The 55,616-nt window shown below is 65.4% G+C and carries 61 protein-coding genes (1 of these 61 running past the window's edge); 23 read left to right on the top strand and 38 right to left on the bottom strand.

Annotated features, from left to right (window positions below; genetic code table 11):
• From ACFUCU_RS08060 to ACFUCU_RS07985, 16 genes are all read left to right on the top strand, one after another.
• Positions 1-557, top strand: partial view of a pilus assembly protein TadG-related protein gene (locus ACFUCU_RS08060; RefSeq protein ID WP_377971882.1) — the 3' portion only. 547 nt of this gene lie to the left of the window's left edge; the window shows 557 of its 1,104 coding nt (coding positions 548-1,104); the start codon falls outside the window, past its left edge; it ends in the stop codon at positions 555-557.
• Between the two features lie 19 nt (positions 558-576).
• Positions 577-1,359, top strand: coding sequence for an RcpC/CpaB family pilus assembly protein (locus tag ACFUCU_RS08055; protein ID WP_364133297.1), 783 nt, complete (start codon positions 577-579; stop codon positions 1,357-1,359).
• Positions 1,356-2,558: an AAA family ATPase gene (locus tag ACFUCU_RS08050; RefSeq protein ID WP_364133299.1), complete on the top strand. Its 1,203-nt coding sequence runs from the start codon at positions 1,356-1,358 to the stop codon at positions 2,556-2,558. The genes ACFUCU_RS08055 and ACFUCU_RS08050 overlap by 4 nt, the downstream gene beginning before the upstream one ends.
• Positions 2,555-4,021 carry a CpaF family protein gene (locus ACFUCU_RS08045; RefSeq protein ID WP_377971879.1) on the top strand — a complete coding sequence of 489 codons (1,467 nt, stop codon included), beginning with the start codon at positions 2,555-2,557 and terminating at the stop codon, positions 4,019-4,021. Before ACFUCU_RS08050 ends, ACFUCU_RS08045 begins: the two co-directional genes overlap by 4 nt.
• A 2-nt stretch (positions 4,022-4,023) precedes the next feature.
• Positions 4,024-4,968 (top strand): type II secretion system F family protein, encoded by a 945-nt coding sequence (locus tag ACFUCU_RS08040; RefSeq protein ID WP_377971877.1) that lies wholly within the window; start codon positions 4,024-4,026, stop codon positions 4,966-4,968.
• A 13-nt stretch (positions 4,969-4,981) separates the two neighbouring features.
• Positions 4,982-5,863, top strand: coding sequence for a type II secretion system F family protein (locus ACFUCU_RS08035; RefSeq protein ID WP_377971876.1), 882 nt, complete (start codon positions 4,982-4,984; stop codon positions 5,861-5,863).
• A 248-nt stretch (positions 5,864-6,111) separates the two neighbouring features.
• Positions 6,112-6,351 carry a Flp family type IVb pilin gene (locus tag ACFUCU_RS08030; RefSeq protein ID WP_377971875.1) on the top strand — a complete coding sequence of 80 codons (240 nt, stop codon included), beginning with the start codon at positions 6,112-6,114 and terminating at the stop codon, positions 6,349-6,351.
• Between the two features lie 37 nt (positions 6,352-6,388).
• Complete coding sequence (locus ACFUCU_RS08025; protein WP_377971874.1) at positions 6,389-6,619, top strand: Flp family type IVb pilin; 231 nt, start codon at positions 6,389-6,391, stop codon at positions 6,617-6,619.
• Between the two features lie 126 nt (positions 6,620-6,745).
• Complete coding sequence (locus ACFUCU_RS08020) at positions 6,746-7,087, top strand: TadE/TadG family type IV pilus assembly protein (RefSeq protein ID WP_377971872.1); 342 nt, start codon at positions 6,746-6,748, stop codon at positions 7,085-7,087.
• Positions 7,075-8,109 carry a pilus assembly protein TadG-related protein gene (locus ACFUCU_RS08015; protein WP_377971871.1) on the top strand — a complete coding sequence of 345 codons (1,035 nt, stop codon included), beginning with the start codon at positions 7,075-7,077 and terminating at the stop codon, positions 8,107-8,109. The genes ACFUCU_RS08020 and ACFUCU_RS08015 overlap by 13 nt, the downstream gene beginning before the upstream one ends.
• Before the next feature lie 52 nt (positions 8,110-8,161).
• A complete protein-coding gene (locus ACFUCU_RS08010) occupies positions 8,162-8,914 on the top strand; it encodes a Flp pilus assembly protein CpaB (RefSeq protein WP_377971869.1) in 753 nt (250 codons plus the stop codon).
• Entirely contained in the window at positions 8,911-10,101 is a 1,191-nt protein-coding gene (locus ACFUCU_RS08005; RefSeq protein ID WP_377971867.1) for a CpaE family protein, read from the top strand. The genes ACFUCU_RS08010 and ACFUCU_RS08005 overlap by 4 nt, the downstream gene beginning before the upstream one ends.
• On the top strand, positions 10,102-11,628 hold the full coding sequence (locus ACFUCU_RS08000) for a CpaF family protein (RefSeq protein ID WP_377971866.1): 1,527 nt from the start codon (positions 10,102-10,104) through the stop codon (positions 11,626-11,628).
• Between the two features lie 8 nt (positions 11,629-11,636).
• On the top strand, positions 11,637-12,569 hold the full coding sequence (locus tag ACFUCU_RS07995; protein WP_377971864.1) for a type II secretion system F family protein: 933 nt from the start codon (positions 11,637-11,639) through the stop codon (positions 12,567-12,569).
• Positions 12,570-12,576: 7 nt separating this feature from the next.
• A complete protein-coding gene (locus ACFUCU_RS07990) occupies positions 12,577-13,458 on the top strand; it encodes a type II secretion system F family protein (RefSeq protein WP_377971862.1) in 882 nt (293 codons plus the stop codon).
• Positions 13,459-13,565: 107 nt separating this feature from the next.
• The gene (locus ACFUCU_RS07985; RefSeq protein ID WP_377971861.1) at positions 13,566-14,015 is read left to right on the top strand and encodes an Hpt domain-containing protein; all 450 of its coding nucleotides are present in this window, start codon (positions 13,566-13,568) and stop codon (positions 14,013-14,015) included.
• Here the strand turns inward: ACFUCU_RS07985 and ACFUCU_RS07980 are convergent.
• Entirely contained in the window at positions 14,012-14,755 is a 744-nt protein-coding gene (locus ACFUCU_RS07980) for a response regulator transcription factor (RefSeq protein ID WP_377971859.1), read from the bottom strand. The genes ACFUCU_RS07985 and ACFUCU_RS07980 overlap by 4 nt on opposite strands.
• A gap of 265 nt (positions 14,756-15,020) precedes the next feature.
• Here ACFUCU_RS07980 and ACFUCU_RS07975 point away from each other — a divergent pair, with 265 nt between their 5' ends.
• Positions 15,021-16,670 carry a sensor histidine kinase gene (locus tag ACFUCU_RS07975; protein ID WP_377971857.1) on the top strand — a complete coding sequence of 550 codons (1,650 nt, stop codon included), beginning with the start codon at positions 15,021-15,023 and terminating at the stop codon, positions 16,668-16,670.
• Positions 16,671-16,715: 45 nt separating this feature from the next.
• Here the strand turns inward: ACFUCU_RS07975 and ACFUCU_RS07970 are convergent, their stop codons facing one another.
• From ACFUCU_RS07970 to ACFUCU_RS07935, 8 genes are all read right to left on the bottom strand, one after another.
• Positions 16,716-17,606, bottom strand: a complete 891-nt coding sequence (locus tag ACFUCU_RS07970) for a tRNA pseudouridine synthase A (protein WP_377971856.1) — start codon at positions 17,604-17,606, stop codon at positions 16,716-16,718.
• A 32-nt stretch (positions 17,607-17,638) separates the two neighbouring features.
• Positions 17,639-18,193, bottom strand: a complete 555-nt coding sequence (gene rplQ / locus ACFUCU_RS07965) for a 50S ribosomal protein L17 (RefSeq protein ID WP_290255911.1) — start codon at positions 18,191-18,193, stop codon at positions 17,639-17,641.
• A gap of 75 nt (positions 18,194-18,268) precedes the next feature.
• Complete coding sequence (locus ACFUCU_RS07960; protein ID WP_290255912.1) at positions 18,269-19,279, bottom strand: DNA-directed RNA polymerase subunit alpha; 1,011 nt, start codon at positions 19,277-19,279, stop codon at positions 18,269-18,271.
• A gap of 125 nt (positions 19,280-19,404) precedes the next feature.
• The gene (rpsK, locus tag ACFUCU_RS07955; RefSeq protein WP_066436904.1) at positions 19,405-19,806 is read right to left on the bottom strand and encodes a 30S ribosomal protein S11; all 402 of its coding nucleotides are present in this window, start codon (positions 19,804-19,806) and stop codon (positions 19,405-19,407) included.
• Positions 19,807-19,907: 101 nt separating this feature from the next.
• Entirely contained in the window at positions 19,908-20,285 is a 378-nt protein-coding gene (gene rpsM, locus ACFUCU_RS07950) for a 30S ribosomal protein S13 (RefSeq protein WP_011775569.1), read from the bottom strand.
• Between the two features lie 184 nt (positions 20,286-20,469).
• The gene (gene rpmJ / locus ACFUCU_RS07945) at positions 20,470-20,583 is read right to left on the bottom strand and encodes a 50S ribosomal protein L36 (protein ID WP_009358722.1); all 114 of its coding nucleotides are present in this window, start codon (positions 20,581-20,583) and stop codon (positions 20,470-20,472) included.
• Positions 20,584-20,651: 68 nt separating this feature from the next.
• Positions 20,652-20,873 carry a translation initiation factor IF-1 gene (gene infA, locus ACFUCU_RS07940; RefSeq protein ID WP_009358723.1) on the bottom strand — a complete coding sequence of 74 codons (222 nt, stop codon included), beginning with the start codon at positions 20,871-20,873 and terminating at the stop codon, positions 20,652-20,654.
• A 181-nt stretch (positions 20,874-21,054) separates the two neighbouring features.
• Positions 21,055-22,077 (bottom strand): P1 family peptidase, encoded by a 1,023-nt coding sequence (locus ACFUCU_RS07935; protein ID WP_377971852.1) that lies wholly within the window; start codon positions 22,075-22,077, stop codon positions 21,055-21,057.
• Between the two features lie 247 nt (positions 22,078-22,324).
• On the opposite strand from ACFUCU_RS07935, the gene ACFUCU_RS07930 reads away from it, so the two are divergent.
• The 3 genes from ACFUCU_RS07930 (at position 22,325) to ACFUCU_RS07920 (ending at position 25,636) form a co-directional block, all read left to right on the top strand.
• On the top strand, positions 22,325-23,275 hold the full coding sequence (locus tag ACFUCU_RS07930) for a sugar ABC transporter permease (protein WP_364133336.1): 951 nt from the start codon (positions 22,325-22,327) through the stop codon (positions 23,273-23,275).
• Positions 23,272-24,204, top strand: coding sequence for a carbohydrate ABC transporter permease (locus ACFUCU_RS07925; protein WP_290255916.1), 933 nt, complete (start codon positions 23,272-23,274; stop codon positions 24,202-24,204). Before ACFUCU_RS07930 ends, ACFUCU_RS07925 begins: the two co-directional genes overlap by 4 nt.
• An 85-nt stretch (positions 24,205-24,289) precedes the next feature.
• Positions 24,290-25,636: an ABC transporter substrate-binding protein gene (locus ACFUCU_RS07920; protein WP_377971850.1), complete on the top strand. Its 1,347-nt coding sequence runs from the start codon at positions 24,290-24,292 to the stop codon at positions 25,634-25,636.
• A gap of 111 nt (positions 25,637-25,747) precedes the next feature.
• On the opposite strand, the gene map is transcribed toward ACFUCU_RS07920, so the two are convergent.
• The 23 genes from map to rpsJ all read right to left on the bottom strand — a co-directional run bounded on the left by map (position 25,748) and on the right by rpsJ (position 38,945).
• On the bottom strand, positions 25,748-26,575 hold the full coding sequence (gene map, locus ACFUCU_RS07915) for a type I methionyl aminopeptidase (protein ID WP_377971849.1): 828 nt from the start codon (positions 26,573-26,575) through the stop codon (positions 25,748-25,750).
• Between the two features lie 106 nt (positions 26,576-26,681).
• Entirely contained in the window at positions 26,682-27,251 is a 570-nt protein-coding gene (locus ACFUCU_RS07910) for an adenylate kinase (protein WP_377971848.1), read from the bottom strand.
• A 5-nt stretch (positions 27,252-27,256) separates the two neighbouring features.
• Positions 27,257-28,567 (bottom strand): preprotein translocase subunit SecY, encoded by a 1,311-nt coding sequence (secY, locus tag ACFUCU_RS07905; protein WP_290255920.1) that lies wholly within the window; start codon positions 28,565-28,567, stop codon positions 27,257-27,259.
• Between the two features lie 190 nt (positions 28,568-28,757).
• Entirely contained in the window at positions 28,758-29,249 is a 492-nt protein-coding gene (gene rplO / locus ACFUCU_RS07900; protein WP_364133347.1) for a 50S ribosomal protein L15, read from the bottom strand.
• On the bottom strand, positions 29,250-29,456 hold the full coding sequence (gene rpmD / locus ACFUCU_RS07895; protein WP_056626615.1) for a 50S ribosomal protein L30: 207 nt from the start codon (positions 29,454-29,456) through the stop codon (positions 29,250-29,252).
• Between the two features lie 3 nt (positions 29,457-29,459).
• On the bottom strand, positions 29,460-30,140 hold the full coding sequence (gene rpsE / locus ACFUCU_RS07890) for a 30S ribosomal protein S5 (protein ID WP_290255922.1): 681 nt from the start codon (positions 30,138-30,140) through the stop codon (positions 29,460-29,462).
• A 26-nt stretch (positions 30,141-30,166) separates the two neighbouring features.
• Positions 30,167-30,550 (bottom strand): 50S ribosomal protein L18, encoded by a 384-nt coding sequence (gene rplR, locus ACFUCU_RS07885; RefSeq protein WP_290255923.1) that lies wholly within the window; start codon positions 30,548-30,550, stop codon positions 30,167-30,169.
• Between the two features lie 2 nt (positions 30,551-30,552).
• The gene (gene rplF / locus ACFUCU_RS07880) at positions 30,553-31,089 is read right to left on the bottom strand and encodes a 50S ribosomal protein L6 (RefSeq protein WP_290255924.1); all 537 of its coding nucleotides are present in this window, start codon (positions 31,087-31,089) and stop codon (positions 30,553-30,555) included.
• An 18-nt stretch (positions 31,090-31,107) separates the two neighbouring features.
• Positions 31,108-31,506: a 30S ribosomal protein S8 gene (gene rpsH / locus ACFUCU_RS07875; protein ID WP_018769139.1), complete on the bottom strand. Its 399-nt coding sequence runs from the start codon at positions 31,504-31,506 to the stop codon at positions 31,108-31,110.
• 78 nt (positions 31,507-31,584) lie between these two features.
• The gene (gene rplE / locus ACFUCU_RS07870; protein WP_290255925.1) at positions 31,585-32,166 is read right to left on the bottom strand and encodes a 50S ribosomal protein L5; all 582 of its coding nucleotides are present in this window, start codon (positions 32,164-32,166) and stop codon (positions 31,585-31,587) included.
• Entirely contained in the window at positions 32,166-32,525 is a 360-nt protein-coding gene (gene rplX / locus ACFUCU_RS07865; protein WP_290255926.1) for a 50S ribosomal protein L24, read from the bottom strand. The genes rplE and rplX overlap by 1 nt, the downstream gene beginning before the upstream one ends.
• Positions 32,526-32,528: 3 nt before the next feature.
• The gene (gene rplN / locus ACFUCU_RS07860; RefSeq protein ID WP_003803789.1) at positions 32,529-32,897 is read right to left on the bottom strand and encodes a 50S ribosomal protein L14; all 369 of its coding nucleotides are present in this window, start codon (positions 32,895-32,897) and stop codon (positions 32,529-32,531) included.
• Between the two features lie 695 nt (positions 32,898-33,592).
• Entirely contained in the window at positions 33,593-33,901 is a 309-nt protein-coding gene (gene rpsQ / locus ACFUCU_RS07855; RefSeq protein WP_056737811.1) for a 30S ribosomal protein S17, read from the bottom strand.
• Positions 33,898-34,227: a 50S ribosomal protein L29 gene (rpmC, locus tag ACFUCU_RS07850; protein ID WP_290255927.1), complete on the bottom strand. Its 330-nt coding sequence runs from the start codon at positions 34,225-34,227 to the stop codon at positions 33,898-33,900. The genes rpsQ and rpmC overlap by 4 nt, the downstream gene beginning before the upstream one ends.
• 2 nt (positions 34,228-34,229) lie before the next feature.
• The gene (gene rplP / locus ACFUCU_RS07845) at positions 34,230-34,646 is read right to left on the bottom strand and encodes a 50S ribosomal protein L16 (RefSeq protein ID WP_056737809.1); all 417 of its coding nucleotides are present in this window, start codon (positions 34,644-34,646) and stop codon (positions 34,230-34,232) included.
• Entirely contained in the window at positions 34,647-35,474 is an 828-nt protein-coding gene (rpsC, locus tag ACFUCU_RS07840) for a 30S ribosomal protein S3 (RefSeq protein ID WP_290255928.1), read from the bottom strand.
• Positions 35,475-35,840 carry a 50S ribosomal protein L22 gene (gene rplV / locus ACFUCU_RS07835; protein ID WP_003803798.1) on the bottom strand — a complete coding sequence of 122 codons (366 nt, stop codon included), beginning with the start codon at positions 35,838-35,840 and terminating at the stop codon, positions 35,475-35,477.
• 38 nt (positions 35,841-35,878) lie between these two features.
• Positions 35,879-36,160: a 30S ribosomal protein S19 gene (gene rpsS / locus ACFUCU_RS07830; protein WP_018773666.1), complete on the bottom strand. Its 282-nt coding sequence runs from the start codon at positions 36,158-36,160 to the stop codon at positions 35,879-35,881.
• Between the two features lie 12 nt (positions 36,161-36,172).
• Complete coding sequence (rplB, locus tag ACFUCU_RS07825; protein ID WP_290255929.1) at positions 36,173-37,012, bottom strand: 50S ribosomal protein L2; 840 nt, start codon at positions 37,010-37,012, stop codon at positions 36,173-36,175.
• 29 nt (positions 37,013-37,041) lie between these two features.
• Positions 37,042-37,347: a 50S ribosomal protein L23 gene (rplW, locus tag ACFUCU_RS07820; RefSeq protein WP_290255930.1), complete on the bottom strand. Its 306-nt coding sequence runs from the start codon at positions 37,345-37,347 to the stop codon at positions 37,042-37,044.
• Positions 37,344-37,964, bottom strand: a complete 621-nt coding sequence (gene rplD, locus ACFUCU_RS07815) for a 50S ribosomal protein L4 (protein ID WP_290255931.1) — start codon at positions 37,962-37,964, stop codon at positions 37,344-37,346. The genes rplW and rplD overlap by 4 nt, the downstream gene beginning before the upstream one ends.
• Before the next feature lie 4 nt (positions 37,965-37,968).
• Positions 37,969-38,619 carry a 50S ribosomal protein L3 gene (gene rplC, locus ACFUCU_RS07810; RefSeq protein ID WP_290255932.1) on the bottom strand — a complete coding sequence of 217 codons (651 nt, stop codon included), beginning with the start codon at positions 38,617-38,619 and terminating at the stop codon, positions 37,969-37,971.
• A 17-nt stretch (positions 38,620-38,636) separates the two neighbouring features.
• Positions 38,637-38,945, bottom strand: a complete 309-nt coding sequence (rpsJ, locus tag ACFUCU_RS07805) for a 30S ribosomal protein S10 (RefSeq protein WP_003803825.1) — start codon at positions 38,943-38,945, stop codon at positions 38,637-38,639.
• A 395-nt stretch (positions 38,946-39,340) separates the two neighbouring features.
• On the opposite strand from rpsJ, the gene ACFUCU_RS07800 reads away from it, so the two are divergent.
• Positions 39,341-40,774, top strand: a complete 1,434-nt coding sequence (locus ACFUCU_RS07800) for a GH1 family beta-glucosidase (protein ID WP_377971843.1) — start codon at positions 39,341-39,343, stop codon at positions 40,772-40,774.
• Positions 40,775-40,882: 108 nt separating this feature from the next.
• Here the strand turns inward: ACFUCU_RS07800 and tuf are convergent, their stop codons facing one another.
• The 6 genes from tuf to rpoB form a co-directional block, all read right to left on the bottom strand.
• Positions 40,883-42,073 carry an elongation factor Tu gene (gene tuf / locus ACFUCU_RS07795; RefSeq protein WP_377971841.1) on the bottom strand — a complete coding sequence of 397 codons (1,191 nt, stop codon included), beginning with the start codon at positions 42,071-42,073 and terminating at the stop codon, positions 40,883-40,885.
• A gap of 240 nt (positions 42,074-42,313) precedes the next feature.
• Positions 42,314-44,428, bottom strand: a complete 2,115-nt coding sequence (gene fusA, locus ACFUCU_RS07790) for an elongation factor G (protein WP_290255935.1) — start codon at positions 44,426-44,428, stop codon at positions 42,314-42,316.
• 69 nt (positions 44,429-44,497) lie between these two features.
• Entirely contained in the window at positions 44,498-44,968 is a 471-nt protein-coding gene (rpsG, locus tag ACFUCU_RS07785; RefSeq protein ID WP_026531948.1) for a 30S ribosomal protein S7, read from the bottom strand.
• Position 44,969: 1 nt separating this feature from the next.
• A complete protein-coding gene (rpsL, locus tag ACFUCU_RS07780) occupies positions 44,970-45,344 on the bottom strand; it encodes a 30S ribosomal protein S12 (RefSeq protein ID WP_009358312.1) in 375 nt (124 codons plus the stop codon).
• 467 nt (positions 45,345-45,811) lie between these two features.
• Positions 45,812-49,711 (bottom strand): DNA-directed RNA polymerase subunit beta', encoded by a 3,900-nt coding sequence (locus ACFUCU_RS07775; protein ID WP_290255937.1) that lies wholly within the window; start codon positions 49,709-49,711, stop codon positions 45,812-45,814.
• 106 nt (positions 49,712-49,817) lie between these two features.
• Positions 49,818-53,330: a DNA-directed RNA polymerase subunit beta gene (rpoB, locus tag ACFUCU_RS07770; protein ID WP_290255938.1), complete on the bottom strand. Its 3,513-nt coding sequence runs from the start codon at positions 53,328-53,330 to the stop codon at positions 49,818-49,820.
• A gap of 420 nt (positions 53,331-53,750) precedes the next feature.
• Here rpoB and ACFUCU_RS07765 point away from each other — a divergent pair, with 420 nt between their 5' ends.
• Together ACFUCU_RS07765 and ACFUCU_RS07760 are read left to right on the top strand one after the other, a co-directional pair.
• Positions 53,751-54,950: an acetyl-CoA C-acetyltransferase gene (locus tag ACFUCU_RS07765; RefSeq protein WP_377971839.1), complete on the top strand. Its 1,200-nt coding sequence runs from the start codon at positions 53,751-53,753 to the stop codon at positions 54,948-54,950.
• Complete coding sequence (locus tag ACFUCU_RS07760) at positions 54,950-55,480, top strand: aminoacyl-tRNA deacylase (RefSeq protein WP_377971838.1); 531 nt, start codon at positions 54,950-54,952, stop codon at positions 55,478-55,480. The genes ACFUCU_RS07765 and ACFUCU_RS07760 overlap by 1 nt, the downstream gene beginning before the upstream one ends.
• Positions 55,481-55,616: the final 136 nt, after the last annotated feature.

The raw sequence follows: 55,616 nt of genomic DNA, 5'->3' as shown, positions 1-55,616 counted from the left end.
CCTGCACCGGCCCGTCCGGCACGGAAATCCCGGGCGGGTGGGGCTGGCTGGACCAAAGCTCGCCCTGCGTCGCCACCACCCAGACGGGCAGTAACCGGATCGGTTCGGATCCCGGCAACAACCCGCCGACGGAGTGCGCCGCCGTTCTGACCGGATGGATCAACACCATCTCCGGCGGTGGTGAGGTCAAGGTCACCTTCCCTGTCTTCGATGACGCCTCGAACCAAGGCCAAAACGGTTACTTCCACATCATCGGCTACGCCACCTTCAAGATCTGGGGCTGGAAGTTCGGGAACGGCTCGCCTTACGAGTTCCGCAACGCGGCCTCCGACCCCGGGATGAACAGTTCCCTGGCCTGCACCACGGTGAACTCCGGCGGGGGCAACGGCGGGGGCAACGGTCACAGCGGAAACGGTGGCGGCGGCAACGGCGGCACCACCGGCAACGCGCGCTGCGTCATCGGTCAATTTGTGAAATTCGAAACCATTAATTCGACCCAAACTGGTCCCGGCACTGGCACGGACCTGGGAACGGTCGAAATAACGCTCACACGATAAGTATTTCTAAGGAGTTGAAATGAGAACACGCCTGCTGGGGGGCATTGCGGCTCTACTTGTTGCCATCATTGGCACAGTCCTATTGGTTTCCTATGTACAGAATGCCGATAAACGTGCTGTCGCCGGAACGGAAACAGAATCCGTGTATGTCGTACAGAAAGCAATTCCCGCCGGAACCTCGGCGGACAAGGTGGCCGGCATGGTGGTGAAAAAGGACGTCCCGAAGCTTGCGGTGGCGGACAACACCATCACCGATCTTTCCTCCCTGGGGTCGAAGGTCACGGCGGTCACCCTGGAACCGGGTGAGCAGTTGCTCTCGAGCCGCATGGTCGACGAAACCTCGTTCCTCGGCCCGTCTCGGGTCCAGGTGCCCACCGGGTTGCAGGAGGTCACGCTCAAACTACCCATCGAACGCGTGGCCGGCGGCATTCTGAAGGCTGGCGACACGGTCGGCGTCTTCCTCTCACTGGAATCGGCGGCCACGGGCACCGACGGCGCCAAGCTCAGCCGCACGCAGCAAACCTTCCACAAGGTCCTGGTCACTGCGGCGCAGTATAGCGACGGCGCGGCGACGCAGTCCGGAACGGCCTCGGATAGCGGCGGCGCAAGCCAGGTTTCCTCGACGACGTCGTCGAAGTCCTCCGGCGACGGCGGTTACCTCATCACCTTGGCGCGGAACAGCGCTGACGCTGAGCGGATCGTCTTCGCGGCGGAGTTCGGCAAGATCTACCTGTCCAAGGAACCCTCGGATTCCCCGGACGCCGGAACCGGCACGGTGGATGCGGCAGGGCTGTTCAAATGAGCCGCTTCGTCCTCATCACCCCGAATTCGGACTTCGAACGCCTGGTCCGTCTGGCCGTCAACGGAATGCACGGCGAGCTGCACGTCTTCAAGGCGGATTACCTGCCCGAGGGACCTGCCGACATGCTGAAGCAGTTGGTCGGCGAACCGCCGGAGGTCCTCATCCTGGGACCGGGCGTCCCGGTGGCCGACTCGCTGAAACTGGCCTCCGTCATGGACCTGCAATACCCCGAGATCAGCGTCGTGCTGGCTTGCACTGCAGAACACGAAACCGTGGTCCAAGCCATGCGCGCCGGTGTCCGGGATCTCCTCGATCCCGACGCGGATCCCGACACCATCCGCGTCATGCTCGAGCGGGCCAGCCTGGCCGCTGCCGGCCGGCGCCGGGGGCTGGGTCCGCAGGCCACGGAGCACGCAGACCACGGCCCCGGCCGCGTGATTGCCGTGATGTCACCCAAGGGCGGCGTCGGCAAGACGACGGTGGCCACCAACCTCGCCGTCGGGCTGGGCAAGAGCGCACCGATGAGCGTGGTGGTGGTGGACCTGGACCTGCAGTTCGGGGACGTGGCCAGCGGGCTGCTGCTCGAGCCTGAGTTCACCATCACCGACGCCGTGGCGGGAGCGGCCAGCCAGGATTCCATGGTCCTCAAGACCTACCTCACGGTCCATCCGGCCGGAATCTACGCGCTCTGCGCCCCTCGGACGCCCATTGAGATGGACCGCATCACCGCGGCCCATGTCAGCCACCTGCTGGAGCAGCTGCGGCAGGAATTCCGCTACATCGTGGTCGACACCGCACCGGGTCTGGGCGAGCACGTCCTGGCCACGTTGGAGCAGGCCACCGATGCAGTCTGGATCTGCGGGATGGACGTCCCCAGCATTCGGGGACTGCGGACCGGGTTCCAGATCCTCGACGAGTTGAACCTGGTGCCGGCCCACCGGCACATCGTCCTGAACATGGCCGACCGCCGCGCAGGTCTCTCGCTCAAGGACGTCGAGGCCACCATCGGCGCACCCGTCGACGTCGTCCTTCCCCGCTCACGGACCCTGCCGTTCTCCACCAACAAGGGCGTCCCCATCCTCCAGGACAACAGCCGGGACGCGGCACTCAAGGGCCTGCGGCGCCTGGTCGACCGGTTCAAGCCGGACTGGGACGCCCGGCCCCACAAGCAACTCCACAGAAGGGCGGTAGTCCAATGAGCCTCGCGGACCGGTACCAGCAACTGCGCGGGGTCTCCGGGCCCACCGAAGCCAACAAGCCCGACGACGACGTCTTCGCCGCCTCCAACGCGCCGGCCACCCTCGGCCGGATCCTCGAGGCCAAGACCGCCGCGGAGGCGCAGCCCGCCGCCGAACTGCAGCAGACGGCAACGGTGGCCAGCGAGGCACTCAACGCCCTCAAGGAACGGGCCAGCGCGTCCCTCTTCGAACGGCTCGGCTCCCGCATCACGGACTCCTCGGTGGACGAGGCCGAGCTGCACCAGTCGGTCAAGGAGGAGCTCAAGGCGGTCGTCGAAGAGGAACAGATTCCCCTCTCCGCGGCGGAACGCCAGCGGCTGATCCGGGACATCACCGACGACGTGCTGGGCCACGGACCCATCCAGCGGTACCTGGACGACCCGACCGTCACCGAGGTGATGGTCAACCGATTCGACCAGATCTACGTGGAACGCCAGGGACGGCTTCAGCTCACCGATGCCAAATTCACCTCCGACGAGGCCTTGCGCCGGGTGATCGAGCGGATCGTCTCCAACGTTGGCCGCCGGATCGATGAGTCCTCTCCCCTGGTTGATGCCCGGCTCTCCGACGGGTCCCGCGTCAACGCCATCATTCCGCCGCTCGCGGTCAACGGTCCGGCCCTGACCATCCGCAAGTTCGGCCGGGACCCCCTGACGGTGCACGACCTGGTCACCATGGGCAGCCTCTCGCCCGAGATGGCCGAGTTGCTGCAGGCGTGCGTGCAGGCGCGGCTGAACATCATCGTCTCCGGCGGTACCGGCACCGGCAAGACCACCCTGCTGAACGTGCTCTCCTCGTTCATCCCGAGCACGGACCGGATCGTCACCATCGAGGACGCCGTGGAACTGCAGCTGCAGCAAGATCACGTGGTCCGGCTGGAGAGCCGTCCGCCCAACATTGAGGGCAAGGGCGAGATCTCCATCCGCGATCTGGTCCGCAACTCGCTGCGCATGCGGCCTGATCGGATCGTGGTTGGCGAGGTCCGCGGCGGCGAGTCCCTGGACATGCTGCAGGCCATGAACACCGGCCACGACGGGTCCATCTCCACCGTCCACGCCAACTCGCCGCGGGACGCCGTCGCGCGGTTGGAAACCCTCGTATTGATGGCCGGGATGGACCTGCCACTGCGGGCCATCCGCGAACAGGTTGCCTCCGCGGTGAACCTGATTGTGCACATCACGCGCCTCCGGGACGGCTCGCGCCGGGTCACGCACATCACCGAGGTTCAGGGCATGGAGGGCGACGTCGTCACGCTCCAGGATGCGTTCGTGTTCGACTACGCGGCCGGTGTCGACGGCAACGGCCGCTTTCTGGGCCGGACCATCCCCACGGGGGTGCGCCCCCGCTTTACCGACCGGTTCGCCGAGCTTGGGATTCCGATCTCGCCGGCGGTCTTCGGCGCCGCAGCGATGAGGGGGCGGTAACGGTGGAACTCTCTCCCCTGGTGTTTGTCGGCGGCCTGCTCCTGGTGTACGCCGCCCTGGCCATCGTGATCGTCGTCGTCTTCGCCTCCCGCAGCGTCCCCCTCTCGCGGCGACGTCCAGAGCTGCAGGCCAACCACAACTCCGGCCTGACGAAGCTGACCGACCATGCCGTGACCGCCCTCAACCAGCAGCTCCGCGGCCGGGGCCCGGGCCTGCTCAGCCGGGAACGGCTGGACAGCGCGGGCCTGAAGAAGCAGCCCGGTGACTACCTCCTGTTCGTCGGAGCCGCAGCCTTCGTCGCCGCGGTCATCGGGTTCCTGCTGGGCGGGCTGGTGCCGGCCCTCCTGTTGCTGTTGATGGCGCCGGTCGGGCTCCTTCTCCTGCTGCAGGTCCTGGTCTCCCGCCGACGCCGCAAGTTCGCCGAGCAGGTACCGGACGCCTTGCAAATGTTGGCCGGGGGGCTGCGGGCCGGACACAGCCTGCTCCGGGCGGTGGACGCCGCCGCGGAGGAAAACGAGTCGCCCATGAAAGAAGAACTCAGCCGGGTGGTCAACGAGACCCGGATCGGTCGGGACCTCGGGGAATCGCTGGCAGACGTGGCCCGGCGGACCGCCAACGAGGACTTTGCCTCCATCACCCGGGCCATCGAGATCCACCGCGAGGTAGGCGGTGACCTCGCGCAGGTCCTGGACAACGTGGGTGAGACCATCCGGGACCGGACCCAGCTACGCGGCCAGGTGAAGGCTCTCAGCGCGGAAGGACGTATGTCGGCGTTGGTCCTCATGGCTCTGCCGATCGTGATGTTTTTCGGACTCACGCTGTTCAACCCGCTGTATTCGAAGGTCTTCCTCACCACGTTTCCCGGCTTCCTGATGATCGTCACCGCCGTCGTTCTGCTGGCCGCCGGCGGATTCTGGCTCAGCCGCCTCATCAAACCAAAGTTCTGAGAGGACGAAGACTATGAATCCCATCGCTTATGCCGCCATCCTGGCCATCATCGCCCCGGTGTCCCTCATGACGTGGCTCGCCTTTACCGGCGACCGTGCCGGCCTGCGAAACATCCAAACCAACCTGGGGCGGCGCCCGGAGACGGCCGGGTCTGTGGTGTCCGCCGCTGGGCAGCTCGCGGCCCTCAGCCGAAGGGTCACCCCCAAGGGCTATGCCGCGTGGCTGGACAAGCAGCTTGCCGGTGCAGGGCGGCCGAAGGACTGGCCCCTGGGCCGCGTCATCATGGTTAAGCCGTTGTTGGCACTAACGGGAGCAGTACTGGGGACCATGCTGGTGGCCGGAAGCCCCACCATCACCAACGTCCTCCTGATGGTGGGCGTCACGGCGCTTGCCTACTTCGTCCCCGACATCTTGATCCGGAACAATGCCCAGAAACGTCGCGAGCAGATCAAGCTGGAACTGCCGGACACGCTGGACCAGATGCTGATTTCAGTTCAGGCCGGGCTCGGCTTCGAAACTGCCATGGCGCGCGCTGGCCAGAATGGCAAGGGTCCGCTTGCCGACGAACTCATTCGGACGCTGCAGGACATCCAGGTGGGACGGTCCCGGAAGGAGGCGTACCTGGCCATGGCGCAGCGCGTCGACGTCCCAGACCTGCGGAGCTTCGTCCGCGCCGTCGTCCAAGCGGACAGCTACGGCATCGCCATTGCCGGCGTGCTGCACGCACAAGCCAAGGACATGCGGGTGAAGCGGCGCCAGCGCGCCGAGGAACACGCCATGAAGATGCCGGTCAAGATGCTCTTTCCGCTCATCTTCTTCATTCTGCCCACGCTGTTCATTGTGGTGCTTGGACCGACTGCGATGAGCATCATGGACCTCTTCGCCAAAAAATAAGCCGGCCCGCTCGCCGGCGGCCACAGACCGGACCCCCTCGGACCAGAGTCGAGGGGGTCCTTCTTTGTGGTGGCCACTCGTAAGGAGTCTGAGGCGCAGTATCGGCGCAGGTAAAGGGCAGGAAAGGGACAGTTCGTCAAGCCTTCACACAGGAAGTTGGAAAGTGGGGATCTCGGCGTGTCGGTGGTTGCTAAGTTCCTCTCAGTGCTGGTGCAGGGCCAGCCGCTCACCTCGCTCAGGAGTCACTCATGCGTTCCTTCTTCGCCACCATCGCAAGCCGCCTTCGCCGCGATCAGCGCGGCGCCACCGCCGTTGAGTACGGCATCATGGTCTCCCTCATTGCCGTCGTCATCATCGTTGCCGTAACGCTGCTCGGGAACAACCTCGTTACCACCTTCAATGGGGTTGCATGCAGCGTCAAGGGTGGCACCATGTCTGCCGCAACCACGTCGGGCGGGACAACGACGCCCGGTACCTGCTCAAAGTAACTCCGGCTAAGCCAGCATCTTCCTTTAGGAGATCTCAATGCGTTTCTCTGTAAATGACCTCACTAGCCGCCTCCGGAAAGAGGAGCGTGGGGCTACTGCCGTGGAGTACGGCATCATGGTGTCGCTCATCGCAGTTGTCATCATCGTTGCCGTGACATTGCTGGGGAACAACCTGGTTTCGACGTTCAACAATGTCGCCTGCAGCGTGAAGGGCGGCACGATGTCTGCCGCGGCGGCAGACGGAACTCCCGGTACGTGTTCGAAGTAGAAAGCAGCGATCAGGGTTGGGACAGGAGAAGGACGTCCCAACCCTGATCCCATGCCCCGGGCCCTCCAACCCAAGCATTGAAAGGCGGTTCCCGTGGCCCGAAGGAACGAACGGGGAGCCGTCGCGGTGGAATTCGCCCTCCTCGCCCCCGTCTTGGTCATGCTCTTACTCGGCATCATGGAGTTCGGGCGTGCCTACAACGTCCAGGTCTCCCTCTCCAGCGCCGCGCGTGAGGGAGTGCGAGTCATGGCGATCACCAACAATCCCACTGGGGCCAAGACGGCAGTCAAGAACGCCGCTGTGGCAGTCCAACCTGCGTTGACGGACACTAACATCACCGTCACACCCAACGTCTGCACTTCCGGGACGCAAGTGACGGTCAAGGTGAGCTACACGCTCTCGACGCTGACGGGCATCGCGGGGCCGTTCCCCTTGGAGGGCACGGGGGTGATGTTGTGCGGCGGCTGACCGGCCCGACGACCCGTTCTGACGAGCGCGGCGCGATCGCCATACTCGTTGCTCTGCTCATGGTGACGCTGCTCGGCTTCGCGGCCATCGCGGTGGACGTCGGCATGCTGTACGCGGAGAGGACACAACTGCGTAACGGGGCCGATTCAGCCGCCCTAGCCGTTGCCCAGAAGTGCGCAAAAAATCCTAACGACACGGACTGCGCCACCACGTCGTCACTCGCCAATGGCCTTGCCAATGGAAACGCCAACGACGGGCTCAGCAACATCCAGTCCATCGTGTTGGACAAAGCCAACCGCACCGTGACGGTGAACGCCGGCTCCCAGGAAGCCGGCAAGGAGCCAAACCAGGTATCCCTGTTCTTTGCCCGCGCTCTCGGCCTCAACACCGCTCAAGTCTCGGCCTCCGCCAGCGTGGCCTGGGGCAGCCCGGTCAAAGGCACCACCGCATTTCCGGTTGCCTTCTCCATCTGTCAGGTGCAGGGGTACGTCGACGGCACACTCCAACTGCTTCAGAACCACGGAAGCAACGCCAACGCCGACTGCAACTACGGGCCCTCCGGAGCCGCAGTCCAAGGTGGTTTCGGATGGCTGGTCAGCGACCCCGGCATCTGCGGCGGCCTCATTGACCTCGCCGCCTCCGAAAGCGGCAGCGACCCGGGCAACAGCTACCCATCTGTCTGCACCGCAACCCTCAACAGCTGGGCGGCCAGCATCTCCGCCGGCAAGGACGTCGTGGTGCTCCTTCCCGTCTTCAACAAGGTCTCCGGAACCGGCTCCGGCGCGGTCTACGGCTTGATCAGCTTCGCGGCTTTCAAGGTCAAAGGCTGGAAGTTTAGCGGCAACAACTCGCTGCCCGATTCCTTCCAAAATACGACCCCCAACGTCCCGTCCTCCGTGGCGTGCGACGGAAACTGCCGAGGCATCATCGGCAGTTTCATTCAGTACGTCTCGCTGGCCGATGGCTTCACCCTCGGCCCGGTCGATGCGAACGGAGCCACCATCGTCCGACTGACGCAGTAAAAGGTTTCCCCGTTCTCACGATGTTCAGGAGCAGTTTTTGAAGTCACGCTTATTGGCAGGCGTTGCGGCAATCGTCATCGCAATCGTCGGCGCCATTCTTGTCGTCAGTTACGCCCAGGGTGCGGACAGCCGTGCCGTCCAAGACTTGGATCCCGTCAGCGTCCTGGTGGTCCAGAAGGCGGTCCCCGCGGGCACACCGGTTGCGAGCCTGCAGGCCTTCCTCACCACGCAGGAGCTCCCCGGCACCGCTGTTTCCAAGTCTGCGTTGAAGAACCTGGACGGACAAGGTGGCAAAGTGACCTCCGTGGAGTTGCTGCCCGGCGAGCAATTGGTGGCCGAACGGCTGATCCAGCCCGAGGAACTGAAGGCCAGCGGCGCTGTCGAGATCCCCAAAGGACTCCAGGAAGTCTCCTTCCAGCTCGAACCCCAGCGTGTCGTCGGCGGACGCATCGCCGCGGGCGACCACATCGGGATCTTCATCAACATCAAGGGCGGAGGCCTGGAAGCCAAGCCGGAGAAGGAAACCACCCAGCTCAGCATCCACAAGGTCCTGGTGACCTCCGTGCAGCGGGCACCCACGGCCACCCCGAGCCCCGCGCCGTCAGCTAACGGCTCTGCCGCCCCGGCCCAGGACACCTCCCTGCCCACCGGGTCAATGCTCCTCACCGTGGCGGTCAACGACGTCGACGCGACAAAAATCGTCTACGCCGCGGAGTTCGAAAAGCTGTGGCTGAGCAAGGAACCGCTGGACGCGACGGACAGCGGCCGCCCGGGCATCATGACCAAGCCGGAGGTATACAAGTGAGCCGCTTCGTCCTCATCTCCCCCAACACCGACTTCGACGCGCGGCTTCGGCGGGCCGTCGGCGGCGGACTGACAGGCGGCGTCCAGACCTTTGCCGCCGTCGACCCCGCCAACCCGGGCGAACTCTTCGCCAAGCTGGACCAGGAACGTCCCGAAGTGCTGATCATCGGACCGGACGTCCCCGCCGAGAACGCGCTCCGCCTCGCGACGGTCTTCGACGTGCAGCTGCCCGAGCTCAGCGTGATCCTGGTCGGGGAGGCGGACCCCGACGTCGTCCTCCTCGCCATGCGCGCCGGCATCCGCGACATCCTCAGCCCCTCGGCTGACCCCGCACAGATCCGGGTGCTGCTGGAGCGGGCCTGTCAGTCCTACGCAAGCCGCAACCGCACCGCCGCGATCCAGAACCCTGATGCCCCGCGCGGCCTGGTGATCGGGGTCTTTTCCCCCAAGGGCGGGGTCGGGAAAACGACCATCGCCACGAACATCGCCATCGGCCTGGGCAAGGTCGCGCCGATGAGCGTCGTCGTGGTGGACCTGGACCTGCAGTTCGGCGACATCGCCTCCGGGCTGTACCTCAACCCCGAACACACCGTCACGGACGCCGTCTCCGCCTCCGCCAGCCAGGATTCCCTGGTCCTCAAGGCGTTCCTCACCGTGCACCCCAGCAGCATCTACGCGCTGTGCGCGCCGCGGACCCCGGTCGAGGCGGACAGCATCACCCCGCAGCAGGTCAGCCGCCTCATCGCCCAGCTGGCCGAGCAGTTCCAATACGTCGTCATCGACACGGCACCCGGGCTGCCGGAGGTGGGGCTGGCAGCGCTGGAGCAGTGCACCGACGTCGTCTGGGTCAGCGCCATGGACGTCCCCAGCATCCGCGGCCTCCGGTCCGGACTGGACATCCTTCGCCGGCTGGACCTGCTGCCCGAAACCCGGCACGTCGTACTGAACATGGCCGATGCCAAGTCCGGCCTCAGCGTCCAGGACGTGGAGGCCACCATCGGCGCCCCGGTGGACGTGAGCATCCCCCGGTCCAAGGCCGTGGCCTACTCCACCAACCGCGGCATCCCCGTCCTCCAGGACGCCCGACGGGACCCGGCCGTGAAGGGATTGCGGCAGCTGGTCGCCCGGTTCGATCCGGCCTGGCGTGCCAAGGCCCAAAAGAAACTGCACCGAAGGGTGGTCGTCTAAATGAAACTCTCCGAACGCCTCTCCGCGGCAGAGGGCGGCCACCTCCCGGCGGCCCAGCAGCCGGCTTCCCCGGCGCCCCACCTGTCCCCCATCCCGGGCGGTCCCCTCCCGACCGAAATCGGTGCACAGGCCGTCCCGGCGCAAGCCCCCGCCCCGCAGGGTCCGTCCCGTCTGGCCGCGGCGGCACCGTCGCATGCCCCTGGGGAACACAACGACGGCGGCCGCGGAGCCCAGCCAGTTGACGCCTTCGCCGCACTCAAGGAACGTGCCGCCACCGCCCTGTTCGAGCGGATGGGGACCCGCTTCAGCGACTCCGCCGTGAAGGAGGAAGAGCTGCGGGCTACCGCCCGGGACGAACTGATCCGCATTGTCGACGCCGAACAGGTCCCGCTGTCCGCAGAGGAACGCGGCCGGCTGGTCCGCGACGTCGCCGACGACGTCCTCGGCTACGGGCCGCTCCAACGGCTCCTGGACGACCCGGCCGTTACCGAAATCATGGTCAACCGGATGGACCAGATCTACGTGGAACGCAAGGGTCAGCTCACGCTCACGGACTCGCGGTTCAGCTCCGAGGAGCACCTGCGCAAGGTGATCGAACGGATTGTTTCCAAGGTGGGCCGCCGCATTGACGAGTCGTCGCCCCTGGTCGACGCCCGCCTCGAGGACGGCTCCCGCGTCAACGCCGTCATCCCGCCGCTGGCCGTCGGCGGGTCCTCGCTCACCATCCGAAAGTTCAGCAAAATTCCCCTCACCGTGCAGAACCTGATCGAGTTCGGCACGCTCACCCCCGAGATGGCGGAGTTGCTCAACGCCTGCGTCCGGGCCAAGCTGAACATCATCGTCTCCGGCGGCACCGGTACCGGCAAGACCACCCTGCTGAACGTCCTGTCCTCCTTCCTGCCGCACGACGAGCGAATCGTCACCATCGAGGACGCGGTAGAACTGCAAATCCAGCAGGAGCACGTGGTGCGGCTGGAGAGCCGACCACCCAACACCGAGGGCAAGGGCGAGGTCACCATCCGCGACCTGCTCCGCAACTCGCTGCGTATGCGGCCGGACCGGATCGTCGTCGGTGAGGTCCGCGGCGGCGAGTCCCTGGACATGCTCCAGGCCATGAACACCGGCCACGACGGATCGCTGTCCACCGTCCACTCCAACTCCCCCAGGGACGCCGTCGCCCGCCTGGAGACCCTGGTCCTGATGGCCGGGATGGACCTGCCCCTGCGCGCCATCCGGGAACAGATCGCCTCCGCGGTGAACCTGATCGTGCAGATCTCCAGGCTCCGTGACGGCTCCCGGCGCATCACCCACGTCACCGAGGTCCAGGGCATGGAAGGGGACATCGTCACCCTCCAGGATGCCTTCGTCTTCGACTACTCCGCCGGCGTCGACGCCCATGGACGCTTCCTGGGCAAACCGGTGGCCACCGGGATCCGTCCCCGCTTCATCGACCGCTTCGAGGACCTTGGCATCTTTGTCTCGCCGAGCGTGTTCGCGACTCCGCTGGCCCCCGCCGGACGGGGGTGACCCGGACCGTGATTCTGTACGCCGGCGTCGCCCTCCTGGTCGCCGCCATCCTGCTCCTCACCATCGTCGTCGTGGCCCCCGGTGCGTCCCGGGTACCCCTGGACCGACGGCGGCCGGTACAGGTCGCCGCGGAGTCCTCCCTCAGCCGCTTCGCCGGATCCGCCGCGGGCCTGGCCGAGGGCTTCTTCGCACGCCGCAAGGTCCGGCTCTTCAACCGGGAGGCCCTCGAGCAGGCCGGTCTCCGCCTGGGACAGGGGGACTTCTACGTGCTGCTGCTCTCCGGCGCACTCGTCGGAGCCCTGGCCGGCCTCCTGGTGGGCGGCCCCCTCCTGGCGGTCCTCCTGGTCCTTCTCGCTCCGGTGGCGGGTCACCTGGTCCTCACCTTCCTCGCCGGCCGCCGCCGTTCCCGGTTCGATGACCAGCTCGGCGACACCCTGCAGCTGCTCTCCGGCGGCCTGCGCGCCGGGCACAGCATCCTGCGGGCCATCGACGCGGCCGGCAACGAATCCCAAAGCCCGACCGCCGAAGAGATGCGCAGGATCATCACGGAAACCTCGCTGGGCCGTGACCTGCTCGACTCCCTGACCGACTCTGCGGACCGGATGCAGAACGAGGACTTCGTCTGGATCGCCCAAGCCATCCAAATCAACCGAGAGGTCGGCGGCAACCTGGCGGAAGTCCTCGACCAGGTCAACGAGACCATCCGCGAGCGCAGCGAGATCAAGGGCCACATCAAGTCCCTCGCCGCCGAAGGCAAATTCTCCGCCTACATCCTGATGGCCATGCCCGTGGGCATCGTGCTCATGCTGATGCTGGTCAACCCCGGCTACATGAACGTCATGTTCACCAACCCGCTCGGCTGGGGCATGATCGCCGCGTCCGTCATCCTGATGACCATCGGCGGTCTGTGGATGCGCAAGATTATCGACCTGAAGTTCTGAGGCCGCCGTGAACGCCATCCTCCTCGCCGGGCTGCTGCTGATCTGCCTGCCCCTGTCCTACCTGTCCTGGTCCGTGCTCTCGGTGGACCGGAAATCCCAGCGCGCCATCCGCCAGATGCTCGCCCTCGGTACCGCACCCGTAGAGGCCACCGAGACGCGCAAACGTGACGTGCTGGAGCGGCTGGGCCGCCGTCTCACTCCCCCGGCTTACGTGCGCAAACTCGACCATCTGCTGGCCCTCGCCGGCCGGCCGGCGTCGCTGCCCCTGGGCCGGGTGCTTGCCGCGAAGCCGCTGCTTGGCGCCGTCGGGGCCCTACTGGGGCTGTGGTTCGCCAGCACCCCCGCGCCCATGCTCAAGCTCGTGGGACTCTTCGTGATACTGCTGGGCTACTTCATCCCAGATCTGCTGCTGTACAGCAAGGGCCAGGAGCGTCAGAAGGCCATGCAGCTGGAACTGCCGAACACGCTGGACCAGATGCTCATATCGGTCGAGGCGGGCCTGGGCTTCGAGGGCGCCATGGCCCGGGCCGGAGAGAACGGCAAGGGACCCCTCGCGGAGGAATTGGTCCGCACCCTGCAGGACATGCAGGTGGGTCGCAGCCGCCGCGAGTCGTATCAGGCCCTCTCCGAGCGCACCAGCATCCCCGAACTCCGCAGCTTCGTCCAGGCCGTGGTGCAGGCGGACACCTATGGCATCGCCATCAGCCGCGTGCTCAGGATCCAGGCGAAGGTCATGCGCGTCAAGCGCCGGCAACGGGCCGAGGAGAAGGCCATGAAACTGCCCGTGACCATCCTGTTCCCGCTGCTATTCTTCATCTTTCCGGTGCTTTTCATCGCCATCCTGGGCCCCGCCGTCATCAACGCGATCAACACCTTCAGCGGCCACTGACGCCGCGTGTGGCGGGTGCCTGCGGGCCCGACAAGGTTCCCCTCAGGGTTTGCGCAGGATCATCGGGCGCCCGGACGGCCGCCGGGTCAAGCGGGTACCGTAGTGCCATGTCTCTTTCAGCTGCCAGCCCCGAAAATCCGGCGTCGGGGGCCGCGACCACTGCCGTCACTTCCGACGACGGCGCGCGGCCGGGGCCCGCGGCGGCACCCCTGATGGACCCGGGGGCCCTCCAGGACCTGGGCGAACAGCTCAACAGTGCGACGGTCGCGCGGGGCTTTGCCCGCGACTACGCCCTGATGTGGGAGCAGCGCTACGACTCCCTGGCTGATTCTCTGACGCGCCGGGACGCGACGGCCGCCCTCGACGCCGTGCTGAGCGTGAAGACCTCGTCCTCGATGGTCGGCGGCCTGCGCCTGGCCGGCCTGGCCACGGAACTGGAAGGCCTGGTCAGGGAAGGCCTGTTGGCGGAGGCCGAGGCCCGGCTCGGCGAGGTCGCGGCCCGGGGCCGGGAAACCGTCCAGGAACTGCAGTTCAGCTACATCCTGATGGAGTGCTAGGGCTGCGCAGGCGCGAGCCGGTAGCCCACACCCCGGACGGTCTGCAGCCAGCGGGGCTGCACGGCGTCCTCGCCCAGTTTCCGGCGCAGGTTGCCGATGTGGACCTCGACGGCGCGCTCGTCGGAGTCGCTGATGTAGGCGTCGGCCCGGTAGTACTCCCCCCTGACCACGCGGACCAGGTCCGTCTTGGACCGGACCGCACCCGCGCCCTTGAGGAGCGCATGCAGGAGGTCAAATTCGCTGCGCGTCAGCGCCAGCGGCTCGCCGTCGACCATCACGGAGCGCATGTCCGGGTTCAGCGACAGCCCGTTGTGGCGCAGCACGTTGTCCGGCGCTGGTGCAGGCCCGGCCACGGCGCCGCCGTTGTCCCGGCGTGGACGGCGCATCATGGCCGCCACGCGGGCGCGGAGTTCGCGCGGCCGGAAGGGTTTGGTAAGGAAATCATCCGCACCCGTGTGGAGCGCGGTCAGGGTGTCGAGTTCGTCCGTGCGGGCCGTGAGCATGACGACGTAGGCGTCGCTGAACTGGCGGATCCGGCGCAGGACCTCAAACCCGTCAATATCCGGCAGCCCCACGTCCAGGGTGACCACCTGGGCATCCTCACGGCGGACGACGTCCACGCCTTCGCGGCCCTCCGAGGCGGAATGCACCTCGAAGCCCGCCTGCCGCAGCACGGCCTCGACGAGGTTCCGCACATCGGCGTCGTCTTCCACGACCACGGCCACGCCCAGGTCTGTCATGCCACCCTCACATCCGCTGCAGTTCCGCTTCCACCGCCGCCACCGGCCCGGGGCACCTCCGCCATGCGGGGCTCCGCCGCGCCAAAGACCCGCAGCACGTCCTGCCACCATACCCAGCCGGGGACAAAATCCCGGGCTCCGGCACATTTTTGTTCAGCAATCTTCGTATGTTTGATGTCAATTTATTTTGACACGACTGTAAACTCAAGCTTCGTGAGAGGAGCGTGGGCCTTTGGGTGAGTGGCGGCTGGTTCATGACGTGCGGGTGCCCCGCCGCCCGACCGTCCTGCACACCCGCCTTCGCGTCCTGAGCTCCCAGCTTCCCCTCACCCTGCTGCTCACCGCCGGCCTCGCCGCGGCCCCGTCGGCTTGGGACCTGCACCTCTACAGCGGGTGGGGCCAGGCCGCCGTCGCCGCCCACGCCGCCCTCTTCCTTGCCTGCCTGGTGGTCCCCTGGGAGCGCCTCCCGGCCTTGGCAACGCTGTGGATTCCGGTGCTCGACCTCGCCGCCATTGGACTCAGCCGGGTCGCCGCGGCCGAGGAGTTGCCGGGCCTCGGGGTGCTGTCCGTCCTGCCCGTGGTCTGGCTCGCCTCCTCCCGGCTCTCCCCCGGCATCGCCGCCGCGCTGAGCTTCTTCGGCCCGCTGCTGGCCGGACTCCCGTGGTTCTTCGACGCCGGCCCCGACGACAGCCCGGGCCGGATCGCCACCGTCGCCCTGCTGTCGCTGACCACCCTGGCCGTGGCGGTGGCCATGGAGTTCGTCAAGGGACAGCTTGCCCGCCAGCAGCGCCGCGTGGACTCGAAGGAGGCGCAGCTTCAGGCGCTCCTGGCCGAGAGCCGGGAACGGGAACGGCTGCTGAACACCATCCTGGACACGGTGGACGTAGGGATCGTGGCCGTCGACGCCGAGGGGCGGCGCTTGCTCACCAACAGCTGGCAGAGCCGGCTCGAGTCGGGCGCCGCGCCGCACGGGGCCAGCACCGCCGTGCACCGCGGCTGGGAGGACCACCTGCTGCTCACCGGGGCGGACCAGCGGACCCCGCTCCAGCCCGAACGGCGGCCCATCCGGCGTGCCATGGCAGGGGAATCCTTCGCCGACCACCTGGTCTGCTTCGGCGGCGCCCCCGGCGGCCGGGTGGTCTCCACCGGCGCCCGGCCGCTACGCGACGACGACGGCGGCTTCGGCGGCGCCGTCGTGGTCTACAACGAGGTCACGGGGCTGGTAAATGCCCTGGCCGCCAAGGACGACGTCGTCGCCACCGTCTCGCACGAATTCCGGACGCCCCTGACCTCCATCATCGGCAACCTGGACCTTGTCCTCGGCGAGGAGCTGCCACCGTCCGTGCTGCGCCGCATTGAGGTGGCCCAGCGCAACGCCGAGCGGCTGCTGGCCCTGGTCTCGGACCTGCTGGTCACCGCCAGCGCCGCCGTCCAGCTGCAACCCCGCCGCACCGACCTCGCCGGGCTGGTGGAGGCCAGCATCGGCTCCGCCCAGGCCCACGCGCAAGCGGCCCGGGTGTCCCTGGCGATGGAGGCCCGGGAGCCGTTGTGGGCGAACGTGGATCCGCTGCGCATCAGCCAGGCCCTCGACAACCTGGTCTCCAACGCCATCAAGTACTCGCCCGACGGCGGATCCGTGACCGTCTCCGGCTGCGCCGCGGAGGGCCGCGTGGTCCTCCAGGTGCGGGACACCGGGATCGGGATGACCGCCGCCGACGCGGACAGGATGTTCACCCGCTTCTTCCGCAGCCCGGCGGTGCGCGACGGCGCCATCCCCGGGGCGGGGCTGGGACTGTCCATCACCAAGGCGATCGTGGAGGGACACGGCGGCTCCATCACCTGCCGCACCCGTCCGGGCCACGGCAGCACCTTCACCGTCGAGTTGCCTGCCGACGGGCCGCCGCGCTCCTTCTAGCCGCGGATTGCCGGCCGAAGACCAGGGGTGGCCTACGAAGAGGCGCTACTCGCGCCGGGCTCGGGTCAGCTCCGCCCGGGCCAACAGCCCTTCGGCAGAGGGATAGGCCACCTCTTCCAGCACCAGCGGATGCGGCGGGGCCAGGACTGAGCGTGCGTCCCGCTGCCGGGCCAGCAGCCGTTCGTAGAGCCAGCCCGGGGGCTGCTCGCCGGCGCCGACGAACAGCGCCGAACCGATGAGGGCCCGGACCTGGTTATGGCAGAAGGCGTCCGCCTGGATGGTCGCGACGATGACGCCGTCGGCCCCGCGGGTGAACTCAAAGCGCTGCAGCTCGCGGATGGTGGTGGCACCCTCGCGCGGCTTGCAGTAGGAACGGAAGTCCTGCAGCCCCAGCAGCGGCGCGGCACCCTCGTTCAACAGTGCGGTGTCCAGGGCCGTCTTGTGCCAGAGCGTGGCGTGCCGGGTGACCGGGTCCCAGCGGGCCGGTCCGTCGGCGATGCGGTAGCTGTAGCGGCGCCAGAGCGCGCTGAACCGGGCGTCAAAGCCTTCCGGCGCCACCGCCGCGCGGTGTACCTCGACGGCCCCGGCCAGCTCCCCCATGCCCCGGCGGAGGGCACCGCGGAGCCGGCGCAGCAACGCGGCGGCCGGATCCAGTCCGGCGCCGCGGGGAAGCCCGGCCCATTCGGCGGCGGCCATGTCGAAGTGCACCACCTGGCCGCGCGCGTGCACGCCGGCGTCGGTCCGTCCGGCCACGGTGACCCGGACCGGCCGGCGCAGCAACAGGGCCAGGGCCTCCTCCAGGACGCCCTGGACGGTGCGCAGGCCGGGCTGGAGCGCCCAGCCGCTGAACGGCGCCCCGTCGTAGGAGAGGCCCAGCCGGATACGCAAAAACCCGCCGTCCCCGGTAAGGGGGACAGCGGGTTCGTGCTCGTTCATAGACCCAAGTCTATAAGAAGGCGGTCAGCGAATTACTTCGCTTCCTTCTCGGTCTCGGCGGGAGCTTCCTCGGCGGCCGGAGCCTCTTCGGTTGCTGCTGCCTCGGCCTCGGGGGCCTCTTCGGTCTCAGCGGCTTCGGTCTCGGCAACCGGAGCAGCCTCGTCCTTCTTGTCGGCGTCGCGCTTGGCGGCGGTGGTGGCCTCGGCAACCACGGCCTGCTTGGCGGAAACCGGCTCCAGGACCAGCTCGATGACAGCCATGGGGGCGTTGTCGCCCTTACGGTTGCCGATCTTGGTGATGCGGGTGTAGCCGCCGTCGCGGTTCTCCATCGCCTGCGCGATGTCGGTGAACAGCTCGTGGACGACGCCCTTGTTGCTGATCAGGCCCAGCACGCGACGGCGGGAAGCCAGGTCGCCGCGCTTGGCGAAGGTCACCAGACGCTCGGCGTACGGCTTCAGGCGCTTGGCCTTGGTCACCGTGGTGGTGATGCGCTTGTGCTCGAACAGTGCGGCAGAGAGGTTCGCGAGCATGAGGCGCTCGTGAGCCGGGCCGCCTCCGAGGCGCGGACCCTTAGTGGGGGTAGGCATAACTATTTCTCCTCATATGGAAGCCTGCGGACCGTGCACGCTGCGGTGCGTCCGGCCCGCCGGCCAAGATCTGTTTTAGAGCTCGTCGTCGCTGAACGCGGCGTCGTCCTCTTCGATGGCTGCGGCGCGGGCTGCAAGGTCGAAACCGGGAGGGGAGTCCTTGAGGGACAGACCCAGCTCAACAAGCTTTGCCTTGACCTCGTCGATGGACTTCGCACCGAAGTTACGGATGTCCATCAGGTCAGCCTCGGAGCGGGCAACGAGTTCACCCACGGTGTGGATGCCCTCACGCTTGAGGCAGTTGTAGGACCGGACGGTGAGGTCCAGATCCTCGATCGGCAGTGCCATGTCCGCTGCCAGGGCAGCGTCCGTCGGCGACGGGCCGATCTCGATACCTTCAGCTGCGGTGTTCAGCTCGCGGGCCAGACCGAACAGTTCCACCAGGGTGGTACCGGCCGAGGCAACGGCATCGCGCGGGGCGATGGCCGGCTTGGTCTCGACGTCGACAATCAGCTTGTCGAAGTCGGTGCGCTGCTCGACACGGGTAGCTTCCACGCGGAAGGTCACCTTCAGCACCGGCGAGTAAATCGAGTCGACCGGGATGCGGCCGATCTCGGAGTCGCCGGACTTGTTCTGAGCTGCCGACACGTAGCCGCGGCCGCGCTCGATGGTCAGTTCGAGTTCGAACTTGCCCTTCGAGTTCAGCGTGGCGATGTGCAGATCCGGGTTGTGGAATTCGACGCCGGCCGGCGGAGCGATGTCCGCGGCGGTGACGACTCCCGGGCCCTGCTTGCGCAGGTAAGCGACAACCGGCTCATCGTGCTCGGAGGAAACCGACAGGTTCTTGATGTTCAGGATGATCTCGGTGACATCTTCCTTGACACCCGGAACCGTGGTGAACTCGTGCAGCACGCCATCGATCCGGATGCTCGTGACAGAGGCACCGGGGATGGATGAGAGCAGGGTACGGCGGAGGGAGTTACCGAGGGTGTAGCCGAAGCCCGGTTCCAGCGGTTCGATGATGAAGCGAGAACGGTTTTCGGAGACGACCTCTTCGGAGAGGGTGGGGCGCTGTGCAATGAGCACTTAGGTTTCCTTTCGGCGAGCATCCGCTATATGACGCAACACAGGTGGTGGAAAGATCGGTCTAATGGCTTAACGCCGCGGCGCTTGCCCGGACCGGCGACGGTCCGGGCAAGCACGGCAGAGCATTAGACGCGGCGGCGCTTCGGCGGGCGGCAGCCGTTGTGGGCGCTGGGGGTGACGTCCTGGATGGAGCCAACCTCGAGGCCAGCGGCCTGCAGCGAACGGATGGCGGTCTCGCGTCCCGAGCCCGGTCCCTTGACGAAAACGTCAACCTTGCGCATGCCGTGCTCCTGGGCGCGCTTGGCAGCGGCCTCGGCGGCCATCTGAGCGGCGAACGGAGTGGACTTACGCGAGCCCTTGAATCCAACCTCACCGGACGAGGCCCAGGAAATGACAGCACCGGACGGGTCCGTGATGGACACGATGGTGTTGTTGAACGTGCTCTTGATGTGCGCCTGGCCCAGCGCGATATTCTTCTTGTCCTTCTTACGCGGCTTGCGAACCGCGCCACGAGTCTTCGGGGGCATTATTTCTCCTACAGAAAGTTATTTGGGGGAAGCGAACGCTGTCGGCCCACAAATGCCTGGTTCCCTGCAATCGCGAAGCGATCTCAGGGGGCACATGGGTTTTAGCGTCCGGCCTTCTTCTTGCCGGCGACGGTGCGCTTCGGGCCCTTGCGGGTACGAGCGTTGGTCTTCGTACGCTGACCGCGTACGGGCAGGCCCTTGCGGTGACGCAGGCCTTCGTAGCTGCCGATCTCGACCTTGCGGCGGATGTCGGCGGCTACCTCGCGGCGAAGGTCACCCTCAACCTTGTAGTTGCCTTCGATGTAGTCACGCAACTGAACCAGTTCGGCGTCGGTCAGGTCCTTGACCCGAACGTCGGCGCTGATGCCGGTGGCAGCCAGGGTTTCGTGTGCACGGGTCTTGCCCACGCCGTAGATGTAAGTAAGCGCAATTTCCAGCCGCTTTTCGCGGGGAATGTCTACGCCAGCGAGACGAGCCATAGTGGCGGTACTCCTTGAATAAACCGGAGGTCGTAGGCAGTACACCCGCACGGTGTGTGCGGCCCCAGCCTCCGACCGGGGGTTAGCTGTCCGGACTCGTTGGTGCTCAATGTCCCAGATCAGCTTGTGCTGCCTTTTATTTACTTGCGTGGGTTAGCAACCCGGGGTTCTCCGAAGGGGAGAATTAGCCCTGGCGCTGCTTGTGGCGCGGGTTCTCGCAGATCACCATGACCCGGCCATTACGGCGGATCACTTTGCACTTTTCGCAGATCTGCTTGACGCTCGGCTTGACCTTCATGGCGTTCCTTTGCGTGTTGCAGTGGTCAGCTGGCCCGGACCCTGGCTGATGCCACGGCCGTCCAGTGGTTATTTGTAGCGGTAGACGATACGACCACGTGTCAGGTCGTAAGGGCTCAGTTCCACCACTACGCGGTCCTCGGGGAGGATCCGAATGTAGTGCTGTCGCATCTTTCCAGAGATGTGTGCCAGAACGATGTGCTTGTTGGTGAGCTCAACGCGAAACATCGCGTTGGGCAGCGCCTCGGTCACAACGCCCTCGATCTCAATGACCCCGTCCTTCTTGGCCATACCCTCCGCTAACTGTTGTTGCCGCGGCACCCCGGTTTGCACCGGATGCGGCCGCGAACGTTTGTGATTTCTTGCTTGCCTCCCGGCTACCGCTCCCCAAAAGGGCACAGCAGGGCAGACAACCAACAGTCAACATTACGGCATCGAAGGCCGAATGTTAAATCCAGTCATGCTAGCGCACTCAGCGCCGGTATGCACGAAACCGGCCCGCCGGGGTGGTCTCGTCGACCGCGGCGTCGACCCCGTCCAGGATCGCCTGACGCACGGCGTCCGCCGCCGCGCTCTGCAGCGTGATCAGGCTCAGCTGCCGCGCCGCGTCGGTGTCGCGGTCCAGCGCGAGGGCGCCCGTGGCGAGGCAGAAGACCGTGTCCCCGTCGGCCAGGGTGTGGCTCGGGTTCAGCGCCCGTGCCAGACCGGCATGCGCCGCCGAGGCCGTGCGCTTGCACTCGGCCTTGTCCAGGATGGCGTTCGTGGCGACGACGACGAGGGTCGTGTTGAGGGGCGGCAGCTGCGGCGCTTGCGCGCCCTCCGGGCCGTGGCTGGCTTCCGCCGGCACGGGCGCAACCCTCTGCGTGCTCGCTCCTTCGTCGCTTAGACGCACGCTGCCGGGTTCCACCCGCGTCGGCGATGTGCCAAAAGGTAACCCCAGCGCGTTTACTACGGCTATGGCCCCTACGACGACGCCGTTGTCCAGGGTGATCGACGCTGTACCGATGCCGCCCTTGAACTGGCCCCGGCCGATCAGGGCTCCGGTGCCGGCGCCGACGTTGCCGCGTTCGACGTCGTGCCCTTCCGGACGGGCGGCGGCGTCCGCGGTAGCCGCGTAGCCCATGGCCGCGTCCGGGCGGGCGCCGAAGTCGCCGCCCCGGCCCAGGTCGAAGATCGCCGCGGCGGGCACGATCGGAACCACCCCGCCGGGGACGGCGAATCCCCTCCCCTGCTCCTCGCACCACCGCTGCGCACCGTGAGCGGCGGCAAGGCCGAACGCGCTGCCGCCGGTGAGGACGACGGCGTCGACCGTGGCCGTAAGGGTGGTGGGGTCCAGGGCGTCGGTCTCGTGGGTGCCGGGTCCGCCGCCGCGGACGTCGACCGAGCCGGTGGTCCCGGGCGGCGGCAGCACCACCGTCACCCCGCTCAGCCAGCCCCCGCCGCGGCGGCCGGCATGGCCCACCCTGATCCCCGGTACATCCGTGATCCCCGTCATGGCTCCATTGTGCGCCGGGCCGGGCGGAATTGGTGCCCGGTTCGCCAATCCGAGCATCCCTGACCACAGGCGAACGGTGTGGAATACTGCAACCAACAGAAGGTAAACGGGCAAGGAAGCCTGGCATAACAAAGCTCTGACGGGGCCTTGTGCGGGGTTCCACCCACCAAGTGTGTGATGAAGTGTATGTTGATCCCCCCGCCCGAACGCCTGCCAGTGGCAGGCCTGGATCCGTTAGAGACGCACCATGACAAGACAATTGACTGACAGGCCTGCGGCTACCGCCGCGGCCGTCGCACCGGCCCGGCGCAGGGGACGCTGGTCCGCCAGGACCCGCCGGGACTTCTTCGTATTTCTCGCGCTGGCACTGCCCAACCTGGCCCTGATCGCGGTGTTCACCTACCTGCCGCTGATCAACAACATCTACTACTCGACGCTGGACTGGACGCTGGGCTCCGCCTCGGCGACCGTCGTCGGCTTCGACAACTACATCAATTTCTTCACCAGCGCCGATGCACCCAACGTGCTCGGCACCACGGCGGTCTTCACGGTCGTCACCGTCGGCGGCTCGATGATCCTGGGGTTGCTGGTGGCCCTGGCCCTGAACGCCAAGGTCCGCGGCACCACCTTCGCCCGCTCCGCCGTCTTCGCCCCCTACGTCCTTAGCGGCGTCGGCGTCGGCCTGGTCTGGCTGTTCATCTTCGACCCGGGCTACGGCGTGCTCTCCTGGCTGCTGCGCGGCATCGGCCAGCAGAGCCCCCAGTGGATTAACGACCCGCAGCTCTCGCTGGTCATGGTCATCATCGTCTACATCTGGAAGAACCTCGGCTACTGCGCCGTGGTGTACCTCGCCGGGCTGCAGTCGCTGCCCAAGGACGTCATGGAGGCAGCGTCCCTCGACGGCGCCAACGGTTTCCGCCGCTTCGTCAGCATGTCCGTGCCGCTGCTCTCCCCGACTACCTTCTTCCTCCTGATCACCACGCTGCTCAGCTCCCTGCAGGCGTTCGACCTGATCCGGATCATGACCCCGCTGGGCAACGGCACCTCCACGCTGATCTACGAGGCCTACCTGCAGGCCTTCGGCGCCTACAACCGGGCCGGCTACTCCGCGTCCATCTCCGTGATCCTCTTCGCGATCCTGCTCATCATCACCGTGCTGCAGGTGCGGTTCGTCGAACGTAAGGTGCACTACTCATGAGCACGCTCTCCCCCGTCAGTCCCGATCCGGCGGCCGGGGCCGCCCCCGCGGCAGGCGCGAACCAGGACCTGCCGCCGCAACGGAACCGCCCGTTCTCCCGCGCCAACCTGGTCCAGACGATCGTCGGCGGCTACGTGCCGCTGATCCTGGCCACCCTGGTCGTCGTCGTCCCGCTGCTGTGGATGATGCTCAGCTCGCTCAAGACTCCCGGCGAGATCGTCACCACGGACCTGAAGATCCTGCCGCAGAGCTTCAACCTGGAGAACTACAAGGTGGCCATGACCACCGTGCCGTTCGGCCAGTTCTTCATCAACAGCCTGATCGTCACCACGGTCGGTTCCACGGTGAAGGTCATCCTGGCCATCCTCACGGCCTATGCCCTGGTGTTCGTCCGGTTCCCGTTCAAGAACGTCATCTTCATCGTGATCCTCGTGGCCCTGATGGTGCCGCCTCAGGTATCCATCCTGCCGAACTACATCCTGATCGCCGGAATCGGCGGGAAGAACACCCTCTGGGGCATCATCCTCCCCGGCCTGGGCACCGCGTTCGGCACGTTCCTGCTGCGCCAGCACTTCCTGACCCTCCCCGGGTCCATCCTTGAGGCCGCGGAGATCGACGGCGCCGGCCACTGGCGCCGCCTCTGGCAGGTCGTCGCCCCGGTCTCGCTGCCCTCGATCGCCACCGTCGCCCTCGTCACCGTCGTCAGCGAGTGGAACGACTACATCTGGCCGCTGATCATCACCGACCGGCCCGAGACCATGACCCTGCCGGTGGGCCTGACCCTGCTGCAGAACTCCGAGGGCAACGGCGCGGGCTGGGGCATCCTGATGGCCGGCGCCATGCTGGTGATCGTCCCCATCCTGCTGGTCTTCGCCGCGCTGCAGCGGTACATCGTCGCCGGCCTCACCCAGGGCAGCGTCACCGGGTAGCCGTCCAGGCTCGCCCTCCGCCCACACCCGATTTCCCCGTTCCACCACGCTTCAATCGAGTCAACCTTTCCCGAGAGGAACCATCATGGCCCCCAAACTCGACCGCCGTAACTTCCTTGGCCTCGCCGGCGCCAGCGCCGGTGCCGCGGCCCTGGCCGCCTGCGGCGGACCGTCCACCAGCGGCGGAGGCGCCACCACCGGCGCATCCGACATCGACTTCACCGGCGTGAAGCCGGCCGGCTCCTTCGACTTCTGGACCAGCCACCCGGGCAAGTCCCAGGACGTCGAGAAGGCCATCATCGACAAGTTCCAGGCCAAGTACCCGGACATCAAGGTCAACCTGATCACCGCCGGCGCCAACTACGAGGAGATTGCCCAGAAGTTCCAGACCTCCCAGGCGGCCAAGTCCGCCCTGCCCGGCCTGGTGGTCCTCTCCGACGTCTGGTGGTTCCGCTACTACACCAACGGCAACATCATCCCGCTCGACGGCCTGATCAAGCAGCTGGACTTCAAGATGGGCGACTTCCAGAAGTCGCTGGTCGATGACTACAAGTACAACGACAAGCAGTGGGCCCTCCCCTACGGCCGGTCCACCCCGCTGTTCTACTACAACAAGGACCACTTCAAGGCCGCGGGCCTGCCGGACCGGGCACCGAAAACCTGGCAGGAATTCGGCGAGTGGGCCCCGAAGCTGCAGGCCGCCTCCGGCGCCAGCTACGCCTACATGTACCCGGCACTGGCCGGCTACGCCGGCTGGACGCTTCAGAACAACCTCTGGGGCTGGGGCGGCAGCTGGTCCAACGGCTGGGACCTCAACTGCGACTCCGCCGAGTCCGTGGCGGCCCTGCAGTGGGCCCAGGACTCCGTCTACAAGGACAAGTGGGCCGGCGTCTCGTCCAAGAACGCCGCAGACGACTTCGCCGCCGGCATCGCCTCCGCCACGATCTCCTCCACCGGTGACCTGCTGGGCGTCCTGCAGTCCGCCAAGTTCAACGTGGGCGTCGGCTTCCTGCCGGGCGGCCCGAAGAAGGACACCGGCGTCTGCCCCACCGGCGGCGCCGGCCTGGGCATCCCCAGCGGTGTCAGCAAGGAAGTCCAGATGGCCGCCGCGACGTTCCTGAAGTTCATGACGGAGCCGGAGAGCACGGCGGCCTTCTCCGCCGCCACCGGCTACATGCCGATCCGCAAGTCCGCGGACATGACCGCGGTGCTCGCCAAGACCCCGCAGATCAAGACCGCCATGGACCAGCTCGCCGTGACCCACGTCCAGGACAACGCCCGCGTATTCCTGCCCGGCGCGGACCAGGAAATGGCCAAGGCCGCTGCCAAGATCCTCACCCAGCAGGGCGACGTCAAGGCCACCATGACGGACCTGAAGACCACCCTCGACGGGATCTACACCAAGGACGTCAAGCCGAAGCTGAAGAGCTAGCACCGGACGGCGACACGTAAAAGCCCTGGTGCTGCGGGAATCCCCGCAGCACCAGGGCTTTTCTGTGTCACTGGGGGCGTCGTGCGGCGGCACCCCCGGGGTCACGGGACGCTAAGGAATCGGAACGGGCACGACTCCGAGCGGGGCGAGCTTCGCGGCGCCGCCGTCGGGTGCGGACAGGACCCAGATGCCCTTCTCGTGCACGGCCACGGAGTGCTCCCACTGGCATGAACGGGCGCCGTCGGTGGTGACGACGGTCCAGTCGTCCTCCAGCACCGCCGTGTCGATGCTGCCGCGCACCAGCATGGGCTCGATCGCCAGGCACAGTCCGGGACGGATCTTGGGCCCGCGGTGGCTGGTGCGGTAGTTAAGTACGTCCGGGGGCATGTGCATGGCGGAGCCGATGCCGTGGCCCACGTAGTCCTCAAGAATGCCCAGCGGCTTGCCCGGGACGGAGGAGACGTAGTCGTCAACGGCGATACCGATGTCGCCGACGAACTTGCCCTTCGCCAGGGCCGCGATCCCCCGCCACATGGCTTCCTCCGTGACGTCGGAGAGGCGCTGGTCCTCGGGGTCTGCGGTACCGACGATCACGGTGCGGGCCGAGTCCGAGTGCCAGCCGTCAACGATCGCGCCGCCGTCGATCGAGATGATGTCGCCGTCGTTCAGCACCCGGTCGCCCGGGATGCCGTGCACGACTTCCTCATTGACCGAGGTGCAGATGGTGGCGGGGAAGCCGTGGTACCCGAGGAAATTCGACGTGGCCCCGGCGTCCTTGAGGACGCCGGCAAAGACGGCGTCGAGGTCCTTGGTGGTGACGCCGGGGACGGCCGCGGCGACGGCGGCGTCGAGCGCCCGGCTCAGCACCAGGCCGGCCTCGTGCATGGTCCGCATCTGGGCGTTGGTCTTGTATTCAATGCGCGTCTGGCCGAATGCCATACTCTGCGTCCTCTCGGTGGTGCCGCCGCCCCTGGCGGGATGGCGGACAAATGCCTGAGGCCCCTCCCGGCAGTGCGGGAGGAGCCTCAACGGTTTGCGGCGGGTCCTAGGCGGACTGTGCTGCCTTGATGGCCTGCATGACGCGGTCGGTGACCTCGTCAATGCCGCCGATGCCGTCCACGCGGGTCAGGATGCCGCGTTCGGCGTACTTGTTGACGACCGCCTCGGTCTGGCCGTGGTACAGGTCCAACCGGTGGCGGATGACGGCTTCGTTGTCGTCGCTGCGGCCGGTTTCCTTGGCGCGGCCCAGGAGCCGGGTGACGAGCTCCTCGTCGTCGGCAGTGAGCTGCAGGACGACGTCGAGCTTCTGGTCGTTGTCGGCCAGGACCCCGTCGAGGTAGTCCACCTGGGCGGTGGTGCGGGGGTATCCGTCCAGCAGGAACCCTGCCTCGACGTCGCCCTCGGAGAGACGGTCGCGGACCATCTTGTTGGTCACGCTGTCCGGGACGAAGTCGCCGGCGTCCATGTACTTCTTGGCTTCGAGGCCGAGCGGCGTCTCGCCCTTGACGTTGGCCCGGAAGATGTCGCCGGTGGAGATCGCAATGACGCCGAGGCGCTCCGAAATGCGTTCCGCCTGCGTTCCCTTGCCGGAGCCGGGAGGTCCGATAATCAACATTCTCGTCATCGCAAAAGCCCTTCGTAGTGACGCTGCTGTAGCTGCGCATCAATCTGCTTGACGGTCTCCAAGCCAACGCCCACCATGATCAGGATCGAGGTGCCACCGAACGGGAAGTTCTGGTTGGCGTTGATCAGGACCAGGGCGATGAGCGGGATCAGGGCAACGAAGCCCAGGTAGATCGCGCCGGGCAAGGTGATCCGGGAAAGCACGTACTGCAGGTAGTCCGCGGTCGGCTTGCCGGCACGGATGCCCGGAATGAAGCCGCCGTACTTCTTCATGTTGTCAGAAACTTCTTCAGGGTTGAAAGTGATCGCAACATAGAAGTACGTGAAGAACACAATCAGTGCGAAGTACAGGGCCATGTAGATCGGGTGGTCGCCCTTGGTCAGGTTGTTGTTGATCCACTCAACCCAAGGGGCCATCTGCTCGCCCGGCTTGGGCGCGTTGAACTGTGCGATCAGGCCCGGCAGGTACAGCATCGACGAGGCGAAGATGACGGGCACGACGCCGGCCATGTTCACCTTGATCGGGATGTAGGTGCTGGTGCCGCCCACGGTGCGGCGGCCGATCATGCGCTTTGCGTACTGCACCGGGATGCGGCGCTGGGACTGCTCGACGAAGACCACCAGGGCCACGGTCAGCAGGCCGATCAGCAGCACCAGGAAGAACGTGCCGGGCCCCTGGGCCTTCCAGATGGCGCCGAGCGACGTCGGGAAGCCGGCGGCGATCGAGGTGAAGATGAGCAGCGACATGCCGTTGCCCACGCCCTTCTCGGTCACGAGCTCACCCATCCACATGATCAGGCCGGTGCCGGCCGTCAGGGTGATGACGATCAGGATGGTGGTGATGATGCTTGAGTCCGGGATGATCGGCAGCTGGCAGTTCGGCAGCAGCTGGCCGGAGCGCGCCAGCGACACCAGCGTCGTGGCGTTCAGCAGGCCCAGGGCGATCGTCAGGTACCGGGTGTACTGGGTCAGCTTCGACTGGCCGGAGGCACCCTCTTCGTAGAGCTGCTGGAACCGCGGGATGACCACGCGGAGCAGCTGCACAATGATGCTGGAGGTGATGTAGGGCATGATCCCCAGGGCGAAGATGGAGACCTGGAGCAGTGCACCGCCGCTGAACAGGTTGACGAGCTGGTAGATCCCGCCCGAGGTCTGACCGTTCTGCAAGCATTGCTGGACATTCTGGTAGCTCACACCGGGCGAGGGGATGAAGGCACCCAAGCGGAAGATGGTGATGATTCCCAGCGTGAACAACAACTTGCGTCGCAGATCAGGCGTGCGAAAGGCCCGGCCAAATGCGCTAAGCAAGCGTCCTCCTGTGTAATAAGTAAAATCGTGTGAGATAGGTCAAACAAACCCAACAACCGAGTCTAGCGGTTGGAAGCTCCCTGCGAACAATCGACAGGGGGTCCGGGTGTGAAAAAACTCCCGGCACCCGGAGGCGTGAGCCCCAGGGTGCCGGGAGTTTTATGCAACGGGCATCAGCCCCGCCGCCTCCTTAGAGGGCGGTGGTGCTTCCGCCGGCTGCGGCAATTTTTTCCGCGGCGCTGGCCGAGAATGCGTGGGCGGTGACGTCAACCTTGACGGTGATGTCGCCGGTGCCCAGCACCTTGACGGGCTGGTTCTTGCGAACGGCGCCCTTTTCGACCAGGTTCTCCACGGTGACAGTGCCACCTTCCGGGAACAGCTCGTTGAGCTTGTCCAGGTTTACAACCTGGAACTCAACCCGGAACGGGTTCTTGAAGCCGCGCAGCTTCGGCAGGCGCATGTGCAGCGGCAGCTGGCCGCCGGCAAAGCCAGCCTTGACCTGGTAGCGGGCTGCAGTGCCCTTGGTGCCACGACCGGCGGTCTTACCCTTGGAGCCCTCACCACGACCAACGCGGGTCTTGGCGGTCTTGGCACCCGGGGCGGGACGCAGGTGGTGAACCTTCAGCGCGTTCTGCTTCTCAGCAGCGCCCTGTGCCTTCTCGGCGGTGTTCTTCTCGGCCATTTACTTCGCCTCCTCTACCTTTACCAGGTGCGGAACCGTGTTCAGCATGCCAACGGTCACGGCGTCGGCGGTGCGGACAACGGTGTGTCCGATCCGCTTCAGGCCGAGGGACCGAAGGGTGTCGCGCTGGTTCTGCTTGCCGCCAATGGCGGACTTGATCTGGGTGATCTCCAACTGAGCGTCGGACGGAATCAGGTTCTTCGCCATGACTCAGACACCTGCCTTCTGGTTCATGATCGCCTTCACCATTGCCGGCGTCGCGATCTCGTCGAGGGGCAGGCCGCGGCGTGCTGCCACTGCTGCCGGCTCTTCGAGGCGCTTCAGCGCGTCAACGGTCGCGTGAACGATGTTGATGGCGTTGGAGGAACCGAGCGACTTGGAGAGGATGTCGTGGATGCCCACGCACTCCAGGACCGCGCGGACCGGACCACCGGCGATAACACCGGTACCAGCCGACGCCGGGCGCAGCATGACGACGCCTGCGGCGGCCTCACCCTGAACGCGGTGGGGGATGGTGCTGCCGATGCGGGGAACGCGGAAGAAGGACTTCTTGGCCTCTTCAACGCCCTTCGCGATGGCGGCGGGAACTTCCTTGGCCTTGCCGTAGCCGACGCCGACCATACCGTTGCCGTCACCGACGACGACGAGGGCGGTGAAGCTGAAGCGCCGACCACCCTTGACGACCTTGGAAACACGGTTGATGGTTACGACGCGCTCTACGAACTGGCTCTTCTCCGCTTCGCGGCCGCCGTCGCGGCCACCACGGCCACCACGGTCGCCACGGCCCTGGCCGCGGTCGCCACGCTCGCCACGACGGGCACCGCCACGGCGGTCGTCGGTGGTAGCAGGCGCAGCGGTCTCGGTTGCCGGAGCAGCTACAGCTTCAGTCACCTGAGTGTCCTTTTCGTTATTTTCGGTCACAGTGCCAGCCCACCTTCACGTGCGCCGTCAGCGACGGCGGCGATCCGGCCGTGGTACTTGTTACCACCGCGGTCGAAGACGACAGCTTCGATGCCGGCAGCCTTGGCACGCTCGGCAACGAGCTCGCCGACGCGCTTGGCCTTGGCGGTCTTGTCGCCGTCGAACGCGCGCAGGTCGGCTTCCAGGGTGGAGGCGCTTGCCACGGTCAGGCCCTTGGTGTCATCGACAACCTGGACGAATACGTGGCGGGCCGAACGGTTGACGACCATGCGGGGACGTACGGCCGTACCGGAAATGCGCTTGCGGATACGAAGCTGGCGGCGGCTGCGCTGGGCAGACTTGCTCTTGTTCGTACGCTTCTTGTTAATTGCGATGGCCATGGTTACTTACCAGCCTTTCCGACCTTGCGGCGGATGACCTCGCCGGCGTAGCGGATACCCTTGCCCTTGTACGGGTCGGGCTTCCGCAGCTTGCGAATGTTGGCAGCAACTTCGCCGACCTGCTGCTTGGAGATACCTGAAACAGAGAGCTTCGTCGGGGTCTCAACTGCAAAGGTGATGCCGTTCGGAGCCGAGACGTTGACCGGGTGGCTGTAGCCCAGAGCGAACTCCAGGTCAGAACCCTTGGCCTGGACGCGGTAACCGGTACCGACAATCTCAAGCTTCTTCTCGTAGCCTGCGGTGACACCCTGGATCATGTTGGCGATCAGGGTGCGGGTCAGGCCGTGCAGCGAACGGGAGGCGCGCTCGTCGTTCGGGCGGCTGACGGTCAGGGTGCCATCTTCCAGGGCGACCTCGATCGGGCTGGGCACGGTGTGGCTCAGCTCTCCCTTGGAACCCTTGACGGAGACGACAGAGCCGTCAACCTTGACCTCAACGCCGGCAGGAACGGTGATGGGGAGACGTCCAATACGTGACATTATTCTCTTCCTTTCCCGTTACCAGACGTACGCGAGGACTTCGCCGCCCACGCCCTTCTTGCCGGCCTGCTTATCAGTCAGGAGGCCGGAAGAGGTGGACAGGATTGCGATACCCAGGCCACCCAGCACGTGCGGCAGGTTGGTGGACTTCGCGTAAACGCGGAGACCCGGCTTGGAGATACGGCGAACACCGGCGATGGAACGCTCGCGGTTCGGACCGAACTTGAGCTCGAGGGTCAGCTTCTTGCCGACCTCCGCGTCTTCTTCCTTCCAGCCGGCGATGAAGCCTTCTGCCTTAAGGATGTCGGCGACGCGAGCCTTGAGCTTGCTGTAAGGCATAGACACGGAATCGTGGTATGCCGAGTTTGCGTTGCGCAGACGCGTAAGCATATCTGCGACAGGATCTGTCATAGTCATGGTGGGCTCTTGCCCTTCCTCATAACGGTTTCCGCTGCCGGCCTAGTGACTGGCGTGCGGACCTTTTATGTAGCTGGATTAGTCTTCGGTCTTGAACGGGAAGCCCAGCGCCTTGAGCAGCGCGCGGCCTTCGTCGTCGGTCTTGGCAGTGGTCACGACGGTGATGTCCATACCGCGGACGCGGTCGATAGAATCCTGGTCGATCTCGTGGAACATAACCTGCTCGGTCAGACCGAAGGTGTAGTTGCCGTTGCCATCAAACTGCTTGCCGCTGAGGCCCCGGAAGTCCCGGATACGCGGCAGAGCCAGCGTGACAAGGCGGTCCAGGAATTCCCACATGCGGTCGCCACGGAGGGTGGCGTGAGCACCAATCGGCATGCCTTCGCGCAGCTTGAACTGTGCGATCGACTTGCGGGCCTTGGTGACCTGCGGCTTCTGGCCGGTGATCAGGGTCAGGTCGCGGACGGCGCCGTCGATCAGCTTGGAGTCCTTGGCGGCATCTCCAACACCCATGTTCACAACGACCTTCACCAGGCGGGGAACCTGGTTGACGTTGTCGTACTTGAATTCCTCAACGAGCGCGCTCTTGATGGAATCGGCGTACTTGGTCTTCAGACGAGGAACGATCTTGCTAGCCGGAGTCTCGAGAGTCTCAGTCATTAGATGTCCTTCCCTGAGCTCTTGGCCACGCGGACGCGCACTTCGCGCTTCACGCCATCGCGCTCAACGGTCTCGGTGCGGAAACCGACGCGCGTGGGCTTCTTGGTGGAGGGGTCAACCAGGGCCACGTTGGAGATGTGGATCGGGGCCTCAACGACCTCGATGCCACCGGTCTTGGTGCCGCGCTGCGACTGACCGACCTTGGTGTGCTTGGTGACGCGGTTGATGCCTTCGACCAGCACGCGGTTGGTCTCGGGGAACACGCGCAGGACCTTGCCCTGCTTGCCGCGGTCGCCGCCGCGCTCAGCCTTGGCGCCAGTGATGACCTGAACGAGGTCACCCTTCTTGATCTTAGCCATGGACTAGAGCACCTCCGGAGCCAGAGAAACGATCTTCATGAACTTCTTGTCGCGCAGTTCACGACCAACCGGTCCGAAGATACGGGTACCGCGGGGGTCACCGTCGTTCTTCAGGATCACAGCTGCGTTCTCGTCAAACTTGATGTAGGAACCATCCGCACGGCGGCGTTCCTTCTTGGTGCGGACGATGACAGCCTTGACGACATCGCCCTTCTTTACGTTGCCGCCCGGGATTGCATCCTTGACGGTGGCGACGATGACGTCGCCGATGCCTGCGTAGCGACGACCGGATCCACCGAGAACGCGAATGGTAAGGATTTCCTTAGCACCCGTGTTGTCGGCGACCTTGAGTCGCGACTCCTGCTGAATCACTATTTACTCCTTGCGTCGCGCCGGTTCTCAGGCCGTGATCTTGCTACGGAATGAGCCTTGCGGAACGGTTGATCGGGGTGTCTCTTGACCTGCCTGGATTTTGCCAGACCAGGCCTAAACGCCCGTGCCAAAAGCAGTTGCATCCCGTGCGCCCTGGGGCGCGGGCATGCACTATGCCGTGGCACGATTGTTTACGAGGTTGACGATGGCACACGAAAGGCGCCATACAAACTCAATATCTTAGCACGGCCCGGGCCACGGCAGAGAATCGCCCATTACCACAGACCCTCCGGATCCGGCGGCCACTCCCCCGACGCTCCCTCACATCCGGCGCGCTCTCCCCGACGCTCCCTCACATCCGGCGCGCTCTCCCCGACGCTCCCTCACATCCGGCGCGCTCTCCCCGACGCTCCCTCACATCCGGGCGCCCCTCCCCGACGCTCCCTTAGATCCGCCTCGGGGTCCTGCAGCAACGCACCGCAAAAGCGGGAGAGTCCCGCAGGAACGCACCAGAAGTGAGGGAGCGTCCCGCAGGCAGGAACGCACCAGAAGTGCGGGAGCGTCCCACGGAAACGCACCAGAAGTGAGGGAGCGTCCCACGGTGTTGCGGCTGCCTCCGGGAACGGCGAAACCCCCGCTCCCAGACGGGAACGGGGGTTTCCTAGCCGGTTCCCCTGACGGGGAGGCAGCAGATGCTACTTGGCCTTTTCGAGGATCTCGACCAGGCGCCACCGCTTGGTAGCGGAGAGCGGGCGGGTCTCGGCGAGGAGAACCAGGTCGCCGATGCCGGCGCTGTTCTCTTCGTCGTGAGCCTTGATCTTGGTGTTGCGCCGCATGACCTTGCCGTAGAGCGCGTGCTTCACGCGGTCTTCGACCTGGACAACGATGGTCTTTTCCATCTTGTCCGAGACGACGTAGCCGCGCTTCGTCTTGCGGTAACCGCGCTCGTCAGCCTTGGCAGCGTCGGAAACAGTTTCCGTCACGTTCTCGTCCTTTTCACTCACTTGGCGTCCTCCTCGGTCTCAACCTCGTCGGCCTTGTCAGCCTTCTTGGTTGCAGCCTTCTTGGACTTCTTTTCTTCCTTGGCTTCCACAACCGGTGCGGCAACCTCGGCACGAATGCCCAGCTCGCGTTCGCGGAGAACGGTGTAGATGCGTGCGATGTCCTTCTTTACCGCGCGCAGACGACCGTGGTTCTCCAGCTGTCCGGTGGCGGACTGGAAACGCAGGTTGAACAGCTCTTCCTTCGCCTTGCGGAGTTCCTCAACGAGACGCTCGTTGTCGAAACCGTCCAGCTGCTTGGGTGCGAGTTCCTTCGACCCTACTGCCATTTCTATTCACCACCTTCGCGACGCACAATGCGTGCCTTCAACGGCAGCTTGTGGATTGCCAGGCGCAGGGCCTCGCGAGCTACCTCTTCATTGACACCGGAGAGTTCGAAGAGAACCCGGCCCGGCTTGACGTTGGAGACCCACCATTCCGGCGAACCCTTACCGGAACCCATGCGGGTTTCGGCCGGCTTCTTGGTCAGCGGACGGTCCGGGTAGATGTTGATCCAGACCTTGCCGCCACGCTTGATGTGGCGGGTCATCGCGATACGGGCGGATTCGATCTGACGGTTGGTGACGTATGCCGGGCTCAGAGCCTGGATACCCCACTCACCGAACGAAACCTCGGTGCCACCCGTGGCAGCGCCGGAACGACCCGGGTGGTGCTGCTTACGGTGCTTGACTCGACGTGGGATAAGCATTTAAGCCTGTCCTCCTTCTGCAGCGGCCGGAGCCGCCTCTGCCGGAGCCTCGGCAGCAGGAGCTGCGTCGGCGGCCGGACGGTCGTTACGACGACGGCGGTCACCACGGTCGGCGCCACCGGGACGGCCCGGACGGTCGCCGGCGCGGCCGCGGGACGGGGCAGCAGCAGCCTGCTGGGCCAGTTCCTTGGCGGTGACGTCACCCTTGTAGATCCAGACCTTCACGCCGATGCGGCCGAAGGTGGTCTTGGCCTCGTAGAAGCCGTAGTCGATGTTCGCGCGGAGGGTGTGCAGGGGCACACGGCCTTCGCGGTAGAACTCCGAGCGGGACATTTCAGCGCCACCCAGTCGACCCGAGCAAGCGATACGGATGCCCTTGGCACCGGCACGCTGCGCGGACTGCATGGCCTTCTTCATCGCGCGGCGGAAAGCCACGCGGGAAGTCAGCTGCTCTGCAACGCCCTGGGCAACAAGCTGGGCTTCCATCTCGGGGTTCTTGACCTCGAGGATGTTCAGCTGGACCTGCTTGCCGGTCAGCTTTTCGAGCTCGCCGCGGATGCGGTCTGCTTCGGCGCCGCGGCGGCCGATCACGATGCCCGGACGAGCCGTGTGGATATCCACGCGGACACGGTCGCGGGTGCGCTCGATCTCAACCTTGGCAATACCGGCGCGCTCCATGCCCGTGGACATGAGCTGGCGGATGCGGATGTCTTCGCGAACGAAGTCCTTGTACCGCTGGCCGGACTTGGTGCTGTCGGCGAACCAGTGCGATACGTGATCGGTGGTGATGCCGAGTCGGAACCCGTGCGGGTTTACTTTCTGTCCCACTTAGCGAGCCTCCTCTTTCTCCGGGGTAGCGACTACCACGGTGATGTGGCTCGTGCGCTTCTTGATCTGAAATGCACGACCCTGGGCGCGCGGCTGGAACCGCTTCATGGTCGGGCCTTCATCAACAAACGCTTCGCTGATGATGAGGTCACCTTCGTCAAACGCCACGCCGTCGCGGTCCGCGAGGACCCGGGCGTTGGAGATTGCCGACTGAACTACCTTGAATACCGGCTCAGAAGCTGCCTGCGGGGCAAACTTCAGAATTGCCAGAGCCTCGTTCGCTTGCTTCCCACGAACAAGGTTGACGACGCGCCGGGCCTTCATAGGCGTTACGCGGATGTGACGCGCAATTGCCTTGGCTTCCATTGCTTTCCTTCTCTCGTCTTTGACGTAAGTGCAGGCGCCTAGCGGCGCTTGCCCTTACGGTCGTCCTTGACATGGCCGCGGAAAGTCCGCGTGGGAGCGAATTCGCCGAGCTTGTGCCCGACCATCGACTCAGTGACAAACACCGGGATGTGCTTGCGTCCGTCGTGCACGGCGATCGTGTGGCCGAGCATGTCGGGGACGATCATCGAACGGCGGGACCAGGTCTTGATGACGTTCTTGGTGCCCTTTTCGTTTTCCCTGGCTACCTTCACAAAGAGGTGCTGGTCAACGAAAGGACCTTTTTTCAGGCTGCGTGGCATGTGTCCAGGCTCCTATCGCTTGTTCTTGCCAGTACGACGGCGACGAACAATAAGCTTGTCGCTCTCTTTGTTGGGACGGCGGGTGCGGCCTTCGCGCTTACCGTTGGGGTTGACGGGGTTACGACCACCGGAGGTCTTACCCTCACCACCACCGTGCGGGTGGTCAACCGGGTTCATGGCGACACCACGGACGGTCGGGCGGACGCCCTTCCAGCGCATACGGCCGGCCTTGCCCCAGTTGATGTTCGACTGCTCGGCGTTGCCGACCTCGCCGACGGTGGCGCGGCAGCGCACGTCAACGTTGCGGATTTCGCCGGAGGGCAGACGCAGCTGGGCGTAACGGCCTTCCTTGGCGACGAGCTGGATCGATGCGCCGGCGGAGCGGCCCATCTTGGCGCCGCCACCCGGACGCAGTTCAACTGCGTGGATCACGGTACCGACCGGGATGTTGCGCAGCGGCAGGTTGTTGCCGGGCTTGATGTCAGCGTCGGCACCTGCTTCCACGGTGTCACCCTGGGCCAGCTTGTTCGGGGCGATGATGTAACGCTTGGTGCCATCAACGTAGTGCAGGAGGGCGATGCGAGCCGTGCGGTTCGGATCGTACTCGATTTCGGCAACGCGGGCGTTGACGCCGTCCTTGTCGTGGCGACGGAAGTCGATCAGACGGTACTGACGCTTGTGTCCACCACCCTTGTGACGGGTCGTGATCTTACCGGTGTTGTTACGTCCACCCTTTTTCGGGAGGGGACGAACCAACGACTTTTCCGGCGTCGACCGCGTGATTTCGGTGAAGTCCGCTACGCTCGAGCCACGACGGCCCGGGGTAGTCGGCTTGTATTTACGGATTCCCATAATTTATTTCCTCGTTAAAGTGGTCTCCGCTACGAGAGCGGACCGCCGAAGATGTCGATAGTGCCTTCTTTGAGGCTGACAATCGCACGCTTGGTGCTCTTGCGGGTGCCCCATCCGAATTTGGTCCGCTTGCGCTTACCGGCACGGTTGATGGTGTTGATCGAGTCAACCTTGACGGAGAAGATCTTCTCCACGGCCAGCTTGATCTCGGTCTTGCTCGAGCGGGGGTCCACCAGGAAGGTGTACTTGCCCTCGTCGATCAGGCCGTAGCTCTTTTCCGAGACGACGGGCGCCAGGACGACGTCGCGCGGGTCTTTGATGGTGGCTGCGCTCACTTGGCATCCTCCTCGGTCTTTGCAGCCTTGTCCGCAACGAATGCGTCGTAGGCGGCCTTGGTGAAGACTACGTCGTCAGAAACGAGCACGTCGTAGGTGTTCAGCTGGTCTGCGTACAGAACGTGAACGTCCTGGAGGTTGCGCACGGAAAGTGCAGCAACGTCGTTGGCGCGGTCGATGACGACGAGCAGGTTCTTGCGCTCGGAGACGCCACGCAGCGTTGCCAGTGCTTCACGGGAGGACGGCTTGGAGCCGGCAACCAGTTCAGCGACGACGTGGACGCGGCCGTTGCGGGCGCGGTCAGAGAGAGCGCCGCGCAGTGCAGCAGCAATCATCTTCTTGGGGGTGCGCTGGCTGTAGTCACGCGGCGTCGGGCCGTGGACGATGCCACCACCGGTCATGTGAGGAGCGCGGATGGAACCCTGACGGGCGCGGCCGGTGCCCTTCTGCTTGAACGGCTTGCGACCGGCACCGGAAACCTCGGCGCGGGTCTTGGTCTTGTGGGTACCCTGGCGAGCAGCAGCGAGCTGTGCGACGACGACCTGGTGCAGCAGCGGCACGTTGGTCTGAACATCGAAGATCTCTGCAGGCAGGTCAACCTTGACAGTGCTAGTCATTGAACTAGGCTCCCTTCACGGCGGTGCGTACGAGGACGACCTGGCCGCGGGCGCCGGGAACGGCACCCTTGATAAGGAGCAGCGACTTCTCGACGTCAACCGCGTGGACCGTGAGGTTCAGCGTGGTGTGACGAACGGCGCCCATGCGGCCGGCCATTTTCATGCCCTTGAAGACGCGGCTCGGGGTGGATGCGCCACCGATTGAACCGGGCTTACGGTGGTTCTTGTGAGCACCGTGGGAAGCTCCAACGCCGTGGAAGCCGTGACGCTTCATAACACCGGCGAAGCCCTTACCCTTGGTGGTGCCGACGACGTCGATCTTCTGGCCGGCTTCGAAGAGCTCAACGGAGAGCTCCTGGCCCAGCTCGTAAGAGTCGGCATCTGCAGTGCGCAGTTCGACGACGTGGCGGCGAGGCGTGACGCCTGCCTTTTCAAAGTGACCAGCCAGCGGCTTGGTGACCTTGCGGGGGTCGATCTGGCCGTAGCCGATCTGAACGGCGACGTAGCCATCAGCCTCTGCATTGCGCAGCTGGGTGACGACGTTCGAGTCTGCCTGGACCACAGTGACGGGGATGAGCTTGTTGTTCTCGTCCCAGACCTGGGTCATGCCGAGCTTCGTGCCCAGCAGGCCCTTTACGTTACGGGTTGCGGTCATAGTCTCTCAGCACCTCCCTACAGCTTGATTTCGATGTTCACGTCGGCCGGCAGGTCGAGACGCATGAGCGAGTCAACAGCCTTGGGCGTGGGGTCGATGATGTCGATAAGACGCTTGTGCGTGCGCATTTCGAAGTGCTCGCGGCTGTCCTTGTACTTGTGCGGAGAGCGGATAACGCAGTACACGTTCTTCTCCGTCGGCAGCGGCACGGGGCCAACTACAGTTGCGCCTGCGCGCGTGACCGTCTCAACGATCTTCCGTGCTGAAACGTCAATGACCTCGTGGTCGTATGACTTCAGCCGGATGCGGATTTTTTGTCCCGCCATGTCGCCTGACTCTCTTTCAGTCTGTGCTTCCCCTGATTAGGGCTGCCCTGTTCACTTACGTGTTGTGCGGCTGCCGAAGCATTTGAGGTCGTAACCACCACCCGCCGCACAAGCTGAATCCGGATGAATCCGGGTTCCTCAACCTGCCGGCGCAACCGACCCCCGCGGTCGGGCGTGTCGCGCTGTGCACGCGTACTCGTCCGCAATTCCTTGGAGAGTGGGTTATGTTTGGGCTCTTACCTGGACCCTGACACCCGGCATTATCCGGATCGGGACGCGAAAGAGCGCTTGAACAACTCATCTAGTATGCCGGAAATATCGGGCATACGCCAATTGGCGGGATTTTCGGCCGCCGATCCGTTGCCTTCGGCGCCTGCGCGGACGAGGATGTGGTGATGACCGTGCAGGACTCCGCCGCCGTCCGCGACCTCGCCGAACGCCTCCCCGAGGGCTTCCTCCTGGGGGTGGCCTCCGCGGCCTTCCAGATCGAGGGCGCCCTGTCCGCCGGCGGCCGCGGCCCCTCCGGCTGGGATGCCTTCGCCGAGAAGCCCGGGACTATCCAGGACGGCCACTCCCCCGCCGTCGCGTGCGACCACTACCACCGCATGGACGAGGACGTGGACCTCATGCGGGACCTCGGCGTCGACTCCTACCGCTTCTCGCTCTCCTGGCCGCGGATCCAACCGGACGGAACGGGACCGGTCAATCCGGCCGGCCTGGACTTCTACGACCGGCTGATCGACCGGCTGCTGGCCGCGGGCATCGCCCCCATGGCCACCCTCTACCACTGGGACACCCCCCTCCCTCTGGAGCACCGCGGCGGCTGGATGAACCGGGACACGGCCCTGCGCTTCGGCAACTACGCCGCCGCGGCGGCCGACCGGTTCGGCGACCGCGTCTCCCACTGGGTGACCCTGAACGAACCGGCCTCGGTGACGCTGAACGGCTATGCCCTCGGCGTGCACGCCCCCGGCCGCGACCTGCTGTTCAACGCCCTGCCCTCCGTCCACCACCAGCTGCTGGCGCACGGCCTGGCGGTGCAGGCCCTCCGCGCCGCCGGCGTCCCCGGGGCGGTCGGCGTCACCAACCTGCACTCCCCCGTGCATCCGGCCAGCGGCTCGTTCCTGGACCGGCTGATGGCAACAGTCTTCGATCTCGCCCTCAACCGGATCTACGCTGACCCGATCCTGCTGGGCCGGTACCCCACACCCCCGCTGGCGGCCCGGCCCTGGTTCCGCCACCTGTCCCGGGTGTCCGACGCGGATCTCGAAACCATCCACCAGCCGCTGGATTTCTACGGACTGAACTACTACTACCCGGTGCGCGCCGCCGCCGGCCGGGGCCCGGCGGAGAGTCCCGCCGGGACCGCGGAGGCGATGGCACGGCTGCCTTTCCACCTGGCCGCTTTCCCCGAGTACCCCACCACCGGCTTCGGCTGGCCCGTGGCGCCGGAGCACCTCGGCACGCTGCTGCGCGGACTCAAGGACCGTTACGGTGCCGCGCTTCCGCCGCTCTTCATCACCGAGAGCGGCGCCAGCTTCCCGGAGCCGGACCATGTCGACGGGACACTGCCCGATCCCAGCCGCATCGCCTACCTTGAGGGCCACCTGGGCCAGGCACTGGCGGCGACCGCTCCCGGCGGCATCGCCCACGACGTCGAACTCCTCGGGTACTACGTCTGGACGCTGATGGACAACTTCGAGTGGGCCGCCGGCTATTCGCAGCGCTTCGGCCTGGTCCACGTGGACTTCAACACTTTGGAGCGGACGCCCAAGGAGTCCTACTACTGGTACCGCGCGCTCAGCCAGGCGCGCCGCCGGGGCGCCTGACGGCGATCGACCGTTCTTAAAAGCCAACAGCCCCGCTGCAGTGCAGCGGGGCTGTTGTGATCATCGTGGCTCCGGAGGGCGCCGTTCCGATCGTGCTAGGCCATCAAATTACTTGATGATCTTGGTGACACGTCCCGAACCAACGGTGCGGCCGCCTTCACGGATAGCGAAGCCGAGGCCCTCTTCCATTGCGATCGGCTGGATGAGCGCAACGGTCATCTCAGTGTTGTCGCCGGGCATAACCATTTCCGTGCCTTCCGGCAGGGTGATGACGCCGGTAACGTCCGTCGTACGGAAGTAGAACTGCGGGCGGTAGTTCGAGTAGAACGGGTTGTGGCGTCCGCCTTCGTCCTTGGAGAGGATGTAGACGTTGGCCTCGAAGTCGGTGTGCGGGGTGATGGAACCCGGCTTGACGACAACCTGGCCACGCTCGACATCGTCGCGCTTGAGGCCACGGAGCAGCAGGCCACAGTTCTCGCCGGCCCATGCTTCGTCGAGCTGCTTGTGGAACATCTCGATACCGGTAACCGTGGTCTTCTGGACCGGGCGGATGCCGACGATCTCGACCTCGGAGTTGATGGCGAGGGTGCCACGCTCGGCGCGGCCCGTAACAACGGTGCCACGGCCGGTGATGGTGAAGACGTCTTCGATCGGCATCAGGAACGGCTTGTCGCGGTCACGAACCGGGTCCGGAACGGACTCGTCGACGGCTTCCATCAGGTCCTCAACGGACTTGACCCACTCCGGGTCGCCTTCCAGAGCCTTGAGGCCGGAAACGCGAACGACCGGGGCGTTGTCGCCATCGAAGCCCTGCGAGCTCAGGAGCTCACGAACTTCCATTTCAACGAGGTCGAGGAGTTCCTCGTCCTCAACCATGTCAGCCTTGTTCAGGGCTACCAGCAGGTAGGGAACACCAACCTGGCGGGCGAGCAGAACGTGCTCGCGGGTCTGAGCCATCGGGCCGTCGGTAGCGGCAACCACGAGGATTGCGCCGTCCATCTGGGCAGCACCGGTGATCATGTTCTTGATGTAGTCAGCGTGACCGGGGGCGTCAACGTGTGCGTAGTGACGCTTCTCGGTCTGGTACTCAACGTGGGAGATGTTGATGGTAATGCCGCGCTGACGCTCTTCGGGAGCAGAGTCAATCGAGGCGAAGTCACGCTTCTCGTTGAGAGTCGGGTACTTGTCGTACAGCACCTTGGAAATGGCGGCCGTCAGCGTCGTCTTACCGTGGTCAACGTGACCAATGGTACCGATGTTAACGTGCGGCTTAGTCCGCTCGAACTTTGCCTTTGCCACAGGTTCCTCCTAGAACGTTTTCAAATGACTTACCCTTCGCCCGCGCTTGTCGCGGCCGAAACTCCAGTAAGTCTACTTGGGGGGCTTTGGATTGGTGAAATTGCAGATTCAGGAACTAATACTAGTGCCTAGAGCCTGTTCGTGCTGGCGGCCGGACCGGGTCCGGCCGCCAGCACAAGGTGAATCTCCCCTGGAGGAAACGCACCCGAGTTTTTGTCGCAGCTGCGCGCAGTCCGGAGACTACTCGCCGCGGCTCTTCTGGATGATCTCGTCGGCAACTGCCTTCGGGACCTCCGCGTAGCTGTTGAACGTCATGGAGTACACAGCGCGGCCCTGGGTCTTCGAACGCAGGTCACCGATGTAGCCGAACATGCCGGACAGCGGAACGTGCGCGCGAATGACCTTGACGCCCTGGGCATCCTCCATGGACTGCATCTGGCCACGGCGGGAGTTGAGGTCACCGATAACTTCACCCATGTATTCCTCAGGGGTGCGGACCTCGACATCCATCAGCGGTTCAAGCAGGACAGGGTTCGCCTTGCGGGCGGCTTCCTTGAAAGCCATCCGGCCGGCGATCTTGAACGCCATTTCCGAGGAGTCAACATCGTGGTAAGCGCCGTCAATCAGCGTGGCCTTGATACCGACAACCGGGTAACCGGCCAGGACGCCGTCGTTGAGCGCATCCTGGATGCCGGCGTCAACCGAAGGAATGTATTCGCGCGGAACGCGGCCACCGGTGACCTTGTTCTCGAACTCGTACATCTCGCCCTCGGCGGTGTCCAGCGGCTCGATCGCGATCTGGATCTTTGCGAACTGGCCCGAACCACCGGTCTGCTTCTTGTGCGTGTAGTCGTGACGCTCCACAGCACGCTTGATGGTTTCGCGGTAGGCGACCTGGGGCTTGCCCACGTTTGCCTCGACCTTGAATTCGCGGCGCATGCGGTCCACCAGGATGTCCAGGTGGAGCTCGCCCATGCCGGCGATGATGGTCTGGCCGGTGTCTTCGTTGAGGGAGACCTGGAAGGTCGGGTCCTCAGCGGAGAGCTTCTGGATGGCCGTGGAGAGCTTCTCCTGGTCACCCTTGGTGTTCGGCTCGATGGCAACCGAGATCACGGGCTCCGGGAAGCTCATGGACTCGAGGACGATCTGGTTGGACGCGTCGCACAGGGTGTCGCCCGTGGTGGTGTCCTTCAGGCCGATCGCTGCGTAGATGTGGCCAGCGGTAGCGCCGTCAACCGGCATTTCCTTGTTGGCGTGCATCTGGAACAGCTTGCCGATGCGCTCCTTCTTGCCCTTGGTGGAGTTGACCACCTGGGCGCCGGCCTCAACGTGACCGGAGTACACGCGGATGAAGGTCAGCTGACCGAAGAAGGGGTGCGCGGCGATCTTGAATGCCAGAGCGGAGAACGGCTCGTCAGCGGAAGGCTTACGGGTCAGCTCCTTCTCTTCGTCGCGCGGGTCGTGACCGACCATCGGCGGGACGTCAAGCGGGTTCGGCAGGTAGTCCACGACGGCGTCGAGCATCGGCTGGACGCCGCGGTTCTTGAACGCGGAGCCACAGAAGACCGGGTAGAGCTCGGAGTTGATCGTCATCTTGCGGATGCCGGCCTTGAGCTCGTCGATCGTGATCTCTTCGCCCTCAAGGTACTTTTCCATGAGCTCTTCGGAGGACTCGGCAACGGTCTCAACGAGGGCGTTGCGGTACTCCTCGGCCTTTTCCTTAAGGTCAGCCGGGATCTCCTGGATCTCGTACTTGGCACCCATGGTCACGTCACCCTTGGCATCGCCGGGCCACACCAGGGAGCGCATGTAGAGCAGGTCGACGACGCCGATGAAGTCGTTCTCGGCACCGATCGGCAGCTGCATGACCAGCGGCTTGGCGCCGAGGCGGCTGACGATGGTGTCGACGGTGAAGTAGAAGTCGGCGCCCAGCTTGTCCATCTTGTTGACGAAGCAGATACGCGGAACGTTGTACTTGTCGGCCTGGCGCCAGACAGTCTCGGACTGCGGCTCCACGCCTTCCTTGCCATCGAACACGGCGACTGCACCGTCGAGGACGCGCAGGGAGCGCTCAACCTCAACCGTGAAGTCCACGTGGCCCGGGGTGTCGATGATGTTGATCTGGTTGTTTTCCCAGAAGCAGGTCACGGCGGCAGACGTGATGGTGATGCCGCGTTCCTTTTCCTGTTCCATCCAGTCGGTGGTCGACGCGCCGTCGTGGGTCTCGCCGATCTTGTGATTCACACCCGTGTAGAACAGGATGCGCTCGGTAGTAGTGGTCTTGCCGGCATCAATGTGGGCCATGATGCCGATGTTGCGGACCTTGCTAAGGTCGGTAAGCACGTCCTGTGCCACGGTGTCTCCCTTTCGGATGGACTGCACGTTCGCCGCCGGCCCGGTTGAGCCGGCGGCGTCCGGGAAGTATTACCAGCGGTAGTGTGCGAAGGCCTTGTTGGACTCGGCCATCTTGTGGGTGTCTTCGCGACGCTTTACAGCGGCTCCGAGACCGTTCGAGGCATCCAGGATTTCGTTCTGGAGGCGCTCGGTCATCGTCTTCTCGCGGCGGGCCTTGGAGTAACCGACCAGCCAGCGGAGGGCCAGGGCCGTGGAACGGCCCGGCTTGACCTCAACGGGAACCTGGTAGGTTGCGCCACCGACACGGCGGGAGCGGACCTCGAGGGAAGGCTTGACGTTGTCCATAGCCTTCTTGAGGGCTGCAACGGGGTCGCCGCCGGACTTGGCGCGGGCGCCTTCGAGGGCACCGTAGACGATGCGCTCTGCGGTGGACTTCTTGCCGTCAACCAGCACCTTGTTGATCAGCTGAGTGACCAGCGGGGAGCCGTAAACGGGATCTAGTACTAGCGGCCGCTTGGGGGCCGGACCCTTGCGAGGCATATTACTTCTTCTCCATCTTTGCGCCGTAGCGGCTGCGGGCCTGCTTACGGTTCTTCACACCCTGGGTATCGAGGGCGCCACGGACGATCTTGTAGCGGACACCCGGGAGGTCCTTCACACGGCCGCCGCGGACGAGCACAATGGAGTGCTCCTGCAGGTTGTGGCCAACACCGGGGATGTAAGCGGTGACTTCAACGCCACCGTTGAGGCGCACACGGGCAACCTTACGCAGAGCCGAGTTCGGCTTCTTCGGGGTGGTCGTGTAGACGCGGGTGCAAACACCGCGGCGCATCGGGCTGCCCTTAAGCGCGGGAGCCTTGGTCTTCGAGACCTTAGGCGTGCGGCCCTTGCGGACCAGCTGGTTAATCGTAGGCACTCTCGTGTTCTCCGTTTTATCCGGAACGGCCGTTGGCGGCCGCTCTCTTGTCGCTGCGCCCCGCCGCTCGAGCTTTGAAGTGATCTCCAGAGCAGCTGAGGCGAAGCCTTAATAGTCGGACCGCACACCGGGGCCGGCGGACTCGCGTCCGGAACTGCCCCTAGGCATGCGAAAATGTGGCATACGTTGCACAAGAACCCTGCAAACCGGAAACGTCGTCTCGGTTCATCCTCAGCACGAAGCTGGTTCCTGAACCGGCGCACTCATCCACTGCCACAATAACAATTAGTCTCCAGTCTACCACGGGCGGGCCCCGGCCCTTAATCGGCGCGGAATTCGGGCCCCCGGACCAGACATCCACGCCACCGGCAGACGGCCCGACGCGCTTAAACGGGAACGGTCCCCCACCGTGATGGTGGAGGACCGTTCAGTGACCTGTTACCGGGGCGGCGGGCCGCCCCGGCAGGTTAGCGGAAGTCGCTGCCCAGGTCGTAGTCATCCAGCGGGATGGCGTGGAACTCAGGAGCTCCGTCGCCGCCCAGGGAATCGTAGGAGAAGTCGCTGAACGCGCTCGGGCCGGTGAAGAGGTTGGCCTTCGCTTCCTCGGTCGGCTCGACCGTGACCTCGGTGTAGCGCGGGAGACCCGTGCCGGCCGGGATCAGCTTACCGATGATGACGTTCTCCTTGAGGCCCAGCAGCGGATCGCTCTTGCCTTCCATGGCCGCCTGCGTCAGGACGCGGGTGGTCTCCTGGAAGGAAGCTGCGGACAGCCAGGACTCGGTGGCCAGCGAGGCCTTGGTGATACCCATGAGCTCGGGACGGCCGGAGGCCGGCGTCTTGCCCTCGGAGACCACGCGGCGGTTCGCGTCCTCGAACCGGCTGCGCTCGGCGAGCTCGCCGGGCAGCAGGTCGGATTCACCGGACTCGATGACCGTGACGCGGCGCAGCATCTGGCGGACGATAACCTCGACGTGCTTGTCGTGGATACCGATGCCCTGGCTGCGGTACACGCCCTGGACCTCGTCCACCAGGAACTTCTGCGCGGCACGGGGACCCATGATGCGCAGCACCTGCTTGGGGTCGACCGGACCGTTGATCAGCTTCTGGCCGACGCTGACGTGGTCGCCGTCTTCGATCAGGAGACGGGAACGGCGCAGCACCGGGTAGGCGATCTCTTCGGAACCGTCATCCGGGGTGATGACCAGACGCATCTGGCGCTCGGACTCTTCGATGGTGATGCGACCGGCTGCCTCGGCAATCGGTGCGACACCCTTCGGGGTACGGGCTTCGAAGAGCTCCTGGATACGGGGCAGACCCTGGGTGATGTCGTCGCCGCCGCCGGCGGACACAGCACCACCGGTGTGGAACGTACGCATGGTCAGCTGGGTACCGGGCTCACCGATGGACTGTGCGGCGATGATGCCGACGGCCTCGCCGATGTCAACGGTCTTGCCGGTGGCCAGCGAACGGCCGTAGCACAGGGCGCAGGTACCGACGCTGGACTCACAGGTGAGTACGGAGCGGACCTTGACCTCGGTGATGCCGGCCGCGAACAGCTCAGCGATGACCACGTCGCCGCAGTCGGTGCCGGCAGCCGCCAGGACCTTGCCCGAGGAGTCGACGACGTCCACGGCCAGGGTGCGGGCGTAGGCGCTGTTCTCCACGTTCTCGTCCAGGACCAGCTCGCCGTTGGCGTCAGCCACGGCGATCGGGGTGACGAGGCCGCGTTCGGTGCCGCAGTCCTCTTCACGGACGATGACGTCCTGCGAGACGTCCACCAGTCGTCGGGTCAGGTAACCCGAGTTGGCGGTACGCAGTGCGGTATCGGCCAGACCCTTACGGGCACCGTGCGTGGCGATGAAGTATTCCAGCACCGACAGGCCCTCGCGGTAGGAGGACTTGATCGGACGCGGGATGATCTCACCCTTAGGGTTGGCCACCAGGCCACGGATACCCGCGATCTGACGGACCTGCATCCAGTTACCACGGGCACCGGAGGACACCATGCGGTTGATGGTGTTCATCGGCGACAGGCTGTCACGCATCGCCTGGGCGATCTCGTTCGTGGCCTTGTTCCAGATCTCGATCAGTTCCTGGCGACGCTCGTCGTCGTCGATCAGGCCCTTGTCGTACTGGCCCTGGATCTTCGCGGCCATGGTCTCGTAACCAGCCAGCAGCTCCGGCTTGGAGGCCGGAACCTCGATGTCCGAAATGGCGACGGTGACGCCCGAGCGGGTGGCCCAGTAGAAACCGGCATCCTTCAGGTTATCCAGCGTTGCCGCCGTGACGACCTTCGGGTAGCGCTCGGCGAGGTCGTTGACGATCCGTGACAGTTCGCCCTTGTCGGCAACAGCCTCAACCCACGGGTAGTCCGCGGGCAGCGTCTGGTTGAAGATGACCTGGCCCAGCGAGGTCTCGACCAGTGCGGTCTGACCCTGCTCCCAGCCCTCCGGGGCTTCCCAGCCGGCGTAGGGCACGAAGCCGTCAAGACGGATCTTGATCTTGGAGTTCAGGTGCAGCTCGTGCAGGTCGAACGCCATGATGGCCTCGGAGATCGAGGAGAAGATCCGGCCTTCGCCCGCCGAACCCACACGCTTGGTGGTCAGGTGGTAGAGGCCGATGATCATATCCTGCGACGGCAGGGTCACCGGGCGGCCGTCGGACGGCTTCAGGATGTTGTTCGAGGACAGCATCAGGATCCGGGCTTCGGCCTGGGCTTCGGGGCTCAGCGGCAGGTGCACTGCCATCTGGTCGCCGTCGAAGTCGGCGTTGAAGGCGCCACACACCAGCGGGTGAAGCTGGATGGCCTTGCCTTCGACGAGCTGCGGTTCGAACGCCTGGATGCCGAGACGGTGCAGGGTAGGTGCACGGTTCAGCAGCACCGGGTGCTCGGTGATGATCTCTTCGAGAACGTCCCAGACCTGCGGACGGTAACGCTCGACCATGCGCTTGGCCGACTTGATGTTCTGGGCGTGGTTGAGATCGACCAGGCGCTTCATCACGAACGGCTTGAAGAGCTCCAGCGCCATCTGCTTGGGCAGGCCGCACTGGTGCAGCTTCAGCTGCGGGCCGACGACGATGACCGAACGGCCGGAGTAGTCGACGCGCTTGCCGAGGAGGTTCTGGCGGAAACGACCCTGCTTGCCCTTGAGCATGTCGCTCAGGGACTTCAGCGGGCGGTTGCCCGGTCCGGTGACCGGACGGCCGCGGCGGCCGTTGTCGAACAGGCTGTCAACGGCTTCCTGAAGCATGCGCTTTTCGTTGTTGACGATGATCTCGGGGGCACCGAGGTCCAGGAGCCGCTTGAGGCGGTTGTTGCGATTGATCACGCGGCGGTACAGGTCGTTGAGGTCGGAGGTCGCGAAGCGGCCACCGTCCAGCTGGACCATCGGGCGCAGTTCCGGCGGGATCACCGGGACGGCGTCCAGCACCATGCCCAGGGGGCTGTTGTTGGTGGTCAGGAACGCGTTGACGACCTTGAGGCGCTTGAGGGCGCGGGTCTTGCGCTGGCCCTTGCCGTTGGCGATGATGTCGCGCAGCAGGTCGGACTCGGCCTGCATGTCGAAGCTCTCGAGACGCTTCTTGATGGCTTCGGCACCCATGGAGCCCTCGAAGAACATGCCGTAGCGGTCACGCAGTTCGCGGTACAGGCCCTCGTCGCCTTCGAGGTCGGCGACCTTGAGGTTCTTGAACCGGTCCCAGACCTGCTCGAGGCGCTCGATGTCGGCGTCGGCACGCTTGCGCACGTTCGCCATCTGGCGGTCGGCGGAGTCGCGGGCCTTCTTCTTGTCGGCAGCCTTCGCGCCTTCGCCCTCGAGGCGTGCGATTTCGCCTTCGAGGTCGCGGGCGATCGCGGCGATGTCGGCGTCGCGGTTGTCGATCAGCTGCTTCTTCTCGATGTCGTGCTCAACCTGCAGGTTGGGAAGTTCCTCGTGGCGGGCATCGGTGTCGACGCTGGTGATCATGTAGGCGGCGAAGTAGATGACCTTTTCGAGGTCCTTCGGAGCCAGGTCAAGGAGGTAGCCCAGGCGGGACGGAACACCCTTGAAGTACCAGATGTGCGTGACCGGGGCGGCCAGCTCGATGTGGCCCATGCGCTCACGGCGGACCTTGGCGCGGGTGACCTCAACGCCACACCGCTCGCAGATGATGCCCTTGAAGCGCACGCGCTTGTACTTGCCGCAGTAGCACTCCCAGTCGCGGGACGGGCCGAAGATCTTCTCGCAGAAGAGGCCGTCCTTCTCGGGCTTGAGCGTGCGGTAGTTGATGGTTTCCGGCTTCTTAACCTCGCCGTAAGACCAGCCGCGGATGTCTTCCGCGGTGGCGAGGCCGATCTGCATGAGGCCGAAGGAGGATTCGCTGGACATATGGTCCCTGTTCTCTCTTGTTCTCTAAATTCTGAAGTCTTGGGTTACGGGAAGAGGGAGGTCGTCCACGACGGCGGGCGGCAAGCCCGCCGTCGTGGACTCCCTGCTAGACCTCTTCTACGGAACTGGGCTCTGCACGAGACAGATCGATGCCCAGTTCTTCCGCAGCCGTGAAGACTGCGTCATCAGAGTCACGCATTTCAATTGTGGTTCCGTCCGTGGAAAGAACTTCCACGTTCAGGCACAGCGACTGCATTTCCTTGATCAAGACCTTGAAGGACTCAGGAACGCCCGGCTCGGGGATGTTCTCGCCCTTGACGATCGCTTCGTAGACCTTCACACGACCGTGGATGTCATCGGACTTGATCGTGAGGAGTTCCTGGAGCGTGTAGGCGGCGCCGTAGGCTTCGAGCGCCCACACTTCCATTTCACCGAAGCGCTGGCCGCCGAACTGTGCCTTACCACCCAGCGGCTGCTGCGTGATCATGGAGTACGGGCCGGTGGAGCGCGCGTGGATCTTGTCGTCCACCAGGTGGTGGAGCTTCAGGATGTACATGTAGCCGACCGAGATCGGATCCGGGAACGGCTCGCCGGAGCGGCCGTCGAACAGGCGGGTCTTGCCGGAGGAGTTGATCAGGCGGTCACCGTCGCGGGTCACGTTGGTGGAGTCCAGCAGACCGGTGATTTCCTCTTCGCGGGCACCGTCGAAGACCGGCGTTGCGACGGTGGTGGAACCACTCTCGCGCGGCAGGTTCGGCAGGTTCTTGACCCACTCGGGCTCGCCTTCGATCTTCCAGCCGGTCTTGGCAACCCAGCCCAGGTGCGTTTCCAGGACCTGGCCGACGTTCATACGGCCCGGAACACCCAGCGGGTTCAGGACGATGTCCACCGGGGTACCGTCGGCGAGGAACGGCATGTCCTCGACGGGCAGGATCTTGGAGATGACGCCCTTGTTGCCGTGACGGCCGGCGAGCTTGTCACCATCGGTGATCTTGCGCTTGGCGGCCACGTAGACGCGCACCAGCTGGTTCACGCCCGGGGGCAGCTCGTCGTCGTTGTCGCGGTCGAAGACGCGGACGCCGATGACGGTGCCGGACTCGCCGTGGGGCACCTTCAGGGAGGTGTCGCGCACTTCGCGGGACTTCTCACCGAAGATGGCGCGCAGCAGGCGCTCTTCCGGGGTCAGTTCGGTCTCGCCCTTGGGCGTGACCTTGCCGACCAGGATGTCGCCGGCTTCGACCTCGGCACCGATGTGGATGATGCCGCGCTCGTCCAGTCCGGCCAGGACCTCCTCGGACACGTTCGGGATGTCACGGGTGATTTCCTCGGCACCAAGCTTGGTGTCGCGGGCATCGATCTCGTGCTCCTCGATGTGGATCGAGGACAGGACGTCCTCGGCCACGATCCGCTGGGAGAGGATGATGGCGTCCTCGAAGTTGTGGCCTTCCCAGGACATGAATGCCACGAGGAGGTTCTTACCGAGGGCGAGTTCACCCTGGTCCGTCGCCGGGCCGTCGGCGATGATGCCGCCGACCTCGAGGCGCTGGCCTTCGTTGACCAGGACACGGTGGTTGTAGCAGTTGCCCTGGTTGGAGCGGGCGAACTTGTTGATCCGGTAGTTCGTCTCGGTGCCGTCGTCGTTCAGCATGATGACGAGCTCGGCGGAGACCTCGGTGACCACGCCGGCCTTCTTCGCGATGACAACGTCACCGGCGTCGACGGCTGCGGCGCGCTCCATGCCGGTGCCGACGAACGGCGCCTCGGAGCGGACCAGCGGCACGGCCTGACGCTGCATGTTGGCACCCATGAGTGCACGGTTTGCATCGTCATGCTCGAGGAACGGGATCAGGGCGGTTGCCACGGACACCATCTGGCGCGGGGAAACGTCCATGAACTCGACGTCCTGGGCCGGGACCAGCACGGGCTCGCCCCCACCACCGCGGGCGCGGACCAGGACCGTGTCCTCGGCGAACTTCTTGTTCTCGTCCAGCGGCGCGTTGGCCTGGGCGATGAGCACCTCGGCCTCGTCGTCGGCGGTCAGGTACTGGACATCGTCGGAGACGACGCCGTCCTTGACCAGCCGGTACGGGGTCTCGATGAAACCGAACGGGTTGATCCGGCCGTAGGACGCCAGCGAACCGATCAGACCAATGTTCGGGCCTTCAGGGGTTTCGATGGGGCACATACGTCCGTAGTGGGACGGGTGCACGTCACGGACTTCCATGCCGGCACGGTCACGGGACAGACCGCCGGGGCCCAGCGCGGACAGGCGGCGCTTGTGGGTCAGGCCCGAGAGCGGGTTGTTCTGGTCCATGAACTGCGAGAGCTGGGAGGTTCCGAAGAACTCCTTGATCGCGGCGACGACCGGGCGGATGTTGATCAGGGTCTGCGGCGTGATCGCCTCGACGTCCTGGGTGGTCATCCGTTCGCGGACAACGCGCTCCATGCGGGACAGGCCGGTGCGGACCTGGTTCTCGATGAGCTCGCCGACGGCGCGGATACGGCGGTTGCCGAAGTGGTCGATGTCGTCGATCTCGACGCGCAGCTCGTGGTCCTGGCCATCGCGCTTGCCCATGATGGTCTTCTCGCCGGCGTGCAGCGCGACGAGGAACTTGATCATGGCGACGATGTCTTCAACGTGCAGGACCGAGGCTTCCTTGTCGCCAAGGGAGCGGTCGATGCCCAGCTTGCGGTTGATCTTGTAACGGCCAACCTTGGCCAGATCGTAGCGCTTGGAGTTGAAGTACAGGTTGTCCAGCAGCGACTGGGCAGCCTCGACGGTGGGCGGCTCGCCCGGGCGCAGCTTCCGGTAGATGTCCAGCAACGCGTCTTCGCGGGTTTCGGTAGCGTCCTTCTCCAGCGTGGCACGCATGGAGTCGTACTGGCCGAACTCCTCGAGGATCTGGCCTTCGGTCCAGCCGAGGGCCTTCAGCAGCACCGTGACGGACTGCTTGCGCTTGCGGTCGAGGCGGACGCCGACCTGGTCGCGCTTGTCGATCTCGAGTTCGAACCAGGCGCCGCGGGACGGGATGATCTTCGCGGTGAAGATGTCCTTGTCGCTGGTCTTGTCGGCGGTGCGCTCGAAGTAGGCGCCCGGCGAACGGACCAGCTGGGAGACGACGACACGCTCGGTGCCGTTGACGACGAAGGTGCCCTTCTCGGTCATCAGCGGAAAGTCACCCATGAACACGGTCTGCTGCTTGATTTCGCCCGTGTTGTTGTTCATGAACTCGGCCTTGACGTACAGCGGAGCCGAGTACGTAGCGTCCCGGTCCTTGCACTCGGCCATGGTGTACTTGGGGTCAGCGAACTCCGGCTCGGAGAAGCTCAGGGACATGGTGCCCTGGAAGTCCTCGATCGGGGAGATCTCTTCGAAGATGTCGGACAGACCGGACGTCGTTGCGACGCTAAGGTCACCTTCTTCGACTGCCTTCGCTACGCGTGCCTGCCAGCGTTCGTTGCCGACGAGCCAGTCAAAGCTGTCGGTTTGCAGGGCAAGCAGATTCGGAACGTCCAGCGGTTCGTGAATCTTAGCGAAGGAGAGCCGGCGGGTGGCACCATCGGTGCTGTCGGCATTAATAGCGGCGTTGTTTTCATTAGAGGTGCTCGAGGCGACCAAGAGGGATCCTTCCACAGACCTTCAGGCGTTTTCAGATCTCCCCCGTCATGCAGTCTGCGAAGTGACTCCGCAGTGCTACCAATCCGGTTCCGCTATATGACCCGGGACCCATACTGCCCATGCTGGTGCACGTTGTAGACGGCACATTGATGGAACAGCTGTCAGGCTAAGCCCACCGCTATATGAAGGCTGAAGGTAAACAGGGAAGACGCAAATATCTACGATACGGCAAAGCAACCTACTTGTCTACCCCACTTACGCCGTGATTGCAAACACCGGCCCCTCCCCCGGGCGGGGGGCTGGCCAACCGAGCGGGAGTGGGGTGGGTGGCGGGGTGGGCGGCCGGGCCGGTTCCCCGGATAGCCCCGTGATGGGGCTCACGATAACCTTGGGCTATCCCCAGAGATCGGAAAGACCATCATGAACAACTCGCCGGACAACAACGATGTTGTCATCCTCGCCGCCGCCCGCACCCCGCAGGGCCGGCTGAACGGACAGCTGTCCAGTTTCACCGCCGTCGAGCTCGGCACCCACGCCATCCGCGCGGCCCTCGCCGCCAGCGGGGTGGCCACCGATCAGGTGGATGCCGTGATCATGGGCCAGGTCCTGCAGGCCGGCGCCGGGCAGAACCCCGCCCGCCAGAGCGCCATCGGCGCCGGTGTGGGCTGGAATGTCCCCACCGTCACCATCAACAAAGTCTGCCTCTCCGGCCTGACGGCCGTGGTCGACGCCGCCCGGATGATCCGCAGCGGCGACGCCACCGTGGTGGTGGCCGGCGGCCAGGAGTCGATGAGCCGCGCGCCGCACCTGCTGCCGGGCTCCCGCCAGGGCTGGACCTACGGCTCCATCCAGGCCCTCGACGCCGCCGCGCACGACGGCCTGACGGATGCGTTTGACGGCCAGTCCATGGGCCTCTCCACTGAGAGCAAGAACGTCACCCTGGGCATCGACCGGACCGCGCAGGACGAGGTGGCCGCCGCGTCGCACCAGCGGGCCGCCGCCGCCGGCAAGGACGGTGTGTTCGACGGCGAGATCGCGCCGATCAGCGTGAAGCAGCGCAAGGGTGAACCGGTGACGGTCAGCACGGACGAGGGGGTCCGGCCGGACACCTCCGTGGCGTCCCTCGCCGGGCTCCGCGCCGCCTTCGCCACCGACGGCACGATCACCGCCGGCAACTCCTCCCCGCTCTCCGACGGTGCGGCCGCCCTGGTGCTGACGTCCCGGGGCTACGCCGAGGAGCACGGCCTGGAGTACCTTGCGGTCGTGGGCGCGCCGGGCCAGGTAGCCGGGCCGGACAACTCTCTGCACTCCCAGCCCTCCAACGCCATCAAGAAGGCCCTGCAGCGGGCCGGCTGGACGACGGCGGACCTGGACTTCATCGAGATCAACGAGGCGTTCGGCTCCGTGGCGGTGCAGTCCCTCAAGGATCTGGACTACCCGCTGGAGCAGTGCAACATCCACGGCGGCGCCATCGCGCTCGGCCACCCGATCGGCGCCTCAGGCGCGCGGCTGGCCCTGCACGCGGCGCACGAACTGAAGCGGCGCGGCTCCGGCAAGGCGGCGGTGTCCCTCTGCGGCGGCGGCGGACAGGGCGAGGCCCTGCTGCTGTACCGCGACTGATGACCGGTCCGGAGGAGGTCCCGGCGCCCGGTCTGGGCGCCGGGGACGGCCCCGTCGGCGGCGCCGGGCGCCGGCGGTTCCTGGCCGACGCCGCGGCCCGGGGCCTCAGTGTGGAGCTGGTGGAGCGGCAGGCGGCCCGCAGCCTCGAGGAGGCGGCCGCCATCCTGGGGATCACCCCCGCCGACATCGTCAAGTCGCTGGTGGTCAAGCACAAGGACGGCACCTTCCTCTTCGCCCTGGTCCCGGGCGACCGGCAGATCTCCTGGCGCAAGCTGCGCCAGGCCGTCGGGGTCAACAAACTCTCGCTCCCCAGTGCCGACGTCGCCCTCGACGCCACCGGCTACGAACGCGGCACCATCACTCCCCTGGGCAGCACCACGGCGTGGCCGGTCTACGCGGACAGCACGGTCGCCGGCCGGCGGATCTCGATGGGGGCCGGGGAGCACGGCTACAGCGCCTTCGTCGACGCCGACACGCTGCTGGCCGCACTTGGCGCCGTCGTCGCGGACATCACCGACCCGATGTCCTAGCCGCACCGGTCGAAGTAGCCGGCCCGGGTTAACACAGGAAAGGCCAGCACGTCCAGCAGCTCTTCCAGCGGCTGATCGACGGCGGCCAGTCCGGCACCGACTGCTCCGCGATCGTCAAGCTGGTCGACGGCTCCTT

Origin of the sequence: Arthrobacter sp. NPDC057259 (genome assembly GCF_042668995.1) — a bacterium.
GTDB lineage: Bacteria > Actinomycetota > Actinomycetes > Actinomycetales > Micrococcaceae > Arthrobacter.
Note: the sequence above shows the minus strand (reverse complement) of the source record. Positions and strands in the feature narration are given on the sequence as shown.

Coding starts and splice junctions, on each gene's coding strand:
- rpmD (WP_056626615.1), bottom strand. CDS start 29,456: ATGGCGAAGAACCTGATTCCGTCCGACGCTCAGTTGGAGATCACCCAG.
- rpsJ (WP_003803825.1), bottom strand. CDS start 38,945: ATGGCGGGACAAAAAATCCGCATCCGGCTGAAGTCATACGACCACGAG.
- rplX (WP_290255926.1), bottom strand. CDS start 32,525: ATGGCTAAGATCAAGAAGGGTGACCTCGTTCAGGTCATCACTGGCGCC.
- ACFUCU_RS08055 (WP_364133297.1), top strand. CDS start 577: ATGAGAACACGCCTGCTGGGGGGCATTGCGGCTCTACTTGTTGCCATC.
- map (WP_377971849.1), bottom strand. CDS start 26,575: ATGGCATTCGGCCAGACGCGCATTGAATACAAGACCAACGCCCAGATG.
- rpsG (WP_026531948.1), bottom strand. CDS start 44,968: ATGCCTCGCAAGGGTCCGGCCCCCAAGCGGCCGCTAGTACTAGATCCC.
- ACFUCU_RS08030 (WP_377971875.1), top strand. CDS start 6,112: ATGCGTTCCTTCTTCGCCACCATCGCAAGCCGCCTTCGCCGCGATCAG.
- rpsK (WP_066436904.1), bottom strand. CDS start 19,806: ATGCCCCCGAAGACTCGTGGCGCGGTTCGCAAGCCGCGTAAGAAGGAC.
- ACFUCU_RS07910 (WP_377971848.1), bottom strand. CDS start 27,251: ATGTTGATTATCGGACCTCCCGGCTCCGGCAAGGGAACGCAGGCGGAA.
- rplP (WP_056737809.1), bottom strand. CDS start 34,646: ATGCTTATCCCACGTCGAGTCAAGCACCGTAAGCAGCACCACCCGGGT.
- rplQ (WP_290255911.1), bottom strand. CDS start 18,193: ATGCCTACCCCCACTAAGGGTCCGCGCCTCGGAGGCGGCCCGGCTCAC.
- ACFUCU_RS07800 (WP_377971843.1), top strand. CDS start 39,341: ATGACCGTGCAGGACTCCGCCGCCGTCCGCGACCTCGCCGAACGCCTC.
- ACFUCU_RS07925 (WP_290255916.1), top strand. CDS start 23,272: ATGAGCACGCTCTCCCCCGTCAGTCCCGATCCGGCGGCCGGGGCCGCC.
- ACFUCU_RS07985 (WP_377971861.1), top strand. CDS start 13,566: ATGTCTCTTTCAGCTGCCAGCCCCGAAAATCCGGCGTCGGGGGCCGCG.
- ACFUCU_RS07930 (WP_364133336.1), top strand. CDS start 22,325: ATGACAAGACAATTGACTGACAGGCCTGCGGCTACCGCCGCGGCCGTC.
- rplO (WP_364133347.1), bottom strand. CDS start 29,249: ATGGCCGAGAAGAACACCGCCGAGAAGGCACAGGGCGCTGCTGAGAAG.
- infA (WP_009358723.1), bottom strand. CDS start 20,873: ATGGCCAAGAAGGACGGGGTCATTGAGATCGAGGGCGTTGTGACCGAG.
- ACFUCU_RS07760 (WP_377971838.1), top strand. CDS start 54,950: ATGACCGGTCCGGAGGAGGTCCCGGCGCCCGGTCTGGGCGCCGGGGAC.
- ACFUCU_RS08035 (WP_377971876.1), top strand. CDS start 4,982: ATGAATCCCATCGCTTATGCCGCCATCCTGGCCATCATCGCCCCGGTG.
- ACFUCU_RS07970 (WP_377971856.1), bottom strand. CDS start 17,606: ATGAACGAGCACGAACCCGCTGTCCCCCTTACCGGGGACGGCGGGTTT.
- rplD (WP_290255931.1), bottom strand. CDS start 37,964: ATGACTAGCACTGTCAAGGTTGACCTGCCTGCAGAGATCTTCGATGTT.
- rpsS (WP_018773666.1), bottom strand. CDS start 36,160: ATGCCACGCAGCCTGAAAAAAGGTCCTTTCGTTGACCAGCACCTCTTT.
- rpsH (WP_018769139.1), bottom strand. CDS start 31,506: ATGACTATGACAGATCCTGTCGCAGATATGCTTACGCGTCTGCGCAAC.
- ACFUCU_RS08045 (WP_377971879.1), top strand. CDS start 2,555: ATGAGCCTCGCGGACCGGTACCAGCAACTGCGCGGGGTCTCCGGGCCC.
- rplV (WP_003803798.1), bottom strand. CDS start 35,840: ATGGAAGCCAAGGCAATTGCGCGTCACATCCGCGTAACGCCTATGAAG.
- ACFUCU_RS07775 (WP_290255937.1), bottom strand. CDS start 49,711: ATGTCCAGCGAATCCTCCTTCGGCCTCATGCAGATCGGCCTCGCCACC.
- rpmC (WP_290255927.1), bottom strand. CDS start 34,227: ATGGCAGTAGGGTCGAAGGAACTCGCACCCAAGCAGCTGGACGGTTTC.
- ACFUCU_RS08000 (WP_377971866.1), top strand. CDS start 10,102: ATGAAACTCTCCGAACGCCTCTCCGCGGCAGAGGGCGGCCACCTCCCG.
- rplC (WP_290255932.1), bottom strand. CDS start 38,619: ATGACCGCAACCCGTAACGTAAAGGGCCTGCTGGGCACGAAGCTCGGC.
- rplR (WP_290255923.1), bottom strand. CDS start 30,550: ATGGCCATCGCAATTAACAAGAAGCGTACGAACAAGAGCAAGTCTGCC.
- ACFUCU_RS07935 (WP_377971852.1), bottom strand. CDS start 22,077: ATGACGGGGATCACGGATGTACCGGGGATCAGGGTGGGCCATGCCGGC.
- rpmJ (WP_009358722.1), bottom strand. CDS start 20,583: ATGAAGGTCAAGCCGAGCGTCAAGCAGATCTGCGAAAAGTGCAAAGTG.
- rpsM (WP_011775569.1), bottom strand. CDS start 20,285: ATGGCTCGTCTCGCTGGCGTAGACATTCCCCGCGAAAAGCGGCTGGAA.
- ACFUCU_RS08025 (WP_377971874.1), top strand. CDS start 6,389: ATGCGTTTCTCTGTAAATGACCTCACTAGCCGCCTCCGGAAAGAGGAG.
- ACFUCU_RS07765 (WP_377971839.1), top strand. CDS start 53,751: ATGAACAACTCGCCGGACAACAACGATGTTGTCATCCTCGCCGCCGCC.
- ACFUCU_RS08050 (WP_364133299.1), top strand. CDS start 1,356: ATGAGCCGCTTCGTCCTCATCACCCCGAATTCGGACTTCGAACGCCTG.
- rplB (WP_290255929.1), bottom strand. CDS start 37,012: ATGGGAATCCGTAAATACAAGCCGACTACCCCGGGCCGTCGTGGCTCG.
- rplF (WP_290255924.1), bottom strand. CDS start 31,089: ATGTCACGTATTGGACGTCTCCCCATCACCGTTCCTGCCGGCGTTGAG.
- rplE (WP_290255925.1), bottom strand. CDS start 32,166: ATGACTGAGACTCTCGAGACTCCGGCTAGCAAGATCGTTCCTCGTCTG.
- ACFUCU_RS07920 (WP_377971850.1), top strand. CDS start 24,290: ATGGCCCCCAAACTCGACCGCCGTAACTTCCTTGGCCTCGCCGGCGCC.
- ACFUCU_RS07980 (WP_377971859.1), bottom strand. CDS start 14,755: ATGACAGACCTGGGCGTGGCCGTGGTCGTGGAAGACGACGCCGATGTG.